Genomic DNA, 57671 nt, shown 5'->3' on the forward strand with positions numbered 1-57671 from the left:
TTCTTAGCCTCAATTTTATATCGAGAACGTGAGAGTTCTTTGAACTCTTCGGAATGTTGGAATGTCTCGTGCTCCGAATGTTCCTTTGATTTAATGGTCAGAGAGTAGCTCTTTGTCTTCGCCCCTTCTGTGTAACATCCTTCTCGAATCGGACACTCTTTACATTCCTCAATGTCCCAATAGAATTTTATTCGTGTGTTACGATTCTTGTCTCTTTTTTTTATGTGTCCACTGTTTTTAGACAAGTGTCCCGCGGGACACATATAGCGACCTGCATCTTTGTTATAAACGAAACTGTCATCTTTTCTTCTGCCATTTGTAATAAGGGGATGCAGCTTAGAAACGAGCTTAAGTTTTTCTTTATTGGCATAAATGAGATTTTCTTTTCGAGAGTAAGCTTTGTCACCAATGACTGCCTCTATTTCAACTCCATTTTTTTTCGTTTTATCAATTAAGTCAGGAAGATAGTTACCATCCGATTTTTCTCCGGAAGTAATAATAGCCGCTGTGATGATTCTTTCATCCGAAAGGGCAAGATGGGTCTTATATCCATGAAAAGAATGGTCTTCAGATTTGTGTCCGACTCTCGCATCAGGATCCGTTGAAAAATGGGTATTATACTTACTATCTTCAACGGCTTCCTTTAAAACGTTAAGCTTTTCCTTCACGGATGGGACTTTTGCAATTTGTGGAGATCGTTCAACCACAGACACTAACTGTTCGGTGTATGTAAGTTCTTCTTGGTAGCCCCCGTCAACTGGTTTACTAGGGAAACTTTCTTTCATTTTCTCATCATATTGGTAAATCGTCTTACGAAGCTTTTTGGACAATTCTTGTAAGTATTGTGTAGCTGATTTTGAGTTATATCGAGAACTAGTATGAGTGGCGTCTAGGATAATGGATTTTCCTAATAAAAGATTGTGCTCAAGGGCTATTTCTACCGTCTTTCCGATTAGTAAATCAAGTAATTTCATATCCTTAATACGCAGTCTTCGAAATTTAGTAAGAGAACTTGGGTCAATTACAGGCTCCTCAGGAGCGAGATCTAGAAAGTATTTAAATGACAAATCGTATCGAGAGCGTTCGACAACATCGACATCTGATAAGTCATAAAACACTTTCAGTAAGAGGTATTTAAACATTCGAATAGGTGGAATGGCGTTTCTACCATTATCAATACTATAATTTTTTTTAAGTTCATCCAGTATAAAGGAGAAGTCAACGAGTTCTTTCGTTTGTCGCAGTAGGTTATCTTTTGGAACTACGAGGTTGTACAACTCGTAATATGGACTTAAAACTAATTCTTCTTGTTTTGATAACATTGAGAACACCACCTATTCACTAATACTTTAATTATAAAATAAAACAGTCAGACAATCCTCATTTTCATGAAGATTGTCTGACTGAAATTAGACTTTTTCAGTGGCCTCAGCGAAAGCTGTGAGGAGGCTTGCCTTCCGCCCGAGGAAAGCGAAGTCTTGCACGGAAATCAATAGCGGTGTAACAAGTGATCCTAACTAATTTTTTGATTGTTCGTCATTAGAGGAAATGGATTTAATTATGTCCCAGCCTCGTTTAAACTTATTACGGTTTTAATATCAATTGATCACCTTTTGAACCTGCAAGTGAGGTTTTATGGTAATCTCCATTTACCCACGCGTCAATTTGATCTTGATACCATTCACTCTTGAAATGACCCGCCTGCCCCGGGCCGACAATATGATAGCCGTTCTCCATATCGGAAGTATCAATCACGAATCTCCATGAAGCACCGTGATTCACGATACCTTCCTCATTATAACTTGCAGCCTCCACTGTTACCCTGCTTCCTCCCACAGGTACAGGCCCTCTTTCGTTCAAGAACTTTTTTAAGATTGGCGAAGCACTTGATAATGGATGTTCAAAGTACACTTTATGATACATTCCCCACTCCCATTCATTCACAGAAGATCCATATGCTTCCTCAATCTCATTCAGAGCATTTGTAAGGGATGCGGCCAGAAATGATTTGTATCCGCCCCGATCTGCAAACCACTGGGATTCGTCTCCTGTATGGGCTTTTCGAATAAGTTCATCGACAACACTTTGACGTCCTTCAAAGAGCTTCATCATATCATCAGGTACGACCTTTTCAAAAAGCTCCGTTGATATTTCGTTCATCCACTGATGAAAAATCAGGGGTGCCGCTAAGTTTTTATCATCAAGATAGTTCCACGATTTTAGAATCTCAATGGCTTTTTTTTGCTCATCGGTCAATGACCCGGTCTCCAAATCCTCAGTAAGGATTGGTACAAACTCACGTGCGTGTAAATTCTTCTGATCCATTTGCAATGCTTTCATATCAGAAATCGTAAGTTCACTTTTTCCTTCTAAGTATTCTGAAATTCTCATATATCGATACGGTTGTGCCCAGTGATGACTGATATGGTAAGGATAATCATCATCCACTACTTTATTATTCGCAGTTGCCACAAAGCCTGATTCAGGATTGATCACCTTCGGAAGTTCGTCAAAGTGTATGAACCCCTGCCAATCATAATCAGGGTCCCATCCCGGGACAGGCAGTAGCCCATCCCCTCTCTTCCTGATAGGAATCTTTCCATTTGCCTTGTATGCAATCGTGCCATCTTTAGAGGCAAATACGAAATTCTGGGTAGGAACATGAAAGTCCTCCAGGGCTTCTTCGAATTCACCCCAATTCTTTGCCTTATTGATATTGATGATGGCAGAGAGCTCAAGACTCGGATCCAGTGCGGTCCATCTCATGGCCATCACTTCTCCTGCCTCACCTTGATGAGCAAACTCCGAAATCACCGGCCCATGTCTCGTAATTGTGACTTTATAAGGTATGGTCTCACCATCCTTGACTTTAATTGGTTCTTGTACGATGGTTGCCTTTTCCCATTTCCCATCATATAAAAACAGATCTGGATCTTCCTCGCTACGTTTTTCAATATACAAGTCCTGTACATCGGGACCCGTGTTGGTGACCCCCCATGCAATCTGTTCATTATGACCCAGGATAATCCCGGGAATTCCGGCAAAGATCACTCCACTTACATTGACTTCAGGTGATTCGAGCTGCATTTGGTACCATATGGAAGGTGTCCCCAGTGATAGATGAGGATCGTCTGCCAGTAACGGTTTTCCGCTTTTCGTCTTATCTCCGCTGACAACCCAGTTATTGCTTCCATTAAATTCCGTCGGTATGACTGCTGAAGCGAAGGATTGCTTTAAATCAACCTGTACCTCCCCAATATCTGAAAGAATGGTAGGCGCATCTTTCGGATAGGTCGGAAACAGGTCATAAGCCTTCTCCTTCGGCAGATTCTCCAACGCCCAATACCTGAAGGCCTGGCCCTGCCAATGCCCCCCCAAGTCGAAAGCCATGTATTTCCCGATGGTCAAAGAATCAATCGGTGTCCATTTCTCAGGTTTGTAACCTAATAGAGTGAATTCAATAGGAAGCCTTCCCCCGTCTTTCGCCTCTTCCATATACGCATTGACTCCCTCGGCATACCACTCGAGAAGCTGCTTTGCTTCATCCGGATAGGCAGTAAAGGATACCTCTGCTGCCCTCCTTAAACCAAATGTACGGAAGAACTTGTCCCTATTCACCGCCTTTTCTCCGACAACTTCACTCAATCTTCCCGATGCCTGGCGCCTGCTTAGATCCATTTGGAACAAACGATCCTGGGCTTGAACATATCCTTGTGCCATATAGAGATCTTTTTCATTTTGAGCGTGAATATGCGGCACGCCATCTTTATCTCTTATGACCTTCACATTCTTTGACAAACCATTCATCGTTATTGTGCCTGTCGTAACAGGAAGGGATCTGTCAATGTAATAATTCACAAAGATTAATAGCCCGAGCAGAATGAACAATATACTTCCTGCGGTCCACAGCGTTATTTTAAGACGCTTCTTCTTTTTCTGATGCTGAAGCTCAATGCCTCCGTTCATTCTAATTTCCCCCAGTGTTTATATAGAATTTTCTGAAAAATAACCATATCTTTATTATTAGCCTTTTAAGAGAGAAATCCTGCTATCCTAAAGGGGAATTTACATAAATGGTCGAAACACCATATTCCTTGAAGACCAATTAGTTACCATAATGTTATTATCGTGAATATATTTTAGGATCTTCCTTCGTTTATCCCTATGAGGATTATGGGTAAAAGGTAGTCAGGAGGTGAGGGACATGTCTTTTAATTATAATCTTGATTTTGATTCCATAGATTTTCGTAAACATCCTGAAAAATACCGTGTAGGCCGCGGGGAACAAGGTGTTTTACTTGTAGAACCCTATAAAAGCGAAATCCTTCCAGAATGGCGTTTTAAAACACCGGATATTGCAGAAGAATCCTCAAATACCATTTATCGCATGTTTCTTCAATATAAGGAGGAAAATGATTTTGTGGGAATGGATATGGCAAGGAAATTCCTTCAGATGGGCTATACGAGGGCCAGAAGGTACGCCAATTATCCGGGTGGTAAGAAGTATAAGAAGGATGGGGATATCAATAATCGAAAGATAGATGAACAGAAAGCTGAATCAGCCTCCATTTTTGAAGCGAAATGGAAATTGGTGAGGGAAGATGATGACTATCTGAAAAGGAAGAAGGAACATCAGAACAAATATGGATGAATGGGGATGAACCTTAAAAAGGCTCATCCCCATTCGTTCCATTACATAATCCGTTTAAACATTTTTTCCATTTCATAGGTGGAATAATGAATGATAATCGGTCGACCATGGGGACAGGTGAATGGATCGCTGGTTCTTCTTAATTCATCCAGCAGCGCCTGCATATCCTCATTTCTCAAATGATGATTTGCTTTGATGGATCCTTTACAACTCATCATGATGGCTGCTTCTTCCCTCAGCTTTTTAATATCGACCTTGTTCATCTTGATGATCTGCTCAATCATGTCTTCAATGGTTTGCTGTTCTTCCCCTTTAGGGAACCACTGTGGGTGGGCACGTACGATGAAACTGTTGTATCCGAAGTCCTCGAGGAAAACCCCTACTTCTTCAAGGAGAGAACGATGTTCATTGATCTTAATATACTCATCCGTTGAGAACTCAAGTGTAAGGGGGACGAGGAGTTCCTGAAGTTCTTTCGAAACCTCCCCTACTTTCTCTTTATAGTATTCATACTTGATCCGTTCCTGAGCTGCATGCTGATCAATGATATAAAGACCGCGTTCATTTTGGGCGAATATATACGTGCCATGCATTTGCCCGACAAGATAAAGAGAGGGAACCCGAGGTGTTTCCTTTTCATCATCAATGTCTTGAATAGGTTGTTTCCGGGGTTCTTCTTTCTCGATAGGGTATCCTTGAAGAGGTTCTTCATTAGAAACGATACTTGTTGGTTCACTCGTATCCATGACAGGTGGTTGCGGCTCATACAGCTTCACCATCTCTTCTTTAGGCAGCAACCGCTCCCGGATGGAGTCTCTGTTATCATATCTAACTTCTTGTCGCTTAGCCGCATGATCGAGATTCATGTAGGTCTGCTCAGATTTCGGTTGAGCCATTTTAGGCGAGGTAGATCCTGAGGGAATCAGTTCCTTTCCTTTAAACACCCTCTTGATTCCTTCCGTTACCAACGAATTGAGCTCTGCTTCCTTACTGATGCGGACCTCCATTTTCGACGGATGCACATTCACATCCACCAGGATCGGGTCCATCTCGATACTAAGGAGCACGATGGGATGTCGTCCGATGGGGAGAAGTGTGTGATATCCTTCACCGATCGCTTTCGCCAGTGCATAGTTCTTTATGAATCTCCCGTTGATCATCGTAGAAATATAATTCCTGGATGCCCGGGTGACCTCAGGAAGGGATATGAATCCTTTTACATTAAAATCAAGGGACTCTACTTCGATCGATACCATTTTCTTCGCTATCCCGACGCCATAAATCGCGGCAAGAACCTGCTGGACATCCCCATTGCCATTCGTGTGCAAAAGCGATTTGCCATTATGGAGAAGCTTGATCGAGACAAAAGGATGGGCAAGGGCGATCCGGTTCACTACATCCGTTATATTTCCAAGCTCAGTATGAATGGTCTTCATATATTTTAACCGTGCAGGTGTATTGAAAAATAGCTGTGAAACTGTGATATCTGTTCCTTTTCTGGACGACGTGCTTTCAATCGAATTTACTTCTCCACCTCGGAGCTCAATGCTCGTACCCGGCCCTTCTCCCGTACTCGTTTTTAACATGAAATGAGAAACAGAAGCTATACTCGGAAGGGCTTCTCCCCTGAATCCCAACGTCCGGATCCGGAATAGGTCATTTTCGTCTTTGATCTTACTCGTTGCATGCCGCTTAAAGGCTGTTTGGACATCTTCCTTCTCAATTCCGTCTCCATTATCGATGATTCGTATGGATTGTAACCCTGCTTCCTCGATATGGATTTCAATGACGGTCCCACCTGCATCGATGCTATTTTCAAGGAGTTCCTTCACCACAGAAGCCGGTCGTTCCACCACTTCCCCTGCTGCGATTTTATTAGAAAGGGAATCATCAAGCTGAAATATTTTCACCACAGTTCCACCTCCTTATTGCTTTAACTTTTTTTGGATCCCGTATAGCGTATTCATAGCATCCAATGGCGTCATTTCAAGAATGTCCAATTTTTTCAATTCCTCTATGCATTTCTTTTCTTTAGAATTCAGCTTTTCTTTCTTTTCCGATTTTTCAGCTCCAAAAAAAGATAGCTGAGCCAAATCTTCTTCGCTTGTTTCCCGCTTTTCAACAAGCGACTCCCTTGAAGCGGCTACTTCATTGGAAGTTGAAGTTTCTTCCTTCCGTTCAAGCTCAAGAAGAATTTCATTCGCTCTCTGAATGAGGGCCTGGGGAAGTTCAGCGAGTTCTGCAACATGTATTCCATAACTTTTGTCTGCCGCACCCTCTTTGATTTTATGAAGAAAAACAAGTTTGCCATTTTGCTCCATCGCACTAACATGAACGTTTTTCACTTTTGATAACTCTTCCTCAAGAACCGTTAATTCATGGTAGTGAGTGGAGAAAAGGGTTTTCGCCCCGATATGTTCATGGATGTATTCAATGATTGCTTGTGCCAGTGCCATCCCGTCATAAGTGGATGTGCCCCGTCCGATTTCATCGAACAGAATCAGGCTTTGTTGAGTCGCGTGAATGATCGCATTCTTCGCCTCAAGCATTTCTACCATGAATGTGCTTTGTCCGGAGATCAGGTCATCCGCTGCTCCAATGCGGGTGAATACTTGATCGAATACAGGAAGATTTGCCTCGCTTGCAGGCACATAACACCCTATTTGGGCGAGGATGCTTGTTAGCGCCACCTGTCTCATATAAGTACTTTTACCCGACATATTGGGACCGGTAATCAGAAAGACTTCTCGTTCCTCATCCATATAGCAATCATTCGGAACATACTCCTGGGCGCCCATCACCTTTTCGACAACGGGATGCCTTCCCTCTTTCAAGACGATTTTTCTCTCGTCATTGAACAATGGACGTGTGTAATGACGTTTCTCACTGACGGTGGCAAAGCACTGTAGCACGTCCAGTTCACTGACGAGTTTTGCCAGTTTTTGCAGGCGGGGGATGAATTCCTTTACCCTTTCACGTATTCCAAGGAACAATTCATATTCTAAATCCACGCTCTTTTCATCAGCCTGGAGGATTAGGGATTCTTTCTCTTTTAATTCCGGGGTGATGAACCGTTCAGCATTTGTTAAAGTCTGCTTCCGTTCATAGCGTCCTTCTTCCAGGTGCTGCAGATTCGCTCTCGTTATTTCGATGTAGTAACCAAATACCCGGTTAAATCCTACTTTAAGAGACCTGATGCCAGTCCTTTCCCTTTCTTCCCGTTCAAGCTTAGCTATCCACGATTTCCCATTTTTGCTTGCATCACGATATTGATCCAGTTCTTCATGATACCCATCCTGAATCAGGTTCCCTTCTTTTATGGACAATGGGGGATTTTCGATCAATGCCTTTTCTAGAAGGTCTGTCAACTCTTTACATGGGTCGAGCCTGGCGACAAGCTCATCGGTTGCATCATTCTCCAACGATTGGATCAATTGCTTTAATACGGGTACTTGTTGCAGGGATTTTTTCAGCTGTATCAAATCACGACCATTTACATTCCCGAAGGCGACACGGCCCGCCAATCTCTCGAGGTCATACACTTCCTTTAGACGATCTCTCAGATCCTGCCTTTCAAAGAAGCGTTCCAATAATACCTCTACCACTGTCTGGCGACTTTCGATTTCTTGTTTATGAATAAGTGGACGATCGATCCACTGTTTTAAGAGTCGGGCACCCATCGCTGTCATCGTTTCATCCAAAAGCCAAAGAAGTGACCCTTTTTTCCCTTTGGAACGGATGGTCTCTGTCAGCTCCAAGTTACGCTTCGAATAATAATCCATTTTCATAAATTGGTGAAGCTGATACGTCTCAACGATTTGCAGGTGATCCAAACTCCTTTTCTGTGTCCGGAATAAATAATGAAACAGGAGGGAAGAAGCTTTTATGAGTTTCTCCTGCTTCAGCGTTTCCACCAGATGAGTGAATTCATGCCCGGGGCTAGAGTCCTGCTCATAGGATAACGTAACATCTGTTCTTTCTTTGATCCTCCCCTGAACCTCGTCAGAAAGATCAGGATGAATGACCACTTCTTTCGCCCCAATCGTGGATAATTCATTCATTAACGCCTGCAGTCCATCTGAAACGACCGTCACTTTGGTTTCCCCGGTCGTTAGATCACTATAGGCGAGGCCAAACGTATCATCATCAAAAACGGCTACTGAAGCAATATAGTTATTTTCTTTGTCAGTAAGACCTTTCCCATCCATAACTGTACCGGGTGTAATGAGCTGTACGACTTCCCTCTTCACGACACCCTTGGCTTGCTTTGGATCTTCCGTCTGTTCGCATATCGCTACTTTAAAACCTTTATCGATGAGTTGCTCTATGTAATTAGGAGCAGAATGATAAGGTACACCGCACATGGGAATTCGTTCCTTTCCTCCCCCATCACGGCTTGTTAAGGTTATTTCAAGTTCCTGGGAAGCTCTCACGGCATCATCAAAAAACATTTCATAAAAATCGCCTAAACGAAAAAATAAAAAGGCATCCTGGTATTCTGCCTTTACTTGTAAGTATTGTTTAATCATAGGAGTATATTGTGTCATGGTTTCATTCAAACCTTTCCAAGTAAATCTGCTATTCTCGACTATTCATTATATCATACGGACCATGGTTGAAGCATGTAGTAGATTGAGGAAACGCATATGGTATTGGCCTATTTCAAAAAAAAATCCGCTTCCTATTTATAGGAGCGAACTTTCTGTTTATCTATTCAGCTTGCTTGGCGATACTCGTTTCATCCTGTATACAAGCGGACTTTGCTTTTGGTTTATACACGAACTTATATAGCAGGTAACCAATCAGGAGCACTGCCCCTCCAATGAGAAGATAGGTCTGAATATGACTCATCATGGATTGAACGGATTTCAAATTGCCATTTTTCCCGACAATTAACATCGTGAGGGTGATCGGGAATATTCCTATGAAGGTTAAACCTCCGAATTTCCACTTGTTCACTTTACTGATACCTGCAACATATGAGACATAATTACCGATGCCGAGGGGTCTCGTAATCGCTATACTCCACAAACCACATTTTCGGAACCACTTCTGCCCCTTTTCAATTTTCTTGGAGCTGGTTTTTTCCTTGATTTTATCCTTCAGCTTAAATCCAATCCCATATGGTATGAAACTGAAAATGGTATAAATTGCACTGCTGGTGAGGGCTAATATCAAAAGCTTTAGCCACGATGGATCCAGTACGTACCCATAAGTCAGCGTCACAAGGGCTCCTGGAAAAGGCAATGAGGACGCTTCAATGGCATTTCCAGCGAATAACCCCCACATTCCTAACTCCTTAATTAATTTCATGACAAACTCCAACATCGGCCTTTCCCTCCACGATTCATTTATATACCCTTTTCCCTCTTTCACCCATTAAAAACTCATATAAAGGATAAGATTTCATCCACTGGAGGGAATTAATGTTAGGTGATGGGTACATTAATGAATTTCATCAATGAATGTTGGACCATCTATTTTCCACTGATTTTCCAATGAATCCCTGTGTAAATAGAAAACAACATTCTTTTCCCCTTGTGAATGATCAGACCTGATCCATTTCACCTTGAATTCTATGTTCATCGCCACAAGAGCAGGCAAGTCCTCAACCGGGAGTATGGATCTTTGGGTAATCTGGAAATGTTTCACTGAAGCAAGGGCCTTACGATTGTTTCCGGTCATGATTTGTGAAAGAAGTCTTTCGTCTTGTTGGTTAATGGCAATCTCAAGTACGCTGATTATTTCATATGGATCCAAACGGTACAGGAAATTGTCCAGATCACCACCTGCTTTCAATATCATGACTTTATGGGCTAAGTCTGGAGTCGGGGTCTTATGCGTCGTACTTCCGTAGAAATGGACACAGAAATGCCCTGGAAAATTATTTTGGAGTGCTCCGGCACCATGAGGCATTCCATTCATTGAGGCAGCAATGAGCTGGTCATGAACCAATACCAAAATGGCACGACGATCCCAACTCCACTTTCCTTCGTAAATGGCTTTCATTATTTTCGTGTCTTTTTCTGTGACTGGCTGTACATCCGCATGTTTACTTCCTGCCCTTCTCTGCACTTTGAAAGACAAACCTGAATCAACATCAATAATAGTAAAATAAGAATGGTTAGGAATGATTCCCTTTACTTGTTCCCATGGAAGAATCTCAACTTGAAAACTCGGTATGGCATCGGCCGATTTTGCTCCAAAGACAAGGAGCATTGATAGGACGATTGTGAATCTCATCATAAAAAGCATGTACGAAACCTCGTTTTTTCCCCTTAGTTTTAGCACCCTTGTTGCCGGTTCATTCACTCAATTTTTGGAAGTGGCATTTGAACATGAAATAGCTCTCTTATACGGATACTACCAACGAAAGGGAGGATTCATATGCTTTTGATTAAACTGACTGCGATAGGTCTGTTAGTGTTTCCGGCAATGGGGAGTCAAGATCACCTACATATCCAATCACCAAATCACACACCCATTTCAGTTGACCGTCACTACCTGGGAGTACCATTGTTGGATGAACCGTTAATGAATGAGAAACACTATGAGGATTTTGTTTCTCAAGTCCAGACTATGGTCTACACCCCTCCACGTAATGCCTATATTAATGAACATGGCCGGATAGTCCCCGAAGAGGCTGGATATAAGCTCCATGAAAGGAAGTTTCGTGATCTGGTCGAGGGTTTCTTATTCTCAAAGGGATCGGGATTGATCGAACCTCCTTTGTTGACCTTATATCCAAAGGTGGATAGTGAAATTCTCGCTCACATACGAACACAAAAAATAGGGCAATATGTTACGTACTTTAATAAACATAATGAAGAGCGAACGCAGAATATTATCCTGGCAACTAAAAAAATCAACAACACGGTTGTGTTTCCAGGGGAAGTGTTCTCTTTTAATGAAGTGGTCGGAAAAAGAACGAAACAAAAGGGTTATAAAAAAGCTCCCGTGATTGTAAGAGGGGAACTTTCAGAGGATATCGGTGGTGGTATCTGCCAGGTTTCTTCGACCTTATATAATGCGGTTGATCAAGCGGGCGTAACCATATTGGAAAGGTATCATCACTCAAAACGTGTGCCATATGTCCCTGAGGGCAGGGATGCAACCGTGAGCTGGTACGGTCCCGATTTCACCTTTAAAAATGCTTATAATCAGCCGCTTCTCATTCGTGCAAAAATTGCAGGTGGGCAAGTGAGCATAACCGTCCATTCATCAGATCTAATCAATGTGAAAAAAAGAAAGGTCCCCAGTGCCTCGGAGGAATTACAGCAGGAAAAACAAGTCGATCATTCCATACAAAATTAAAGGCATCTGCACACAAGCAGATGCCTTTAACCTGATTATTTAAGATGTTGAATCCCTTCAATGACAGTCGATACCAGTCGTTCCAGATCTTCTTCTTCGATGTTTAACGGAGGCGATATTGTCAGGACATTATTGAATCCTGCCACAGTTGCACCATTTTTACCGATGATGACTCCATTCTGTTTACAATATCCTATGACTGCGTTAACTTTATCCAGTTCCAATGGCTCCTTGGTATCCTTATGATTCACCATCTCAATTCCGATCAATAATCCCTTTCCTCTGACATCCCCTACATAGGGGTGGTCCTGAAGGTGATTTTTCAAGGAGTTTAACGTTTTTTCACCCAGGTCTTTTGACCGTTCAAAGAGTCTCTCATTTTCCATGATTTCAATGTTCTTTAAAGCAAGCGCACAGGCTGCAGGATTCCCTCCGAATGTGTTGATATGACGGAAATAATCATAGTCTTCAGATCCCTTAAAAGCTTCATAGATCTCACGTTTCACAGCAGTGGCGGATAACGGGAGATAAGCACTGGTGATACCCTTGGCCATTGTGATGATATCAGGCTTCACGTCATAATTCATAAAGCCGAATGCTTTTCCGGTCCGCCCAAAACCACAAATCACTTCATCTACTATTAAGAGAGCACCATGCTTCACACACACTTCTTTGGCCGCCTTCATATAGTCATCCTGCGGCATGAGGATTCCTCCGCCAGTAATAATTGGTTCCATGATCAGGGCAGCGACTGTTTCACTTAGTTCCCATGTCATGGCCTGATCAATTGCCTTCACTCCCGGAAGGTCATGGGGATTCCCCCCTGTCACTTCATCTCGGTATGCGTCCGGAGGAGCAATATGGTGAAACCCGGCAGCCAATGGTTCATACTTAAATTTTCGCTGAGCCTGACCTGTAGCAGCCAATGCCCCCATAGTATTGCCGTGATACCCTCTATACCGGGAGAAAATTTTATATCTTCCGTGCTCATCGTTTTGTTGATGATACTGCCGGGCGATCTTAAAGGCCGTTTCATTGGCTTCAGATCCACTGTTAGAGAAGAAAATCACATAGTCATCACCAAGTAATTGATTTAACTTCTCTGCAAGTTCAATGGCTGGCTTATGACTTTGGGTAAGAGGAAAGTAAGCCATTTTCTTGAGCTGCTCGTAAGCTGCCTCTGCTAACTCCTGTCGTCCATACCCAACGTTTACACACCATAATCCTGCCATACCATCAAGATACTTCTGTCCATCCTGATCAGTTATCCACGATCCGTGAGATTCTGTCACAACCATCGTTCCCTGGGGATTATATGGTTTCATGGAGTGCCAAATGAGTTTCTCATCCTGCTTTAACCATACATCCTGAGAGTGACCTGCTTTTACCATGAAGATTCCTCCTAACCCTGATTAAAAATCAAATCGAGAAGTGATCATTTTCTTCCTAGTATAGAAATTTACTCCGTCTTTACCATTTACATGCATATCTCCATAGAAAGAATCCTTCCACCCTGAAAATGGGAAGAATGCCATTGTCGCAGGAACCCCCACATTAATTCCCAACATCCCTGCGTCTGCTTCCTCCCTGAACTGTCGTACGGCGCCGGCGTCTTTCGTATAGATCGTTGCACCATTACCGTATCTTGACTGGCGGATGTAATCCAGTCCCTGGTCCAGATCTTCTGCTCTTAAAAGACTGAGGATAGGTGCAAACATTTCTTCTTTCGCAATCGTCATTTCTGGTGTCACATGGTCAAAGATCGTCGCCCCCAAGAAGTTCCCTTCCTTGAAGTCTTCCATCTCTTTCCGGCCGTCCCTAATGAGTGACGCTCCTTCTTGTAAGCCTTTTTCAATATAACCGAGAGTCTTCTCCCGATTTTCCTTCCGAATGACCGGAGTTAGCAGTACTTCCTCATCCATTCCGTTCCCTATACATAGTTCGTCTGCTTTTTTACTTAAAGCCTTCACAAACTCTTCATTGTCCCCAACCACCACAACCGCACTGCATGCCATGCATCTCTGCCCTGCACTGCCAAATGCTGAACTGATGATATGTTCAGCCGCTTTATTGAAATCCGCATCAGGCATGACGACATGATGATTTTTTGCTCCCGATAGTGCCTGAACCCTCTTTCCTTGTGAAGCGGCCTGTTGATACACATATTTCGCAACCGGCTGGGAGCCGACAAATGAGATGGCCGCAATGTCCTTATTCTCCAGTAAGCCATTCACCACATCATGGGCGCCGTGCACCACGTTTAAGACCCCGTCAGGCATTCCCGCCTCTGTTAACAGTTCTGCAAGTCTATTGGCTAAGATCGGGGTTCTTTCAGATGGCTTCAATACGAAAGTATTTCCACATGCGATGGCAAGGGGGAACATCCATAACGGGACCATCATAGGGAAGTTAAATGGAGTAATCCCCCCCACAACACCGAGTGGATAGCGAAACATTTCAGAGTCGATATCTTCCGCAATCCCACTGAGGGTCTCTCCCATCATGAGTGTGGGTGCTCCGCAAGCAAATTCCACACATTCTAATCCACGCTGAACTTCCCCATACGCTTCTTTGAATGACTTTCCATTTTCCTGCACAACCAGTCTGGCCAGATCATCGTGATTGTCTGAAAGCAATGAATGATATTTATACAGGATTCGGGCACGTTTTGGCACCGGGGTCTTTTTCCAGGTTCCTGAGGCAATCTTCGCAGCTTTCACAGCCATCGCTACATCTTCTTTAGTAGATATCGGCACCCTTGCAATCTCTTCATTCGTGGCAGGATTCAAGACTTCCAATGTTTGTGAGCTGAGGGAGTCCACCCACTTACCACCAATATAATTTTTCAATACTGCCACATCTTTTTTTATTACAGTCATATTCAGTTCCTCCTTGTTACTTTTTTCGATAAGATATCCCCAAAGAAATTCAGAACTTTCTGTATACTGGATACTTTCATTATGAAAGAAAACGTCTGGTCATTCATTAGACATTGTGTAACATAACCAAGGGATCCCGCTGGACACTATAGCTGAAAGCTTTGATTTATTGTATCTTAGTCTTCTTCAATAAGCTTAGAGGTTGCAAATAATCATGAGCCGCCAATAGAAATTCGATTGCCACTCGTTTATCCGATCTCATGAAATCTTCACCAAGCAAATCTTCTATTTTCTTCAGTCGATGATAGAGTGTTTGTCTCACAATATATAACCTTTTAGAGGTTTCTTGCTTTGATCCCTGACATGACAGGAAAACTTTAAGTGTCTTCATTAAATTCCCATCATGCTCCCGGTCATAATCAATTAATGGGGAAAGAAACTCTTCTATCATTTCCGACATGTTCACATTCTCATTGACGATTGAAATCAATCTGAATAAATGAAGATCATCAAAGAAATAATAATGATCTCCTACATCGACTTTCGCACGAAATGTAAGGGTGTCTTTCGCAGTTTCATAGCTTCTATGAATTTCCATCATCTCGAGTTGATATTTACCGGTGGCAAATACTGCATGCGACGACTTTCCAAAAAATCCTGATTTTAATATCTTTTCATATGCTTTGATCAATCTGGCCTTCCAGTCACCGGTTCTCCTGGTATCTAGGAGAATGAAGATTAAATCATGATCTATCCTTTCTGGCACCACTTTGAAACCATATTGCTCAAATATACTTTTTGTTACAAGGTTAAAAAAGGTTAAATCAAGCATTTCTTTCTCAGCCAGTGTATTCGTCTTGCAAATACATACGACACCCCCATGGATCGATACGTTTAGATTCTCCATGAAAGTGGCAAGTCTGTCGTATGATTGATCTCCTTTTAACCACGACATAATCCACTTTGATTCTTCCAAGCGTTTTTGTTCATCAAAATATAGTTCCCTCATCAAATATTGAGCAAGGGCAGTGGACGTCCGGTCAAGTATTAAGAGCTCATATTCACTAAACGGATGATTGTACCGGCAGATGCACAGCTCTGCATACTCCTGATCAAAAAGGATTACTTTCGTCGAAGCAACATGATGATCCTTACTATCTTTGTGCTTATAGTAGTTTTGTAGGAAAAGCTCTTCTTCATACGAACACATTAAGGGATGAACTTTTACATCTTGTTCTTTCAACTGAAAAAGTACCGGTACATCCAATTCAGTATGTAACATTTGTAGAATATCCCTGCAGTGTTTGACTGACAGCAGCAATTTATTCAGGTTCTGAGCGTAGAAATCAAGTTTCTTGATCATCTCATATTGCTGATTGATTATTACGGCGTGTATATCCTGCGTGATACTGACAAATGGAACTTCTTTTTCAAAAACAATGATGGGGAAATCAGATTCATCCGCCCACTCCAGGACAGCTGCTGGTATGGTAGAGATGTTTGTATCAAGTTCGATACAAAGGGCCGCTGCTTCACAAGCTCCCAACTGATGAATGAGTGAGAGGAAACTGTCTTCCTCCTTCAGGGCAAGACCAGTCGATAGGATCAATTCGTTCCCGTTAAGAAGATTTTTTATGGAAGTGACTTCGACAATGTGGACCCATTTTACTTGTCTTGAGAGACCTCTGTGTCCAGCCATCACCTTAGCATGTTCAAAGTACTTTCTTTCCAGGATATCTTTCACTGAAAAATAAAAATGACTTTTCATCCTTCTCTCCTTCAATTTGGCGTGGAGAAAAAGGATTGGCAGAACCAATCCTTCACTCTTCTTCAGTATGGGGGATTGCAAACTGTATCTCCTCACCCCACCACTTCACTAATTGCTCTTCAGTCAAGTGATCCGATGACAAGACGGTTAATACCCAATGTATTAACTCATCTGTCGTTTGCATACTTTCAGGGCACAGCGTCAAAACTTTGTCTGCGGGAAGATCACCCATGCCGATTAGCCCCCCTTTCAATGATGTGTATGAAATAAAAGATTTGAAAAATACTTTCGTGCATTCGCCGTTTTCACATGCAAAGTGGCGCTTCTTTTATTTTCAGTATGTTTAAAAACTACAAAAGCCCCACTGAGATTTTCGGTGACCTTTTCTATTTTGAAGCCCTTTTGCAGGAGAAAATCAATCTTATCTCTTTCGCTTAAGAACTCTTGATAATCGGACATTTCGACACCCTTTCATTATCCTATTTGGAACCTCTGTAGCCTATTCAAGAAAAACTCGTGCCCGTCGGGGATTTTTCGATAACGTTTTCTTCTGCATCTTCAATGATCCAATCACGGCCTACCGACATTCCCAGATATTTCTCATCACTGGGATCGGAAAGCTCGGCCTGCTCATACTTTTTGAACCACCAATATTTAGCCAATACGTAATAGCAGAGGGCACCTATACCAAATCCAACCAAAAATGAAAAGTTAGGAACGAAATATGAAACGACTGCCCCGAGGATCCATGATATGAAGCCCGCAAGATTGATTCCTTTCATATACCTGAATTGTCCCCTGTCTTCATATAAGGCGGGCACATTGACCCGGCGTTTTCTTATAAAATAGTAATCTGATATCAATATTCCTACGATTGAGGATAAAATCCCCCCCACAAATAGCAGAACAGGAATGATGATATCGAAAAGGTTCCAGGGCTGAACAATCGTCCCCACGACTCCGGCTGTTAACACACCAGCCCAAAAAGGAAACTTGGGTCCCCCAACATTTGAAAAAATGGTGGCTGCAGGTACTATATTGGCTGCAATATTCGTAGACCACTGTGCCAGGACGATCATCAGGAGGAGGACTCCTAAAACAAATCCACTTGCTGCCTCCTGTAAGGCGACTACAGGATCATAATTCAGTACGGCTATATACGAAATACCGCCGATTAATACCATAAATGCTTGAGTAATCGGTAGGGCTACTAGATTGCCAATGAGTGCACTCCGATTTCTCTTGAACCAATTCCTTTCATTGCTTGGAGCCTTCATGAAGCGCGAAATGGAAGGAATATCTGCTGAAAGTGTTGCCCAAAATCCCATATTACTAAAAATAACAACAAGGAAAGCAGTAAATGTGGCTGCCCCCGTCACCGGACTTTCAACCCAGCTCCAAATATCTCTTCCCTGTGAGGCAGCGGAGTTTGATAATGACGAATACATCCAGACTGAGATGAGGATGATGACTGGGGCGGCAAGGTCCGCAAAACGTTCTACAGCTTTAATCCCAAGTGCCGTATTCACCAATTGAAGAATAGCAAAAATCAGGAAACACACAAACCAATTATCAAAACCTGATAATATATTTAGAATTCCGTTCATCGCCGTGGCACCGAAGTATGTGTTGATTCCGAACCACATGGAAGCAGCCAGGCCCCGAACCACGGATGGAATATGCGTCCCGATTGTTCCGAAGGGTGCTCTCATGTATACAGGGAAGGATAAACCATGTTCGATCCCGATATCGCCTGTTAAGGTAATAAATAATCCAATCGCAAGGGAACCTATGATTGTGGCTAAAACAACGAGTGGTAGTGGTAATGATACGACACCGGCTCCACCGATTGCGAATGTTGCAAGTACGACGACCATCCCCACCCACATAAAGGAATAACCAAGCTTTGTAACTTTCCTTTCACTTTCTTTGATCGGTAATAAATCAGGAGACTTTAAGTAACTTCTTTTCAACATGAACACCCCATTTTGTTTGCTTCGAATAGCTTTACCAATCTTCTCACAAGAGAGGCGAGTGGGCGCAGTCCCTGCACCCGGCTCGCGAGGAGTCGTTCTAAGATTAAGATGGATGTTTTACAATAAAGGTTATCAGCTCTTAGAAGATTGAAGTGCTGCACTCTCTTCATTTACCAGCAGGTTACCGTATTTCGCTCTCTTAATATACTTTCCGGTACCCTGTTTCCCTACAAAAGTTTTATCTTTGATGACATATTCACCCCTGGATAATACAGAAACCGGTTCGCCTTTAATCTTCATGCCTTCGAACGGGTTATAATCTGCTGCCATATGATGGGTCACAGCAGAGATGACTCTTTCTGCTTCCGGATCAAAGATGACGATATCTGCATCCGAACCAACGGCAACGGTTCCTTTCTGAGGATACAACCCAAACAATTTCGCACTTCTCGTCGACATGATATCCACGAACTGATTCAAGCTTATGCGTCCTTTTTCAACCCCTTCTGAGAATAATATGGATACACGGTCCTCAATGATCGGTCCGCCATTCGGAATTTTAGTGAAATCTTCTTTCCCAAGATCCTTCTGCCCCTGGAAATCAAAAGAACATTGATCAGATCCCAATGTTTGAAGCTGCCCGCTTTTCAAAGCATTCCATAAGACGTCCTGATGCCACTTTTCCCTGAGTGGAGGCGACCATACGTACTTCGCCCCTTCAAAGTTGGGGCGTTCTAAATAAGTTTGATCAAGCACCAGATACTGTGGACATGTTTCACCCCATACATTCAACCCTTTACTCCTCGCCGCTGAAATCTGTTCCACGGCCTCAGAGCATGAAACATGTACAACATATAGTTGTGAATCCGCTAATCCCGTTAGTTTAGCCGCTCTGCCAGTAGCTTCCCCTTCAAGTTCAGGAGGCCTCGTCAAAGCGTGATAAATCGGTTCCGTTTTCCCTTCTTCTAATGCCTTCTCGGTTAAGTATTCAATGACATCCCCATTCTCTGCGTGAACCATGACGAGGGCTCCGAGTTCCCTTGCAGCAACCAGTGTCCTGAATAGGGTTTCATCATCTGCCTGAAATACATTTTTATACGCCATAAACACTTTGAAAGATGTGATGCCTTCCTGCTGTATGACTTCAGGCAGCTGAGAGAGGACCTCGTGATTGATCTCGCCAATCATCAGATGGAAGCTATAATCGATAACGGCTTTGTCCTTTGACTTCGCGTGCCATGTATCGATGGCACTTTGAAGAGGTTCTCCCTTTTTCGTTAAACAGAAATCTATGAGGGTCGTTGTCCCACCAAAGGCAGCGGCAATGGTTCCGGTTTCAAAGTCATCCTTTGAAACCGTGCCGCCAAATGGCATTTCCAGATGTGTATGCGGATCGACTCCTCCTGGAAAAATGAATTTCCCCCTTGCATCGATCACTTCAGCCTCTCCTGGATCAAACCCTTTTCCAATCGCTGCAATCTTTCCGTCTTGTATCAGGATATCTGCTTTATACGTATCGGTTGCTGTGACAATCGTTCCATTTTGTATGATTTTTTCCATTACGGTACCTCCTGGGTTATTTTACTGCATTTACTTTAGAGCCCGACAGGTTACTCATGACTGTTTGACGCTCGTTCCAGGTCATCGGCATTTGACCACTCGGAACTTCAATCATGTCTATGGCACCATCAACAGGACAGACAATCGAGCATAGATTACATCCGACACAATCTTCTTCCCGCACCTTTAGATAGCTGTTTCCATCAGGATCCTTCAGCATATCAATGCACTGATGAGATGTATCTTCACATGCAATATGGCACTTATTGCAATTGATACACACGTCATTATTAATCTGGGCCACTACGCTATAATTCAGATCCAGATTACCCCAATCGGAAAATCTAGGCACTGACTTACCAACGATCTCCTGAATGCTTGAAATTCCTTTTTCATCTAAATAATTATTCAATCCATCCAGCATATCTTCGACAATCCTGAAACCGTGGTGCATGGCAGCCGTGCATACTTGAACTCCGGAAGCACCCATGAGCATGAACTCAACGGCGTCCTGCCAGTTTGACACTCCCCCCATGCCTGAAATCGGAACATTGATCCTCGGGTTCCTTGCACATTCTGCCACCATGTTCAAGGAAATAGGTTTCACTGCGGGTCCACAATATCCACCATGAGCTCCCTTACCGGCAACATGTGGAATGGTGTTCCATGAATCCAAATCCACTCCTGCAAGACTATTGATCGTGTTGATCATGCTGACAGCATCCGCTCCGCCTCGAACGGCTGCTTCGGCTGTCACGGTAATATCTGTTATATTAGGTGTGAGCTTTACAATGACCGGTGTCCTGGCCACTTCCTTTGCCCAGTAAGTTTGTTTCTCGACCAGCTCAGGTACTTGACCGGAGGCCGATCCCATCCCCCTTTCAGCCATCCCATGGGGACATCCGAAATTCAGTTCCAATCCATCAACGCCTACATCCTCAACTTTTTTGACGATTTCATGCCACTTTTCCTGCTTCGGCTCCACCATTAATGAGGCAATGATGGCGTGATTCGGGAATCTCTTCTTGGTTTCATATATTTCTTTTAAATTCACTTCCAATGGACGATCCGTAATCAGTTCGATATTGTTGAAACCTGCTACCCTCTGACCGTTAAAGCTTACTGCTGCGAACCGGGATGAAACATTTATAATAGGTTCACCCAACGTCTTCCAAACCGCACCTCCCCAACCAGCCTCGAAAGCCCTTTGAACCTGATACCCTGAGTTCGTTGGTGGCGCAGATGCTAACCAAAATGGATTGGGTGATTTGATCCCCGCTAAATCTATGCTTAAATTCGCCATGGAATTCCCCCCTCTTAAACAGTTTTAACTCGTTTTCACTCTCGAACATATCTCATGCAAATGGTATGCTGCCTGCTTCCCTTGCTCTGCTGCCGTAACGACCATTGCTTCCCCGATGCCTTTACCGAATACGATGTCCCCACAGGCAAAAATTGAAGGATTCGACGTTTGAAAAGTCCCGGGGTCAACCTTCACAACCCCTTCAGAGTGCTCCAACCCGAATTGTTCAATTAGTGAAAGATGACGGGTCTGCCCTATGGCTTTAATGACGACGTCAACCGGCAAAATGAATTCGGAGCCGTTTACCGGAATGGGTCGTCTTCTTCCATCAAGCCCTTGTTCGCCAAGTTCCATCTTGATACATTCAATCCCTGTAACCTCTCCTTTTTCATTCCCGATGATTCTTTGAGGAGCTGTCAACCAACGGAATTCGACACCATCCTGCTTTGCAAATTCGTATTCAAAATCATAAGCTGTCATTTCTTCTTTTGTACGTCGGTATAAGATTTTCACATTCTCTGCTCCTAGACGAATAGAGCAAGTGGCTCCATCTATAGCTGTGTTTCCTGCACCGATCACCACTACTTTTTTACCAATGTATTCGTGATTCAACACGCCACTTTTGGTTTTTTTCACAAACTCAATGGCATCATGGACACCTGTCAGCTCTTCTCCATCAATTCTTAAGTCCGGGACACTAGACATTCCTGCAGCCAGGATGACAAAATCATGTTTCATTGCGATTTCTTCGGCTGATAAATCCTGACCCACTTTTACATTTGTCCGGATCTTTACATTCAATTTCTTCACCTGTTCCACTTCCCAATAAGAAATGCTTTGAGGAAGGCGGAACGAAACAATGCCATAAGTATTTAAGCCCCCCGCTTCTTTTTCAGCCTCATAAATCGTTACATCATATCCAAATCGCGCGAGTTCTCTTGCTGCAGAAAGCCCTGCCGCTCCCCCTCCGACGATTCCGACTTTCTTTCCGTTCGGCTCTCCCGCTTTAAAGAGCACAGTGTCATTATGTCTTGCCCAATCTGTTGCATACCGTTGAAGATCCCCGATCATAATGGGTTTGGTTGAAGAATTTAGTACACATGCTCCTTCACATAGCTCCTCTGTCGGACAGACCCTTGAGCAGCTCGCCCCAACGGGATTTGCAGACATGATTGTCTTAGCAGAACCTTTTAAATTCCCTGATGCAATCTTTTTGATAAATGATGGTATATCGATACTGGTTGGACATGCTTGAATGCATGGTGCATCATAGCAATACAAACATCGATTTGCTTCCTCCAATGCCTCCCTGCCTGTTAACCCTTTATGGGTTTCCTGAAAATTTATCTCCAGATTGAGTAATGAAAGTGTGTTGGACAAACTGACTTCCCCCTCTTCATTTCCGATTAATGAATCAAAATGATGGAGCACTCCTTATGACAATAAACACCGGTTCCTGCTTGGTTAAGGAAGTAACGCCGTCATATCGTTATAGGTTTCGGGTCTCCGGTCACGATAAAACTGCCATGTGTCCCTTACTTCTCTTAACAACTTTTTATTCATTTCCCCAATGATCACCTCATCCTGATCCCTGCTCCCAACTGATACAAAGCTTCCCCTCGGATCGACCAGATAGGACTGGCCGTAGAATTCCCCCATATTCCAGGGACCTTCATACCCCACACGATTGATGGCTCCCAAATAGTACCCATTTGCCACTGCATGAGCAGGCTGTTCAAGCTTCCATAAGTATTCGGAAAGCCCTGCTACGGTCGCTGACGGATTAAAGACAATTTCGGCCCCCTTCAATCCTAATAAACGCGCTCCTTCAGGAAAATGCCTGTCATAACAAATATAGACTCCTACCTTGGCATAAGCCGTATCAAATACCGGGTACCCAAGATTTCCCGGTTTGAAATAATATTTCTCCCAGAACCCGTATCCTTCCTCCCCGACCCCCACGTGGGGAATATGCTGTTTTCGATATTTACCCAGGTATGATCCATCTGCGTCGATGACAGCTGCCGTATTATAGTACGTTGCTATTCCTTCCCGCTCGTAGATTGGTAGAACGATGACCACACTCAGTTCTTTGGCCAGATCCTGGAATTGTTTTGTAGTAGGTCCATTCGGGATTTCTTCTGCAGAGTCATACCATTTAGGATTTTGCTCTGAGCAAAAGTACGGCCCATAGAATATCTCCTGTAAGCATATGATCTGGGCACCTTTTTTCGCTGCATCTCTCACTAATTCCACATGCTTTTTTATTGCTTTCTCCTTATGGACGTCCACTGTTTCATTCCCGTCCACATCATGAGATGCCTGAATGAGTCCGATTGTGACTAAGTCTGACATTCCAATTCCCCCCATACGTTAAGATTTTTATAAAATAGTAAGCGCTTTCATTGTTTTTTGCTTCCTATGTAAACACTTACTAGATTTCACTTACGTCTAAATAAATTCTGAATTTTAAGTATTTTCACTTTATTTTAACCCGTACTAAAATAGATTGCATTATACATTCTGTAACATGAACTACCTTCACCATTTGTCGTTATGTATTATAATCTATTTAATTAGCCATCTTGTCCGTTTCTCATACGGTATCATACGTACCTCGCGAAATTTGTAGAATAATTTGTCTAAATCTTATAAAAATTCAGTTTTTAATCGACAAAGTTCACAATCCTTCATTTATTCCTATCTTTTATGAAAAGAATGCACACGCACAAAAAAACAGCCTCTTCAAATGAAAAGGCTGTTCCCTCGATTAACACTATGAATTGACTGATTTCATTTCCAGTGACTGCTGTCTTTCCGGTCTGTACTTTAATACTTGTACAATAAACCACATCAATACGGCTAACCAAATGATTGCTCCAAGAACCATCGAAACTGAATAGGATAGACCGAACCCTTCTGGTGCATAGAAAATATACGAACTTACCACTCCTGTCATAAACAGTGCGGGAAGGCTGCAAATCCAGTGAAATTTTGCTTTCTGCAATAAATAGATGGAAGCGGTCCATAGCATGACAGTCGCAACTACTTGATTCGACCATCCCACATACCTCCAAAGAAAGGTATAATCGATTTGAGTCAGCAGGAAAGTAGGCACTGCAACCGGGATGACGAGTAATCCGGGAAGCCATTTCCCTTCCATTTCTTTCTTCCGAAAATCGCTCAGTAAATCTGCGAGCATCATACGTGAAGATCTGAGGGCTGTATCCCCTGTCGTCACTGGGAGAATGATGACACCAAGGACTGCCAGTATCCCGCCGAGAGTCCCAAGTGTCGTTTTACTTATCTCATTAACTACTCCAGCAGGTCCTCCTGAAGCCAACGCTTCTTGCAGGCCGGCTGTTCCATTAAAGAATGCCATACCTGCAGCCGCCCAGATCAACGCGATAATCCCTTCAGCTACCATCGCCCCATAAAATACTTTCCGACCTTCACTTTCCCGTTTTAGGGTCCTTGCCAAGATGGGACTTTGAGTGGAATGGAAGCCGGAAATGGCTCCGCATGACACCGTGACCATTAAGAGCGGCCATAAAGGCAGTTCGCCTGGATGCATGTTTTCAAATGTTAAATTTGGGACCGGATGTTCAAAGAAGAATAATCCGATTCCAATTGCTACCGCCATAAATATAAGTATCGCTCCGAAAATCGGATAAATTCTACCGATGATTTTATTGATTGGTAAAACAGTTGCAATCAGAAAATATGTAAAGATAATAACCAGAGAGGTCATAAAATTAAGCGGCGTCACCTCTGCCATAAGTTGCGCCGGCCCCGATGTAAAGGCAGCCGCTACCAGGATCATTAACACGATGGATAAAATGTTCATGACAGACTGAACGGGTTTCCCTAAATATTTCCCTACAATTGTCGGGAACTGTGCCCCATTATGTCTGAGAGAGAGCATTCCGGAAAAATAATCATGTACGGCTCCAGCGAACAATGTCCCTATCACAATCCACAGAAATGCCACAGGACCATATAAAGCACCCAGTATCGCACCGAAGATCGGACCCAATCCCGCAATGTTCAAGAGTTGTACCAGACTTGCCTTCCACCAGCTCATGGGCATATAATCCAAGCCGTCTTTTTTAGCATATGCAGGTGTGATAGTTGAATCATCGATCCCGAAAATCTTTTCTACCACCTTTGAATATAAGAAATAACCAACTACCAGAATACAGATGGATGCAAGAAATGTGAGCATCACGATGTCCTCCCTTCACTAATTGAAATTAACGTTTATTCTAATACGAAGAACGACAAAAAACAACAGAATTTTCTAAAAACATTATTTTTTCAGAATAAATCAACATCAATGGTTTCAAATAAAGCCTATCTAAACAACAATGAAACCGCGTACAATTCTTAAAAAATTTTTTTAATATAATGAAAGACGCATCCCCATTTGGGAATGCGCCTCATCGGAGATTATATTTTAGATTTAGTAAATTTCTCGTGAGCTTTCAAGAAATCTTTATTATTTCTTTCAGTAGCGATCTCCAAAGGGGATTGGGTATCTTTGGTATCTTCTGGTTGGATGGCTCGCCCGTCTCCATAAGCCAGCAGCAAAGAAACGATCTCTGCGCTTCCATCAAAAGCAGCAATATGTAAAGGTGTATGGCCGGATGAATCGCTCTGATTTACATTCGCTCCCTGATTCAGCAGGAACTCCACTAACTCCTTTGACGCTTTCCCGGCAATTCCTGCATGTAATGCTGTGTTGGATGGAATGTAGGATACCTTTGAATTGGAAACGGAATTGATATCCGCACCAAAATTCAGAAGAAGCTCCACAATTTCCTTTTGATCAAAATGCGATGCCACCCCGAGTGCGGTTAAGCCTTGTTCATTTTCTGCATTACAAAGATTCGTATCATTTCTTAACGTTTGTTCCACTACCGCTTTATCTCCCGTTTCGATTGCCTCAAAAAACTCTTCAATTGTAAAGGATGTCATTGACTTCACCTCATTTTTTCATAATTACAAATATTCTACCAATTTATTTTGATAAAAGATAGGGATGATTGCCAAAATAGGCACTCATCCCCAGGAACGGCTACTGATCCAATTTTAATTTAGCCAAGGCATCAGCTAATGCTGTATTGACAGGCTCTTCCTTCTGTTGTGTATTTAGATATTTATTGACATCCCTTTTTGTCGCTTTACTATTCTTTTCTTTTTTTCTTCTATCATTGAATGTCGATAATTTTTCTCTATGTCCACATACACAGGTGAATGTCTGCCCTTCCCCTTCTCCTCTTAAGTCCAGGCGTTTATGGCAATTCGGACACCGGGCATTCGTTTTCTTGCTGATATTTTTCCGGTGACCACATTCCCTGTCTTGGCATACCAGTTTCTTTCCATGCTTATTTTTAATCTCTAACATTAAATTCCCACAGTCCGGGCATTTTGTTCCTGTCAGGTTATCATGTGTGAATTTCTGGGTTGAATTTTTGATTTCACTGACGGACTTCTTCGTATAATCCTTGATTTCTTTCAGAAATTCCTGCTTCTTCAGGGATCCATTGGCGATTTTTTCAAGCTTTTGCTCCCACACCGCCGTCAAAGTAGGTGACCTGAGCTCCAGAGGTGCAAGTTCCAATAGTTGCTTCCCTTTGGAAGTCATATGAATATCTTTTCCTTTTGACTCTATTACCCCTGAATTGAAGAGCTTCTCAATAATATCTGCTCTTGTTGCGACAGTCCCAAGCCCGCCTGCCTCAGAGATCATCGTGAGCAGGTCTTTATTGCTTTCTTTCATGAACTTCTTAGGGTTCTCCATGGCGGATAACAATGTTCCCTCATTAAATCTTCCAGGAGGATTAGTTTGTCCCTCCGTTTCTTTCATTGTGAGGACCGGATAGGCAGTCCCTTTTTCCATTCTGGAAAGAAGTTGGTCTGCTTCCGTGTTGTGATCATAGAGTTCTTTCCATCCTGACTCTACAATCCGCTTCCCTTTTGTTTGAAACGTTTCTGACCCGATTGTGGCTTCTACAGTCGTTTGTTCGTACTGAAAGGGAGGAAGGAATACGGCTAAGAAACGCTTGACAATCAAATCATATATTTTTCTTTCCCTGTCCTGCAGCTTCTGAAGAAAAGGCGTTTCCTCCGTCGGGATAATCGCATGATGATCTGTCACCTTTTGATCATCTACATATGCTTTTGACAATTGCATTGAGCCCTGTAACGCCCCGTGGGCCAACTTTCGGTAAGGTTGAACGTTCACCGCTTTCAATCTGTCCTTAAGGGTTGAAACCATATCACTTGATAAATGTTTACTATCTGTTCTCGGGTACGTCACTAATTTATGCTGCTCATACAATTTCTGCATGATAGAAAGCGTTTCTTTAGCAGAAAATCCAAAGATTTTATGGGCATCTCTTTGTAATTCAGTCAAATCATAAAGGGGAGGTGCGACATTTTTCTTCAATGTTTTCTTCACTGACTGAATGACGATTTCCTTCCTGTCTTTTAATGACTCCATGATTGAAGTGATTTCTTCTTTGTTAAACGTTCTCGTATCATTGGTTTTCCTGTTGGACCACACAAAGGTCCCTTTATCCGTGACAGCTTGTATACCGTAAAAGGATTGTGGGGTGAAATTCTTTATTTCTTCTTCACGCTGGGCAATGATACTTATCGTCGGTGTTTGTACACGTCCGCAAGACAATTGGGCATTGTGCTTGGTGGTCAGCGCTCTTGTTGCATTCATTCCAACATACCAATCAGCAGCGGACCGTGCCTCGGCAGCAGCATATAAATTTTCGTAGCTTTTCGCGTCTTTGAGTCTATTGAATCCATCCTTGATGGCTTTGTCGGTGACAGATGAAATCCATAACCGCTTTAATGGCTTATTCACCCGGGCTTTTTCGATGATCCAACGGGCGACAAGCTCTCCTTCACGACCAGCATCGGTGGCAATGACGATCTCTTTTACATCAGGGCGGTTCATTTGCGTTTTGACCGTGCTGAATTGTTTTCCCGTTTTCTTGATCACAACAAGATTAAGGGAGGATGGGAGCATTGGGAGATCTTCAAGCTTCCATGATTTATACCGATCATCATAGCTTTCAGGCTCGGCCAGTGTCACCAGATGTCCAAGTGCCCATGTGACGACATAATCGTTTCCCTCCAAATATCCATTTCCATCTTTCGTACACTGAAGTACTCGGGCAATATCTCTACCGACAGAAGGTTTTTCTGCCAGGACCAAAATTTTTTTCATGTAAAAAATCCTTTCATTACCGAATGTATGTTTTATTTCCCTTCTATTTTAACATACAATAAAAGGGGTGGAGTATGTTGATTCACGCTAAGGAAAAAACCAATCACCGGGTCTTAGTGATTGGTTCAACACATAAAAAAAGAGCATCTGGACAGATGCCCGCTGTTTCTATCTCCATGCCCCTCGCCTGTCAATCGTAAGAAAAAACTAGGAAGAGGCCGTCTTCCTAGTAAATATTATTCTTCGTCGCCTTCTAAGAAGTCTGGATCTAACTCTTCAAATTCTTCATCATCCAAGTCGCAATCCCAGTCCTCATCGTCACAACCTTCAGGATTCACTAGGACACATACTTTCGTTTCTCCGATAACTTCCACCAGGAATTCACGTTCGACGTGAACGATGATCTTGTTACCGTTCGGTGAAATGACCGCTTCGCAGCAATTTGGCTGTTGCAGTACTCTGGCACATACTTCAATGTCATCTAAGCAGTCGGGATCACGGTATTTTAATTTAATGCAATCTGTATATTCTACTCTCTCGGTTACAACGGATGTCTTCGTGTTGTCACTGTGGGAGTACCATACGTTGATTTCGTAAAAACCGTGAACTTCGACCTTCTTGCCGACTTTGTGTGCTTCATACTGATGGTTAATGATCCAGCAGCCTAAAATGCTCGATGGATTATGCGGTGGGCAAATCGTATGATGAGACTGTGTGAATTTACGTCCCTTCGCTACGACCGCTTTAGTGATAATCTCTCTATATTCTGCCATTCGAGCGAACCTCCTCATTCATTTTCAATTCATCTTATGCGACTATCTAGGTGTTTGTGCGAGTAAATTTTTATTACATAATGGGATTGTTGCTTAGATAATGTATTGTATGCGAATCCCAATTGAATGTTCCGGAATGCATTGCATGGTAACGGTGAAAAAACAAACAAAAAAACGATCTATACAGGAAAGGGATATCCCTTTCTGTATAGATCGTTATGAACTGAATTATTCGTGAAGCCTATGACATATTCCCAGCCTCAGGAACAGCTGCCTGGCGCTGAGTTTTTCACGTGTGACCCTGTTTCCCCGCGGAGTAAGTCTCCCCCGGTCGTCTCGATGATATGATCTGTCACATTATTTGAAATTACCGAAGCAACGATTTGCAATAAATCATTCACATCCGTTTGAGATTCCTTAAATTGTTGAACAACCGGAATCTCATCGATTTCCTTTTCAAGGTTTTCAATTTTCGCCTCTACCATTTTCAGGGCTTCAATCTTCCCATAGTGTTGGAAGTTAACGGCTTGTTTTTGTAAACTCTTGATACTTGCGATCATTTCACGGACTTTTTGATTTTCGTGGATCTGTGCTTCCGCCCGCTTAAAGAAATCCACTTCTTCCGTTTCAGCAATCATTGTTGCAAGTTCCTCTGCACGCTTCATAATATCGTCTTTTGTATACTTTGCCATATTATTTCACCTCTACCGCTTCCTGGAATTCTGTTCCGATTTGGCCTTCTCCTACCATTTCCCCATCCAATGACCAGGACTTGGCATCTGTGATCTTTACTTTCACTATTTTCCCAATGGCTGTTTTAGGAGCCTTGAAGTTTACGAGCTTACTGCGTCTTGTGTAACCTGCCAGAATGTCCGGATTCTTCTTACTCTCCCCATCCACAAGCACCTCAACGATTTGACCCGTATATTTCTTCATCGCTTCTGCAGAATTTTCTTTCACAACTGCATTCAACCGTTGAAGACGTTCTTTCTTCACTTCCATCGGCACGTTGTCATTCATCTTCGCTGCAGGCGTACCTTCCCGTGGAGAGTAGATGTAAGTGTATGCCGATTCAAAGCCAACTTCCTTATATAAAGAAAGGGTTTCTTCAAATTGTTCATTGGTTTCATTTGGGTAACCAACGATAATATCTGTCGTAAGCGCCACGTCCGGCATGGCTTTTTTAATTTTACCCACTAATTCCAGGAATTGTTCCCTGGTATACTTACGTGCCATGATTTTCAGAACATCTGTCGAACCTGATTGAACAGGTAAATGAATGTGCTCGACCAGATTTCCTTTCTTGGCAAGCACTTCTATTAAATGATCATCAAAATCCCTTGGATGACTGGTTGTGAACCGGATACGTGGAATATCCACCTTACGAAGATCATCCATTAAGTCTCCCAACCCATACTGAAGGTCTTCAATATCCTTACCGTATGCGTTGACGTTTTGACCAAGGAGAGTGATTTCCTGATATCCCTGTGCGGCCAGATGGCGGACTTCCTGAATGATTTCTTCAGGACGGCGGCTTCTTTCTTTCCCCCGCGTATACGGCACGATACAGTATGTACAGAACTTGTCACATCCGTACATGATATTGACCCATGCCTTGATATTGCCACGGCGGACCTTCGGAAGGTTCTCAATGACGTCCCCTTCTTTCGACCACACCTCAACGACCATCGCCTTGGACATATAAGCATCAGATAATATTTGAGGAAGACGATGAATATTATGCGTACCAAAGATCATGTCCACCTGTTGATAGGTTTTCAGGATTTTGTTGACAACCGATTCTTCCTGGGACATACATCCGCATACTCCAATTAATAGATCAGGCTTTTCCCTTTTTAAATGTTTTAGATGCCCTAATTCGCCGAACACCTTATTCTCAGCATTTTCACGAATGGCACATGTATTCAATAGGATGACATCTGCATCATCTGTCGAATTCGTCGCTTCATAGCCTAGTGCCATGAAGATCCCTGCCATCACTTCTGTATCATGCTCATTCATTTGACAACCATAGGTACGGATATAGAATTTCTTTCCTTCCCCGAGTCCTCTAAATTGATCATCGATTGTAAAGTCATTATGGTATTGAATTTCTTCTTTCCCACGCTTCTTGGCATCTTTTAACGACGGCGGGATATAGACACTTTCAAAGTACTTGCTGAAATCCTTTTCGGATTTTTGGTCCGCTGGAGATCCAGACTTCGATTGTTGTCCATGTTTTCGCTGTTCTTCGTTCATGAATAATCCCCTTTCTACCTCTATAACCAAACCGTTTTCTTCTATATATATAGCCGGTCTTAATTAACAGGATATACATTGTTGCACATTACTATAGTATAAAGGTTTTCAACCCTACATACAATAGAGTCGCTTAAGTGTTGAAAAATGTTTCCTTTCTATTTTAGCTAGTGATTCTGCTGTACTAAGATAGCTTCATTACAAATCCATTCACCTTTTTATCACTCAGGTAACCCCCTTCATCTTTCGACACCTTCAGTGCAGGCTTAGCATCTACCAATTATGTACCCGAAATCTATTTTTTATCATTTTAGGCTAGAAGCTCAATCGAATATTACCTTATGAACGTATGATAATTAGTAGTAAATTGTAAAGGAGTGTTAAATAATGAGTTATAGTCAAAAATCAAATTCTCAGGACACCTATTTCCATGAAGATTATCAAAAGCAGAAATGCCACGACTCTCGTTCCAGGCATTATGATCATTGTGTGGAAGACGTTTTAGAAGCAATCCTTGAAGCTCAGAAAAAAGCAAAAAAAGACCATGGCTGTGATACTTCGTGTAAAAAGTCCATAGAGGATTTACTTTGTGAAAAAAAGAAACACAAAAAGAATACCATCCCTTTTATTTTATATTGTGGCTGCGAGCCATTTAAGGGCACTGGTGTCACTACCTATCATTGTCACTCAAAAAAGAAAAAAACCTTCAAGTGCATAGAGACCTACGTCTTTAAGTTAATTGATCTTGATCATAGATGTGCGACCCTTGAATTATTAACCTTTAAATCCGAGCACCATAAGGGCGATTCCCATCATCATGAAAGTAAATGCGCGCTCTCTTCACCTTGTAAACAGATCGATCACAAAAGTGTGGAAGAATTGATGGGAACCGGAATTTGTATAACTGTTGACTTGTCTTGTTTCTGTGCTATTACCTGCCTGCCTGCCGTTCATTTATAAATACATCCCGAATGAAAAAAGGTGAACGAGAATCGTTCACCTTTTTCATCCTCCAAAAGCTTCAAGTAAATCGTCAATTTCTTTCATTCCAACAGAAGCTTGATTTTGCTCTCGTGGACTCTTGATGGTGTATTCGTTCAAGCTCTTGGAGGAATCATTTCCATGTTGAAGCAGCAATCTCTTTAATTCCACTAGTTCTTCTAAAATGACATGTTCGGATTGTCTATTCACTTGAACAGGTTTAGGGTGATGCAGGTAATCATGCAGTGCTGAAAAAACAAGATGATTCAATGTATTATTTTTCGCATGATAGGCGACTTGCTCTACAATCTTAGAAGTGATGGCTTTCGTTTCCCCGGTTTTAACATTCACGAAGCTATCGGGGATCGTTAGAATCGTATCCTGAAAGTAATCTGCATATTTTTTAGGCATACTCATCACCCTTTAGCTTTTTGTATATTCCATATGCACAGGATTTTTTTTTAATTGATTCAATCTTGCAAGGATCATTAATCCTGATACATTTAATTTTTCCATATTTTGCGGAAAAAATAATTCAATGGGGCGTCCTCTTTCTGCCCATTTCACGGCCGCTTCCCTGATATGGGATTCGGCTATTTTTGCGGCACCGCCAACTGCAATGTATTTGACCGCACCCTTAATTTCATTTGAGCTGTTCCTTACCCGGTCGAAATGTTCCAGGTATTTAATGGCCAATGATTTCAACTGCGGAATGATATATTTACTTATATCCTTTTTCACCCCGGCGAATGGTTCTACATACCACTCGGATTGACCTGCCACCAGCTTCTCCTCTAGTTCAGATCTTGAATCGAACTTGTATAGCTCATACTTACTGACTTTCTGAATGATATGATCTAAAAACTGATTGATCCCGAAAGGCTCGCCCTCGATGGAAGCCACTGGCTTATTGTTTTTGATTCCTACAAAATCCACTGAATCTCCACCCAGGTCACCGATTAGGATCCCTTTGGCAGAGTCCTGTAAAAGAGCTTCATCTTTGACTCCCAATGTCTCTTCATCCCGTGTCAATGACAGGTAGGCACAGGCTCCTTCAGCCCCAATAATGACATCTTTAATATGAAGTCTTACAATGATTTCTTTAGGGGAAGCCATTCCAGGAACCTTGTGCAGATAAACTATATGGGTCCCGATGAGACGGCTTTTCAACGTATCTTTCCGCTCTTTATACTGAGTGGTCGGCAGAGAGACCGCCAATTGATCGATCTCAAAAGATAAATCTGTCTCAGATCGGCTGTTCTTTACGGCATGATTGGCCAACATGCCAAATAAAAGGGTGTAAGTACGGTCTTCATCTACCTTCTGATTATTAAAGGACGTTAAACTCACATTTCGCTGTCTGGCTGCTGCTTTACCGATATAATATGGATCCCTTTTTTCATGAAGCGCTGAACTGTTCACTTCCACAATCAAATTGTCTTGTAGTAAAACATCCTCGTCGTCGTAAGGTTTCTCATAAAATTCTTCATCAAATAACGCAATTGCATTCGGCATGGAATACTCTCTCACTTCACCTTGAGTTGATACAATGGCTTTATAAAAGCTGTTTCCCAAGTCCACAGCTGCATAATTATGCCTATCCATTCCATCCTCCTCCTTCCCTAAAGCTTATGCCGGGAGAGAAAACATCTGTGCACGTACCCAGTCATAAATTTTTCAGGGCAGTAACGGAAAATGGAAAAGGGTTGTTTCTACTAAAATGATTTTCCCTAGTAAATTTCCACTCTTATACTGATTCATATATCCACTCTTAATAGATTCTATCCGCATATTATAAAGTGTAGTTTAAATATTGTTTATTAAATAGGAGGAAAAAATATGAGTGATTATAATAAGAGTAAAAATTGTGTGAACGTAGATAAGTCTGCTTCACTCGATCACTGCGACAACACAACAGTAGGTGCCATTCTAACCCCGGCAGGTGAAAGAATTGTCCATGTTCCAGTAGATTTAGGAGTATATCGTGTATCAAGTAACCTTGAAGCACACATTAAATTTCCAGAGCCTGTAATGGAAATCAAAGATGTAAAAAAGAAAGTCGAAATTGTACAATGCCGTTTAATGACGATTCCAACAAGCGATGGCGACTTCAGTGAAGATGGTGCACAATTTCCTCTACTATTATCAGGGTATGTGCGCAAAAACATTCAATATGCAACACCTAGTGGAGGATCTGGATTCGACGGATCCTGTATATCTTCTGACATTAAATCTTTAACGGTCCGTGTCCCTTTCAAATGCATGACTACGATTACCCTGGAATCTCCGGTCCAACTCCCAAGAACGAATAACCGTCAGGAATTTGACTTCTTTAGAGCTCAAGACTTAGGGACAGGCTATCCAGAGAAGGATCAATATTTATCAAATGATATTTCTCAATTCCATCAATACAGCAATCAATACTACAATCAACTTCCTTATTGTGAATTGCTTTCAAGCAGCATTATAGAGTGGGATGAATCAACAGATCGTGTATCCGAAGGTCCTGTAGGTGAAGGATATTTCTACAATATGCTAGAAAAAATGTCCCTCAACTTTACTATTAAAGTATTACAAAAACAGCAAATCCGTCTTACTGCAGAATAAGCAGTAAACTAGTATCTTCAGCACTCCCCCTACTGTTATCTATAACAGTAGGGGGAGTGCATTTTCTTTCTGTACAACATTCTCATCAGTATTTGTGGCAGGCTTTCCATAATTAGGCTCTATACATATAGGCTAAAGGCCCAAACAACTATCAATCTTAATCATAAGATGGCATTATCTTGCTTTAGGAGGCCCCTTATGTTTGAAAATCATCATAAAATGTCCGAATGCCATGGAACGTCAAATATGCATGATTGTAAAAGCCATTGTCACCACCCAAAAGTCAGTATCGGAAAAATTGTGACCAAGGTACCTGTCGTATTGGCAGAACTGACACTACAGGTAAATGTAGATGCGACGATCACCTTTCCAGAAGCCGTTTTGGAAATTAAAGATATTAAAAAAACGATAAAATTAACACAGTGCAGACTTCTTCTTCCTTCTAATAAACTTTTTGTAAAAGGTTTTGTACGAAAAAACATCCAGTATGCAAGCCCTTGTAAAGAAATTGAAGAAACGTCCCTTTCTTCGATTGCGTCAGATCTTCACTCATACACAGTGGATATACCTTTTCAATGTGTGACAGACATTAAGCATTTCTTATCCATGCCGGTCATGCCGGAAGTGAATAACCGTCAGGAATTTGATTTCTTCATTTCAAAACCGCTGCCTTCCGGGTATCCGGAAAAAGATGAATTACAAACCCATGATTTATCTCAATTCCATCAGGAAAGCCACCAATTTTACAATGAAATCCCTTACTGTGAGTTAGTTTCAAGTAAAATCATCGAGTGGGATGAAGCCATCGACCGGTGTCCCCTCCCTCACTCCGGTCCCATTGGAGAAGGTTACTTCCGAACAATCGAAGAAAAAATGGTCATAGATATATGTGTAAAAGTCCTTCAGAACCAACAAATACGGGTTACCTCCACAACGAATGATGAGTGCGACTGATCATGACTATTCATTCATTTAGAGAGAGGAGGTAAATGATTCGGTGTGATGTTGAAGCGCACCGATCACCATGATTATGAGAGAAGAACAAAATAACGATTTAGAGAACCATTTTCTGGAGAAAATGAAAGAAAATGAAAAAAATAGCCGGAAATCGTCTTCATTTTCTCTGTTTAACCTTACTCAGAAGCAAGATCTTTCCTTACAAGGTCATGTGTTGAACATAAATAATCCCATACAAGATACAGTCCTGCCTAAAGAATCTCAGGAAAAAATCCATTCCCACCCGACGTTTTTCCCTCCACCTAAGGTGATGGATATGGCGGTAAACCAAGAAAATAAACTGAGCAAAACCGATGAGTCGCTAGATGGGGATGATGAACAGGAATACGGGGACTTGAAGTCCGATTACACTGAAGAGGATTTATCTGATACCCGGAACAACTCCGGCCATTCGACTTCAGATGAAGATAGAGAAATCGAGCCCTCCCTTGAAGAAGAAGTTCTTATAAAGGGTTCTGAAGAGGGAAATGATCCTGTGTCGATCCGGGAAGAGATATTTATGATGTTGGAGGAAGAGCTGGAGGAACAAAGAAATCTCCACCAAGGACCAGAAAACCATCACGACTCAAATGGCATTTCCGACGATATTTCCCCTATTGCACTTGAAGAAGAAATAAACTATTCGAACCATGAATTTGATCATAATGAAAATCATCTGCCTTCATTTAGTGATTACTTAGAAACAATATACTGTGAAAAAGAATCGAGTCCGATGAAAAGTAAACAGCCTGAGTTCGTTCATTGCATTGATGTCTTAACCTCAGTTCTCAAAAAGATTTCCACAGAGCGGGAAACCATCATTGAACATCAAGAGGATATTGGGAACGATAAATATGAACATCAAGAGGATATCGAGGAGATCGAACCCCAACACCCAAATCTGACCGCATTAAAAGAGCGTTTCGAAAATGAACTATTTTCGGAAGAACATCACCTGGAAAGTGGGACTGAAACCACTGTACCCGACTCTCGCTCTTTAACTGTAAAGATTCCCTTTGTACTGTCTACTTTGCAGGTTGAAGTCGATATCTTTGAAGACGTTGAATTACCGTTTCCAATTGAACATATACTTTCCATACACTGGTCCATCCAATCTCTTAAGACTAATATTCCTATTCCTGCTGCAGTTGTGTTTGTAAAAGGGACGCTTGTTGCTTCGATTCAATATGTAAATCCAGGGGAAACAGCTTCTATCCGTTCTATCAAAATCCCAATTCAATGGGATCGCATCATTCCCATTCGTTGGATACTTCCGCCTAATATCCCTGTGAGTGAGAAGAGAGAATACACATTCCTGGCAGAAAACACCCAAGAACCAAGCACTCATCATGAATGCCATTATTCCTTCTGTGATTCAATTGAACATTTTCTACAAGATTTCACGTTTATCAGTCAGCATGAATCCTTAAAGAAAAATGGCAAGACAACTTTACAAATTCAAGGTTGTTTACAGGTATGCCTTCATTTAACACAAGAACAATTTGTGCACATCCAATCGGATGATCTGATTCAATAATATGTATAAAGAGGAAGGGGTCCACCCTCAAGGTGAACCCCTTTTCAACTCGTCACTCTACCCTCTCACAGTTATCTTCGTAATCTCTTACAACGCCTTTCAAGAAAGCATGCTCCATCACTTGTAAAAAATTTGCATTTAGTCATTATTGTTGGATGATATTTCTGAAACGATTAAAGACTACTTCTGGACCTTGCTCTTCTCCTCCACCTGTATCCCCGTCTCCAGCCATTTGTTGTCTCTTCTGAGTTAATTTAATTAGAAGATTAATGTCCATTTTTTCTGTAATTTTATTAAATCGTCCCCAATTGTCAAAGTTTTCGGTAATATCCCACTGATTAACAGCAGAAGCCAGAAGTTTGCAATTGATCGGTTCATTATTGATTTCAAACGTCAATGATCCAAATTCGCAGCGGTTAGCTCCCATACCGTCCTTGGCAAGTTCTCTTCTTTGCAACACATTCTTCTTAATGCTGAAGTCTATTCCGAACGGATTGTTGACAGGGGTAGCAAGTCTCACTCGATCATACGCTTTAAAAGGAATGTCAACACTATAATCCTTTACTACTCCATAGGAACCTTCTACATATTGAATGTTCTTATGGACAATCCCTTCTACAAATAATTTCACGTAATCCGGAAACCCCGGTACAGGAATTGCTTTACATTGTGTAAGCGAGACGTTTTTCTCGATGTTTTTAATGGCACTAGCATAGGTTGGCAGATGAATTTCCGCTTCTGTTAAAGATTGAAGAAATACATCCCCAAGAACGACCGTTACTTCTTCCAAGTCAAGATCTGGTACGTATGTTTCTGTAAATAAGCTCCTTGATTTTGCTTTATCGCTTGATGGTTGTGGAGGGCATTCGTGATGACCAAATCCGCAGCCTGTATTCTTTTTCATATCCATTCACTCCTGATAGTCATAAATTAATCAATGGAAAAGGGCATAGTTGAAGCGAACAGTGAGGATTCCTTTTCTATTGACTTACTATAATCTATGAATTTTTTGAAGAAATGAGTGGACGACTGTCGTTAGGCTTCAACATATTTCTAGCACTACTTCTAGTAAACTATGAAACGTGATAAAAACTCATACACAATAAGCTTTATTGAATCTAAATAGCTTGGGTGTTTGTAACGTTTAGCCAATTGGATCCATACAATAGAGTAAAAGTCTTTAGGAGGAGATTATCATAAGGGAGGATGCGAAATTACCACCGATGTACACGATTTCCGATCAAGAGGTCCTTTATTTAAAATCTGAGATCGAGAACTTGAATAAAACGATTCGAACTTTGAAGAGCAGTTATTTGTATGCTGAAAACGAGTACCATAAAGAACAACTTCAGAAAGTGCAGGAGGAATTAACGCTTGCTTACCGCCGGATAGATGAGAACGAAACAGTAGAGAGGGAACTCATTAAAGACCGAAACCTGTTTAAAGAAGGCAAAGAGAAGCTTGAAAGTCAGGTAAGGGCACTTCATGACGCCTTACATGGCAAGGATGAGCTGTTGCAGCAGTCGCAAGTGATCAAAAATGACCTTCAACAGGAACTCCTTTCCATCAAGCTCGAAAAAAAACAATTATCTCAAAAAATAACGGAAATCGAGAAGGACCAGCAAGATCTTTTCAGTAAAAATCAATCCCTTTTAGAGGAAAACATCCTGCACCTAAGAAAAATAGACAGCTTAAACAGTGAACTGCAAGGAAAGAAACTTCATATTTCAGATTTAAACTCAGCTTTGACTCATTCAGAAGATACGAAGAAAGAAATATTCTTTAACCTGATAGCTAAAACCGAAGAGTTGGAAAAGGCCTTGTCAGAAAGGAAACATACCCTTGATTCAATGCAATTTGCAAAAGAGCAATTAATCCAAGCAGAAAAGCAAAAGATGGAGTATATTAAAACATTCATCAGTCAATATCAAAAACACTTTGAAGAAAATGAATGGTGGCTTTCCTCCCAATTTGCTGATATCGATCATCGTACCAAACTGCAGGATGAACGAATCGAAGCTGTTGAACAAGAGCAGGACATTCACTTTACTCTACAGAATGAGGTACTGGAGGGGAAATTTGAGCAAGTGGAACAAAAGTTTGTTGATTTTCTTGAAGAGGTCGACTCCATACGGGAATATAATGTCACCTTGACCCACAGTCTATTGGAGCTTAAAAGACTGGTAGAGAGCCAGAAACGCAGTCAGGCTCATATCATTACCGCACGTCAAAAACCTTCTGCAGAAAAGCTTCCTGCTCCGATGGATTATTATTTCATAGAGAATGAAAAGGAATGAAAAAACGATGCCACAGTAGATTCCGTGGCATCGTCTTTTTGTTTAAAATGTAATCTTTATCTTGTTATTTGAGCTTAGCTGAAGGTCTTGCTCTTCAAATAATACAAATCCCAAAATGGTTGAAACTTCCTGTTCTTCTAGAGGTTCAACCGTAAATTGCAGCCCCTCCACTGCTATCATTTCACCAGGGGGGATGAATGATTCCTGTATCGATTCTATCCAATACTCTCCTGTGGAATAGGCCGTTTCCAACCAATCCTTCCCCATATACTTCCATCCTTGTGCCCCGTTTTGACCTTGCAGGGAAAAGATTTCGCTCATTTCAGGTGGGAGAATCTGTCCTCCTATTTCAATCTTATCTGGCGGATCCATTCGAAAGCAGATTTTCGGATTCATCAGGTCTACATTTCCTGAGTTCTTTATGAAGAAATCGGCTTTAATGGAATAACGTTCTGATTTTCGATTGGGTATGACATTGTAATCAAAATATATTTCCGCATATGGCTTTTTTTCCTGAGCTTTTTGAACTTTACGATTTGCCTTTCGCATTTTGATTTCTTCGTACGTTTTATCATCCATTTGGATATCTTTGCTTGGCTTCTTCTGAACTGTATGACGGCTTGATTCCCCTGACTGGTTACTTATCGATTGGAATAAATGGAGAACATTCAGATCCAGTAAACTTGGCTTCTGATTTCCGAGTAATGTTTTAAACACACAATGCATTAGTAAGACAGGGGCTTCTTTTAGTAGGAACTCCTCATCTTTACACTTAATGGAGCATCTAAGATGGGGAATCGCGTGGTGTTCGGGTATTAAATAGTATCCCTTGAATGGCAGTTCTTGCTTATACATTGAGAGATTTTTCTTCACATTAATGGAATTCAGCCTTTCATTATAACCGACCGAAACAGACTTGCCCTCACCCTTTGAATGACTGGACACTAATTCAACAAACAAATCCCCTTCCCTAATCCTGCCTGTATCACGTTTTGAAGAAACGTCAATTCCATATTCGGTTAATACACCGGTTATTTTTTCATTTATTTCATTGTTTATATTTGCATTCTGTGTAGTCACTGATAGCCATACTTTCTTTCCATGAAGGGAACTTTTCACTTCCACCCTCTGTTCTTCTTCGTCCAGATGAAATTGATGATTATTCTCCGCACAATAAAATTGGATGGCAGCTATGGAATGTGATGGAATCGTTCCCCAATCATGGTTGTTGATTGATAATTTCATGTACAGGCTCACCACCCTTTTGTTGTAGTCTATGTATCTTATGAATACGGGGAAAAAAATATGAATTTCTTAAGCATCTTCCGTTTAAGTTTCTAGGCAGATGCTTGTTTTATTATACAGCCCTCTCCTACTGGTAGATCATTACATAAACTAGTAAAAGCAAGATTGTTACAGCAAAAAATGAAGCCGTAGATCAGATGGATTCTGGTCATAAACTGCTTTGTTACATTTATTCCAATCGAAAGGAGAAATCATTATGATATCCCCACACGGAGGTATGCTTGTTGATCAAGTTGTTATCGGGAATGAGCGCGATGAGTTACTAAAAAAGTCATCCACTCTCTCCTCAATTACGCTCGATTCCTGGGGGCTCTCCGACTTAGTGCTGCTCTCAACGGGAGCCTTCAGCCCCTTAACGGGATTCATGAATCAAAAAGACTATTTACACGTATTGAAAGACATGAGGTTATCGAATGGGATGGTTTGGAGTCTGCCCATTACTCTCCCAGTGTCCAAGAGATTGAGTAAGACATTATCCATCGGGGAAACCGTTTCACTCATAGGAGAAGATGGAGTGACCTACGGAACATTAGAAATTGAAGAAATTTATGAATATAGTAAAGAAGCGGAAGCCCTTTTTGTATTTAAGACATTGGACAACCTTCATCCGGGGGTTCAAAAAACGTATCAGAAAGATGACGTGTATGTCTCTGGTCCGATCAAACTTCTTCGATTCCCGGCCATTTTCAAGAAAGATTTCCAAACGCCGAAACAGCTTAGAGAGCGATTTAGTGAATTGGGATGGAACACAGTCGTTGCATTTCAAACGCGGAATCCCATTCACAGGGCTCATGAATATCTGCAAAAAACAGCACTTGAGCTTGTCGATGGTCTATTGATTCACCCTTTGGTAGGAGACACAAAGAAAGATGATATTCCCGCGGACATTCGCTTGAAAAGCTATAGGGCATTACTCGACGAATACTATCCCAGAGAGAGAGTCCTTTTATCCACATTCCCCGCAGCCATGAGGTATGCGGGACCCAGGGAAGCCTTATTCCATAGCATTGTAAGGAAAAACTTTGGATGCACACATTTTATTGTCGGCAGGGATCACGCAGGGGTCGGGAATTACTATGGCACATACGATGCCCAGAAAATCTTTAATCAATTTTCAAGAGATGAGATAGGGATCGAAATCTTGAAATTTGAACATGCCTTCCATTGTATTAAATGTGGAGCTATGGCTACTTCAAAAACGTGCCCTCATGATGAACAATTTCATATCCATCTTAGCGGTACAAAGGTACGAAAAATGTTAAAAGACGGAATGATGCCTCCTAAAGAATTTTCAAGGCCAGAAGTGATAGAGGTACTTCTTAATGAAATGGGGGAAGGTTCTCAAAGGGAGAGCTGAAGGAGATTACATCATGATTGAATTTTATATTGTCATAATCGGAATGATCGTTATGCTATCATTGCTGGTCCTTGAGGTGGAGCGACCTGAAATCATTCTTCCGTCCACTCTCCTCCTTTTTGTCATGACCGGTGTCATTACGCCACAGGAAGCCATAAGGGGGTTCTCAAATGAAGGGATGTTGACCATCGGTTTATTGTTCATCATTGCCGGAAGTATTCAAAACAGTGGAATTGTGGATCATGGCTTCAAGAAGTTATTAAACCGTTCAGGTTCAAGGAAACACATGCTTGCCAAGCTCCTCTTCCCCATCTCTTTTCTTTCTGCGTTCCTGAACAATACTCCCATCGTCATCGCTTTTACGCCACTTGTGAAGAAATGGTGTGAAGATCATCATCTACCCCCTTCAAAATTTTTGATCCCAATTTCATATGCTACGATCCTTGGTGGTACCATAACCATTATTGGTACTTCCACAAATCTCGTTGTCCATGGTTTGCTTCTTGACTCGAACCTGCCTGGATTCACCTTTTTCGAACTGGGTAAAATAGGGGTACCGATTACTCTCATTGGCCTATGCTATCTCATATTTTTCAGTTTTTCCTTACTACCTGATAGAGGAAGCAACCCTGTCAATATTGAATCCTTAAGAGAGTTCACTGGTGAAGTCTTAATACTCGATGACTTCCCTTACATTCAGAAAACGGTTGAACAAGCCAGGTTAAGAAGCTTAAAAGGACTATTTCTTGTTAGTATCATCAGGGAAGATGAGACCATTACTCCTGTTTCCAATACAACAATATTAAAGGCGCATGACCGCTTGATATTCACCGGGGATCTTACCACCATCACAGAACTTCAATCACATAAAGGCCTACTTTTACAAAGTAATAGCGGCTCTTCTTTTCCAAAACACCATCAGTTGACGGAGGCAGTGGTTTCCCATCATTCCTCCTTATTATATAAGAAGATTAAGGATACCAATTTCAGGAGCAGATTCAATGCAGCTGTAATAGCTGTTCATAGACAAAATCAACGGCTGAAATATAAAATTGGCGATATTATTTTAAAACCGGGAGATATCTTACTACTTGCCACGGGAACTGATTTTTACAAGAAAGCCAACACGAATGACTTCTATATTGCCGCTACACTGGACAAGACCATGATGACCCGTAAGCAGACATTGAATGGGTGGTTTTCCGTCGCACTACTGGGAACGATGATCCTTCTGGTGACATTAGGATATATTTCAATGCTAACAGGAATGGCGTTTGTAACAGTGTTATTACTTTCATTCAGAATTGTCAGTCCCCTGCAGGCAAAGAATGCCATTCAATGGAATGTACTGATGGTGGTTTCCTGCTCATTCGGTATCGGCTATGCGATGATCGAATCGGGTGTTGCCGCTTTTCTTGCTGATCTACTGATGCACGCTTCAAGGCCGTTTGGCTTTTTTGCCATAATTATAGCAATCTATCTCCTTACTAATGTATTTACCGAAATGATGACGAACAGTGCTGCTGCCGTCCTGATGTTCCCTATTATCCTGGAAGTTTCAAATACTCTGGATCTAAATCCAACAGCGTTGGCCGTAACGATCACCATTGCCGCTTCCGCAAGCTTTGCGACACCTATCGGATATCAGACCAACCTGATCGTATATAGACCGGGAGGCTATCGATTCAAAGACTTCTTGAAGGTGGGGATCCCCTTGAATATCCTAACAATGATCACCACAGTATTACTGGTCTATTACTTTTGGTTATAACTATCGAAAACATGGAGGTGATAAGATGAATCAGAAAAATATTACTTGGCATGAGGGCAAGGTCCAGAAAGCAGACCGGCAACATCTAAATGGACATAAAAGCGCATTGCTTTGGTTTACAGGGTTGTCCGGTTCTGGAAAGTCCACAATCTCAGTGGAAGTAGAAAAGAAATTACATGAGCTTGGACATCACACTTACCGTCTTGACGGGGATAATATTCGTCACGGTTTGAATTGTGATTTAGCATTCTCAGAAGAAGATCGTACGGAAAACATCCGAAGAATTGGTGAGGTATCGAAGCTTTTTGTCGATGCCGGCATCTTAACCTTGGCTGCCTTTATTTCTCCCTATAAAGAAGATCGGGCATTTGTCAGATCCCTATTCCCCGATGGGGAGTTCATAGAAATCTATGTACAGGCGAGCATTGAGACATGCGCCAGTCGAGATCCGAAAGGTCTTTACGAGAAAGTGAAAAAAGGAGAGTTAAAAAACTTTAGTGGCATCGATTCTCCTTATGAAATCCCTGAATCCCCTGAAATCGTAATTGATACAGAGAATCAACGAATAGATGAATCCGTCCTGCAAATTGTAAACTATTTAAGAAATAAGCGATTCATATAATTGTAATTAAAATTATTTCATACGAGGAGTTGATGAAACTTGCTGAATGACGTGATTGAAATTGCGATTGGGGCAGGAAAAAAAGTATTGGAAGTATACGACGATACCTATACGATCCATGCTAAAGCGGATCGATCCCCCCTCACCATTGCAGATCAGTTGTCACACTCATATATACAGGCCGAATTAAGCAATCTTTCACCCACCATTCCCATACTCAGTGAAGAAGGGGCCAGTATCCCTTTCATGGAAAGAAAGGACTGGTCATCTTTTTGGCTTGTGGACCCTCTGGACGGGACGAAAGAATTCATTAAGAAAAATGGCGAATTCACAGTCAACATTGCCCTTATCCAGGGAAACAGGCCAATACTCGGCATCGTTTATGCACCCGTACCTGATACACTTTATTATGCAGAAGAGAACCAAGGAGCCTATAAACTCATTTCTGCCAGTTCTTCAGAAAAGAGAAAACAGGTAAAGATCACTACTGTTTCATCAGGTGTAAAGAAAGTTGTCATTTCAAGATCCCATCTGTCGGAGGACACTCGGGAGTATATCGACGACCTTCAACGGCAAGAAGGACGATTTGAATTCACTTCGATTGGAAGCTCATTAAAGTTTTGTTTGATTGCAGAAGGAAGCGCACACTATTATCCCCGACTCGCCCCTACAATGGAATGGGATACAGCTGCGGGTCAGATGATTGTAGAGGAAGCATATGGACAGGTGATTGAATATGAGACCGGTAACCCCCTTATATATAACAAAAAAGTCCTAACGAACCCTTCTTTCATTTGTTCCATAAAAAAATAAGGCTCTTTTCGTATACGTTGTTGCTATGTAAGGTAGCGAGTAGTGGTTGATTTCCGCTTCAGGTGCTCGCTTTCCGCGGGGCTGGCGGTGAGCCTCCTCGGGCTTTTGCCCTGTGTGGTCTCACCTGTCCAGCTACGGCGGCAAGCCCCTCGAGGTCATAAGCTAAATGGTCCAAGAAGGCAAAAAACGCCTTCTCGGCCCATTCATCTTATGCTTGTCGGGGCTGGGCGAGCCGCCTCCGCTTTTCGTACTGTCCAGCGTTTCCCGCAGGAGTCGAGCACCTTCCGCTACAATCAACTTTATTGTTATGGAGGATTAATCTGCTTCTGTACACCTCTAGAAAACATTATTTACTATGTATGGAGTGGTCAATTTCAGCTTGAATAGTAAAATGCTGTTTCATTCGTTTTTTCACTGGCAAGCTCTGTCACTCCATCTATCCATACACACATAGACAGAGCTCAAAGTTCCTATGTTAGAAAACAACAATCTTTGCGAAAAGAGCTAAAAATAAAGAAGGCTGCTGCACTCGTCGCAGCCTTCTTCATTATTCACGGAAAATCCCCATATACATACACTAACGTAGAATATTTCAGTTTAAGGGAGCGAGATTATGGGAAACAAGCCTCCAAAGGTATCCATCATTTTCCCGGTGCGTAATGAAGGAAAGAATGTGAAAATGACTCTGGACTCTTTGTTCAAGGTGAACACAAATATCGAGATGGAAGCCGTTATCGTGGATGATGCTTCAACTGATCAATGCTGTAATTTTTTAACCCACTATCCATATCGGGACAAAGTAACGTATATTAGAACAAACGGGGTGGGACCGGCTAATGCCAGAAACATGGGAGCAGCAAGAGCCCGAAATCCATATTTAGCATTCTGTGATGCTCATATGACCTTTGAAAATTTCTGGATTGATCGTTTGGTCTTCCACATCGTCAAGGGGACAAGCGACGCCGTATGCCCTGCCATCGGATCTATCCAAGACCCCTCCGTAAAAGGATACGGCCAGTCCCTCACTCCCTCACTCAAGATCAAATGGCATCAGAAACGAAAATCTCTATTTGAAACGGCTGTACTGCCAGGTGCCTGCATTATTACCTCTAAACAAGTGTTTGACGATGTAGGTGGATTTGAAACTGGCTTTTCCACATGGGGCCATGAAGATGTTGAATTATCCCTCAAGCTTTGGCTGTTTGGGTATCGGTGTCATTGTGATCCGAACATTACCGTGCTCCACTTGTTTAGAACAACTCATCCGTATACTGTAAACTATGAGGGAATATATTATAATTTACTCAGGATGGCCTATCTTCATTTTGATGATAAAAGAATCAAGAAAGCAAAATCGCTGGTTGTCCATGGATCGGCAGCGACCATAGAGAAAAAAGTAATCAAAGATGGTGTATTACAAAAAAGGGCTCACTATGTAAAAAGAAGAAAAATGGATGTTGATGACTTATTTAAGAAGTTCAACATCTACTTCTAGAAAAAACAATATATCCCATGAAAGCTGGTTCAGCTTTCATGGGCTGGCGGTTAACCTTGTTTAAAATACTCGATGATATCTTTCAAACTCTGTTCTAAGGGTATGGTCTGATACCAATCGAGATTTTCAAGTTTGCCTATTACATAATGAACAGGTGGCTTGTGTTTGAACTGCTGCGTTGTTAATGGAAGATCACTTTGAGATAGCCTCTTCAATTCTTTCGCCACTTCTAATAATGTATGCGTCTCCCCTGATGCCACGACATAGGTTTCATTCTTTCTTCCTTTTTGGAGGATGCAATCATAGGCCCTTACCGCATCCCTTACGTCCAGGAAATCCCGACGATCCAGTACATTGTGAAAGTGAAATCCTTCTCTGTCCCCTTTCCGATACTGTAAGCATTTCTGTGCAACTAGGGAGCAGATCCCATTGGAATGGCCGGGACCGATTAAATTGGACGTTTTGGCGATCCGTATATCCAGGTCATAAAACGAGGACCAACTTCTTGATAAGAGAGTCTGAATGTACTTTGATAGTCCATATGGGTGATTCGGCTCTGTTGAGTGGCAGGGATTGAATTCTATTACAGAGCCTGTAATGAGGATCCGTGCGTGGGGAACGACATTTTTTGCTGCTTCCAGGAGGTTCATCGTCCCGATTACATTTGTATTAATGGTCGTAACGGGATCCTTCCAGGATTGACCGCTATGATTCTGTGCGGCTAGGTGAAGAATCAGATCTGGCCGGATTTTTTCAAGTAACACCATCAAAGCTTCTGCATCCATCAGATCACAAAGCACATTCCGAACATCTTTAGGTGAAGGAGAATGATTGCGTACAGCCGCGTAAACCTCATTACCCAACCCATTATAATACCCGCATGCATGGTGACCAGTGAACCCGGTAGCCCCAGTGATGAATATTTTATTCATCTCCCCTTCATCCAATCACGAAGTTCAACCAGCATTTCCCTATAACTTGGAACAGGGTACTTATAATCATTTCTTGTGTGTAGGAGGGTTTTATCATGTACCGGATCCGCGACTGGTGTAATATCTACCACATCGTGCCTGAAGATCTCCTTAAAGAGGGTCAGCAGGTCATATTTAGAGATCCTTTGATCCACACTTAAATGATATAGTCCTGAAATATCATCTTTAATAAATGCTTGAATGGCTTTAGCCAGCTCCAATGTGGTCACCCCATTCCAGAAGACATTCTGATAGCCATAGATCGTCCCTTTCTGTTGCAAGAACCAATGAAGAAGACCGATTCCCTCCTTTTTCAATTCAGGCCCTATGATGGAAGTGCGTACTGTCAAGTGAGGGGGTGCTTCAATTTCTCCCAGGGACTTTGACTTAGAATAGATGTTGGTACCATCTTTCGTGTCGTTTTCTGAATATCGCCCTTTTTCCCCTGAAAACACGCAATCTGTGCTAATATGGATCAATTTTCCTCCGAATTCATTTACCATCTCCTTCAGTGCGTGGGGTAATAAACTATTTACCTGAACCGCTTCCATCACATGGGTTTCAGCATACTCATTCAAGAGACCCGTCGCATTAATGACAATGTCTGCCTTATGCCCTTTCAAGACCTTCCTCACACTTTCAAGATTTCTGACATCCAATCGTATACCCAGAGAATCTTCTTTTCTTACTGTATAAAAGACCTGATGGCCACATCGTTTCAAATGATCCACGATGACATGACCAGCCATTCCGTGTCCTCCCAGAACGAGGATCTTCATTCTAGAAACCCTCCATCCTTCAGCATCTTCTTGATCTGATCATAAGAAATGATGTTATCACTGGAAGAATACGTATCCAGATCCACTTGGGGGAAATCTTCGTAATTCTCCATGAGCCCTTTGATTGGAATGGTCGGCAGGATGACAAAATATTCATTGTCATAAACGATTGTGTTATGACTTTCGAATTCAGTTAAAAGGAGTTCATGTAATTTCTCACCGGGACGGATCCCCAGTTCTTCAATGAGAACTTCATCGTTTGGTGAGTATTGATCGATCAATACCTGGGCAAGATCGATGATTTTGCACGTAGGCATCTTCATGACGAAGATTTCTCCTCCGTGGCTTTCATACGTAGCCTTGAAAAGCAGTTTGATCGCATCCTTTATCGTCAGGAAGAAACGGGTCATTTTTCTATCCGTAATACCGATTTTGGATTTTGTTTTGATTCCGTGTTTGAATACGTGAATGACGCTGCCATTCGTACCCAGTACGTTTCCTCCCCGTACACAGACAAACTTTGTTTTATCCGTTAACACGTTGGCGTTAATGATCAACTTCTCACCCATCGCTTTTGTAAATCCATAGAAGTTGGAGGGATTTGCCGCTTTATCCGTAGAAATATTGATGACTTTTTCTACATTGTTTTCGATTGCTGCGTCAATAATATTCTGTGTTCCCATTACATTCGTTTTAAGGGCTTCCAAAGGCTGGAATTCACACACAGGGACATGTTTAAGTGCAGCAAGGTGAAAGATATAATCGACTTTTTGCGAAGCTTCTCTCACAGCTTCCTTGTCCCTCACATCCCCAATGACGAACGTTAACTTGGGATGATTTTCAAACTTTTGCTTCATTAACACTTGACTCGTTTCATTTCGTGAGAATATGCGGATTTCTTTCGGATCTTTCTCAAGCAGTTGACTTACCAGTTCATTTCCCCATGAGCCGGTACCACCAGTCACTAGAATGGTCTTATTAGTAAACAATGTCGGAACCCCCTAATAGAATATTAATCACTTTATCTGAGACATTTGTATCCAGATACTCAGCCGGACATGTCCAGTTGGATAGTTTCGAAGTCATCACCTTGACCCCGGTTATGATGTTTTCTTCCTTTAAACCGGATATAAAATTGCTCCCGCAATCCACGGTTTCAGGTCTCTCCGTTGTCTTCCTGATGGTTACGGTCGGAATGTGAAAAATACAACATTCCTCTTGGACAGTACCGCTATCCGTTAAAGCGCAAAATGCATTTTTTTCAAGTTTTATGAAGTCAAAAAAGCCGAATGGTTCGTGAAGTTCGATAAGTGGATGTAACTGTAGATGAGGGGCTGCATGCAGTTTTGAACGGGTTCTTGGATGAGTACTTAGAATGATTCTCTTTGTGTGTGTGTCGGCAAGTTCATTCAGGGCGTTGACAATGGAACTGAGATGACCTGGGTTGTCGACGTTTTCTGCACGGTGAATGGTTGCAAGGAAGTAATCTTGTTTCTCTAGTGATAATTGTTGAAGAATGGAACTATCCTCTATCTGCCGATCATAGTGGGTAAGGACTTCAAAAATTGGATTACCCGTTATGATGATTTTGCTTGATGTCATTCCTTCCTTAAGAAGGTTGGTCTTGCTGTAAGGAGTGTATACAAGATTGTAAGAAGACACCGCATCAATGATTTTACGGTTTTTTTCTTCTGGTACATTCAAGTCAAAACAACGGTTACCGGCTTCCATATGGACAACCGGAATCATCATTCTTTCTGCAAGAATGGCACTCAGTCCACTGTTTGTATCTCCAAGTACCAATACTTTGTCGGGCCTTTCTTTCACCAGAATCTTTTCAAGTTCGGTAAATAAAGATGAAAGTTGTTCACCCAGGGATTGCTGCTTATCTGCTAATACATAATCAGGCTCCCTCAAACCCAGTTCCTTAAAGAACACACCATTTAAGGAATGTGTAAAATTTTGACCTGTATGGACAATGATATGTTCATCCGAAAGTAGATCCATTTTTTTCATAATCAAACTCAATCGGATAATCTCAGGTCGTGTTCCTAAAACAGTCACAATCTTCATGATCACCTCTCCTTTTTGTTTCTCTTATTATATTTATGTTCAAAAGATGGACATGTCCTGGACTCTTCTCTCTATTATGAAAAAAGGCGATTGACTCATATACTGGTCAATTCTTCTATCACCAAACAAATAAAAATAAGAATGATATAAAAAGCCCCCATAAAAGAGGACTTCTACTTTATTTTTTTTCATAGTTATAGACTTTAAAATCATCGTGAAATACATGATTACATAACTGAATCGTTTCATTATCATAGAGGGAATTATACTCCGGTAAAGGGCCGTGGATAAGTTGGGGTAAGGTTAAGATCGTGTCTGAGTTTAGCCCGGATTCGTTCATCTTCGGGGCAAATGAATTCGGAGAGGTTAATACATTTTCAGGAGATAAAAGAAGTTTGTACTTTTTTTCAACACCCTTAATTTCTTTTTTAAAGTTCTCCAATTTAATTAATTGGGGAGAAAAATATTCCTCTTCCTGACAATATTGTTTAGCGATATGACCATCCACGATCGTATAATCCGCTCCAACTTTTGATAAATAATATAAGAATTGTTTAAATGAAATTCCTTTATAAGATGAATTAGGGTAAAACATCGCGAGAATCCTTTCTTTGTCCTTATTCATCCCTATATTTGGAAGACCTCTATAACAGTAATAGGCAATGGTAAAATAACTGCTTACTGCCCGCTTATAAGGATCCCTCACTAATTTGCAGGGTGTTTTATTTCTTAATATATTCTCCCTTGCATTAAGATCTAGATAATTCTTCTGCTTGAAATACACCCCCCCTTTGTACACATGTATGGAAGGATTATAATCAAGAGCTTCTTCCAATAGACCAATCTGATAAAAAAACCAGCGGGCAAATGTCGTACAACCTGCTTTCGGAGCCCATAAAAGCATCAGAGGAAAATCCTGGTGGTATAACGGTGTTCTAAGATATTTTTTCATAGTTTCAATAGCTAATTTCCTATTCACTGTTTCACCTCCTTTCCATATTCATTTCTGTTTCAATTGAATACCTTTCTTATAAAGCTGAAGAATATTGCGGTTCAAGGTGTGGACATCCCACATAACCTGTCCCTTTTTGATTGCATATTGACTCATCTGATCCCGCCTTGACGGATTATTCAAAAGATATTCGATTGAGGACGATAACTGAATGCTATTTCCTTTTTCAACAATCATTCCATTTCTATTGTTCTCGATCATTTCCGGTAAACCACCTGCATTACTGACAATTGTCGGAAGACCTAAGAGTTGAGCCTCAATGACGGCAAATGGCTGATTTTCCTGTAAGCTCGGCATCACCATCATATCTGCTTGCCTCATCAGCTCCTTCACCCTGGAGGAGTGTCCCCAGAAAGTAACCCTATCTTCAACGTTGAATTTTTTACAGGCTGCTTTCAATTTTCGTTCTTCTTCTCCTTCTCCAAGGATCCAACACTCCCACTTTTCCTTTGATTCCACATACGATAAAGCTTCTATCAAATCATGCAAACCTTTTAAATACACTAATCGGCTGACAGCTAAAATAATTTTCTTTTTGTTTCCTTTTAACGGTAATGGTATCTGTCGATATTCAGACAATTCCACTCCATATCGAAAGGTCTCCAATTTAGACGTCGCTATCTTGAACTTATTCTCAATGATGCCTTTCATCCAGAGGCTGGCTGTGTGAATAACATCACTTGCTTCATACCCGATTTGTTCCAGCCTTGAGTAATATTGAAGAACGAAGGTTTTCCAAATATCATGATTGTCCATGGAGATATTCATGGATTTAAATTGATGAAAGATCGCTCCGGTCAAAAAGCCATGGACGCTTGTTATTAGAGGCACACTGTCCGGTTTAACACGGCTTAATGCTGTGGCTGAAATGACGTCCTGTGCATGAATGACGTCATATTGAGTTAAATCCAGTGAGGATATTCCCTGTTCAAATAAATATCTGTTCATTTCTGCATGAAACACCCATTGATTGTTGACAAGATGTGGGACGGAACTCAGCAGGTTTCTATTCACTGAAGAGCGGAAAGGTTCAAGATTTATGCAAGTATTACTATTTAAGATGACTACTTTTGAGTTTTGATTGGAGGTGCATAAAATGTCAACGCGATGACCATTCCGGACGAGGATATTTCTGAGATTGGAAACAAAAGACCATATCCCTCCACCAGGCAGAGGAAATACAGTGGCAAGTAAAATATTCATTCTCATCAACCTCCTGGAAACTGATTCAGGATCGATTGGATTCTTGGGTCTGGTATTGAAAGTGGTGTCTGATTAGTTCGATTGCTGTGTTTACTTTTGATTCTATTTTTATTCAGCTGATTTTGCTTTTGAACACGAAGAAAATAATTTTTTCTAGGTAGCATGTCATTTCTCACTCCGATATTGAACAATTTTGTAAGACCAATCAGCCTCTCCTACCGGCCCCCACCATCAGTGAATGGAATATATGACATTTAATCCACAATCCTCAAGATTCTTCTCCCATATCAATGTGTTGGTGTTGATATTAAAACAAGATAATCTGGTAGGCATGACCCCATAGTCACCTATATACCTGATAGTGCCATCCTCCATTTTTTTACTTTGTGGCCTAATCCTTGAGAATCCCACTAATACAATATCCTCAGATAGAGGTTTGATTCCCCTGCACCACCCGATTTTGCCATTGAGGCTTCCAATCGTCTCAAGGTCTACCACTCTTTCAACTTTCAAGTTCTTTGAATCAACTATGACAATCCTTCCATCCACCTGTGTAAAGTAAAGTTTTCTATGAAAAAGAACTCCATCATGAATCAATTGTCGTCCTATATTTATTCTTTTCGACCTATCAGTCAAACAAATGGCATCTTTTTGTAAACACCTGGTCACCCAAATTTCATCCTTCAATTCAAATACATAGTTAGGATGTGACTGGTGTGGCTTGGTTGTGGGAACTTTTCTATAATCGATTTTTGGATCAAATCGTTTCCACGGTCCTTCCCCCATGACGTTCCAAAGATTTATTACCTTCCCCTTTGGATCAAGTTCAACGACCATATCCAATCCGGTATTCGCAACAAGCAGGTTCCCATTCTTCCTCGCTTTGACATGATGAACATCATTGAATATCGGTAAGCTATAATAGTTCTCCATCTTATGAGTGGTTGTATTGTATACAAGGATTTCTGTTTGAGTCCCAACAAACAGCCTGTCTCCCATCATGGTTGCAGCCGTGAAAGAATAGGAAGGTTCGTAATCCGGAGACACTTCCTGTGGAGAAATGTATTCGATGACCTTTTTCGTCTGTTTGGTCGATCCATTCATTTTCAATACAACGGCTTTTTTAAACTGTTCCCAATCCTTCAGCACCTTGGACTTTTGTTCCGCCCCGACAAGATATAAATCTTTCAATTATTCTCACCCCTTTTTTCACATAAAGTAGTCTCTTTGCTTACGGAAACTGCAAAATCCCAACACTGCTATGGGAGATGGCCAGTATATCCGATCGACTTCTCTACTTATTCTATGTACTGCTTGTATCTTTTGACAGTCCCATTGAATAAAATGGGACTCCCCCCTAAATAATATCCGATTAGCCCGTACAATCAGGGAATGATCACATATAAAAATAGTAGTATTGTTTTTTGGAAACGTTAAATTGATCGGGGGATTATAGATGAAAATACTATTCGTTTTTTACGTACCGAGCGGAGGGGTGGAAACCCTGAACAGACAAAGGGCCATTGCGTTGAAAAAAGTCGGTATACGATGCGATTTCTTGTATTACAGCAAGAGAAGAGAATTGATGAATCATGAAGAGTCAAAGGTCTTCATTACTAATAATGATCAAGACATAAAAAACATCCTGCATAGGGGAAAATATGATGCGATGGTGATCACCTCGGATTATGCTGCGATGGAAAGGTTCAGGAACTTAGGATTCAAAGGCAAAATGATTCTCGAGATACAAGGTTTCGGTCCACAAAGTGTGGCTCGTGCACAATTACAGCTTGCCATCCCATTTGTACAAAAACATTGTGATGCCCTCCTATATCCCAAGACTCCTCATATCGGGGTGATCTTTAGGGAATTCTTTTCCACGACACCCATTTTTGAATTCAATAATTGCTTTGATCATAGAACCTTCACTTACCAAAAGCTCCCCAAAATAGATAAACCAATCATGGCATGGATCGGAAGGCTTGAGGATAATAAAAACTGGCGTGAATTCCTTCACATCGGCCATCAACTTGCTAAGAAAAGAGACATCCAATTATACATGTTTGAAGATCCAAGCTTGTCCACCCCCACGGAAAGGAAGGAGTTCATTCAATTAAAGAGCAGATTGAATCTGGATAAACATGTACACATCCTTCAAAATATACCGAACAATCAAATGCCTGGTTATTTTTCACGAATTGGGGACTCCGGCGGATTTCTTTGCTCAACCTCCAAGGTGGAAGGTGCCCCATACTCACCGCTGGAAGCCATGAGTTGCAGGTGCCCGGTCCTTACAACCGATTCAGATGGGGTCAGAAGTACAATCCTTCATAACCAATCAGGTAAATTCTATCAAATAGGCAATATTCAACATGCTGTCAAACAAGCCGAAGAACTTATGGACAATACCTCTCTGCGCCAATATATTATTGAGAATGCCCTGCTACACCTAAAATCACAGTTCAGCCACGATCAATATAGTCACCACTTCTTAAAAATGCTAAAATCTATAGGCTTATAGATTCTGTTGCATTCTGGACTCCTGTTCAATCAAAAGCCCTCCCCTGAACATATGCTATTAAAAATAATGCAAAGGTGAGATGTCAATTGAAAGCACTTGTTACAGGAGGAGCAGGGTTTATCGGATCCCATTTAGTAGATTCTTTAGTTGCAAGGGGATACTCTGTACACGTTATCGATAATTTAAGCAGCGGGAAGAAGGATTATCTCAATCCAGCTGCCTCTTTTCACGAATTGGATATTTCTTCACCAGATGCACATCAAGTCATCCTTTCTGAGAAGCCTGATTATATCTTCCACCTCGCTGCCCAGGCTGATGTATCCCGGTCCACTTCCAGCCCCCTTTCTGATATGCAATCAAATTTAGCTGGAACCATTAACTTATTGGATGCGTGCAGGCATACGCCTGTCAAAAACTTTGTCTTTTCTTCTACATCAGCAGTGTACGGGAATGCACTCAGTGGATTAATTAATGAATCACATCCTACATCGCCGATTTCATTCTACGGATTGTCAAAGCTTGCTGCTGAACACTATATAAAACTTTATCACGACACTTTTAATCTCCCCTACACCATCCTACGATACGGGAACGTCTATGGACCACGTCAAACATCTAAAGGGGAAGGAGGAGTGATTGCTGTCTTCCTTGAAAAATTAAAGAAGCAGGAACCTTTGAAAATCAATGGAGATGGTCTGCAGACCCGTGACTACATTTATGTACAGGATGTAGTGGAAGCAAATATTGCCGCTGCCTTAAAGGAAAAACACGTGACCATGCAAATCAGCACTGGGGAAAGGACATCCATTCTGCAGATCATTGATTTACTGAAGAAGTGTCATAAGAATGAAATCCCGTCCTTCCATGCTGGGGATAGACCAGGGGATATTAGGCATAGCTGTTTGGATAATACACTATCGAAACGTGTTTTAGGGTGGGAACCTGGTTATTCATTTGAGAAGGGAATGAAGGAAACCTATATATCCCACTCCCTATAACCCGGTCCATCAATAAAGCATCATTCATTTCCTGATTGAAAATGAATGATGCTTTTTTTAATGTCTATTTTTTTTGTTTTCCATTTGGAAAAATTTCTGATACTTTCTTTGGATATACTGTGATTCTTTCACCATCCCCGCACCATGCTTCGCTGAACCCATACGGGGATGGACACGGTATAATACAAGGACTTCATCCAAGTAGTGCATTTTCGTATACAGGCTGAGCCGGCACCACATTTCGTAATCCTGTGTGTATTTTAGATTTTCATCAAACCAGCCTGCCTTCTTGATTAAATCGATTTCTGCCATCACGGTGCAGCCATTCACAGGACAAGCCTTCAGAAGCAGATTTTGAAACGATTTTCTATTCATTTTCCTGGAGTGGATTTCGTTCAATACTTTATTTTGATGATCAATGGTGGTAAATGCTGTGTAAGATAGGTTGGAACCTATTGAATTCATATAGGCTAGCTGTCTTGCTATCTTGCTTTCAACAAACATATCATCAGAGCTCAGCCAGGCAAAATACTTCCCTCTCGCTGCCCTTATGCCTGCATTTAAAGCAGAAGCCGTCCCACCATTTGACTTCTTTATATACTTG

General features: G+C 41.7%; 48 protein-coding genes (2 of these 48 cut by a window edge). 14 read left to right on the forward strand and 34 right to left on the reverse strand.

Annotated features, from left to right (window positions below):
* Both ACSQ2E_RS13025 and ACSQ2E_RS13030 read right to left on the reverse strand, forming a co-directional pair.
* Positions 1–1322, reverse strand: the 5' portion of a protein-coding gene (locus ACSQ2E_RS13025) for an IS1182 family transposase (RefSeq protein ID WP_435989382.1). 136 nt of this gene lie to the left of the window's left edge; 1322 of the gene's 1458 nt are visible here — the first part of the coding sequence; the start codon lies at positions 1320–1322; its stop codon lies off the left edge, out of view.
* Between the two features lie 262 nt (positions 1323–1584).
* Positions 1585–3954: a penicillin acylase family protein gene (locus ACSQ2E_RS13030; RefSeq protein ID WP_435994530.1), complete on the reverse strand. Its 2370-nt coding sequence runs from the start codon at positions 3952–3954 to the stop codon at positions 1585–1587.
* Between the two features lie 250 nt (positions 3955–4204).
* On the opposite strand from ACSQ2E_RS13030, the gene ACSQ2E_RS13035 reads away from it, so the two are divergent.
* Entirely contained in the window at positions 4205–4651 is a 447-nt protein-coding gene (locus tag ACSQ2E_RS13035; protein ID WP_435991122.1) for a DUF4385 domain-containing protein, read from the forward strand.
* Positions 4652–4692: 41 nt separating this feature from the next.
* Here the strand turns inward: ACSQ2E_RS13035 and mutL are convergent, their stop codons facing one another.
* The 4 genes from mutL to ACSQ2E_RS13055 all read right to left on the reverse strand — a co-directional run bounded on the left by mutL (position 4693) and on the right by ACSQ2E_RS13055 (position 10906).
* A complete protein-coding gene (gene mutL, locus ACSQ2E_RS13040) occupies positions 4693–6564 on the reverse strand; it encodes a DNA mismatch repair endonuclease MutL (protein ID WP_435991124.1) in 1872 nt (623 codons plus the stop codon).
* 12 nt (positions 6565–6576) lie between these two features.
* Positions 6577–9198 (reverse strand): DNA mismatch repair protein MutS, encoded by a 2622-nt coding sequence (mutS, locus tag ACSQ2E_RS13045; protein WP_435991126.1) that lies wholly within the window; start codon positions 9196–9198, stop codon positions 6577–6579.
* 163 nt (positions 9199–9361) lie between these two features.
* Positions 9362–9964 (reverse strand): DedA family protein, encoded by a 603-nt coding sequence (locus ACSQ2E_RS13050; RefSeq protein ID WP_435991128.1) that lies wholly within the window; start codon positions 9962–9964, stop codon positions 9362–9364.
* Positions 9965–10096: 132 nt separating this feature from the next.
* Positions 10097–10906, reverse strand: coding sequence for a hypothetical protein (locus tag ACSQ2E_RS13055; RefSeq protein WP_435991130.1), 810 nt, complete (start codon positions 10904–10906; stop codon positions 10097–10099).
* A gap of 132 nt (positions 10907–11038) precedes the next feature.
* Here ACSQ2E_RS13055 and ACSQ2E_RS13060 point away from each other — a divergent pair, with 132 nt between their 5' ends.
* On the forward strand, positions 11039–11965 hold the full coding sequence (locus ACSQ2E_RS13060; RefSeq protein ID WP_435991132.1) for a VanW family protein: 927 nt from the start codon (positions 11039–11041) through the stop codon (positions 11963–11965).
* Positions 11966–12000: 35 nt separating this feature from the next.
* Here ACSQ2E_RS13060 and ACSQ2E_RS13065 read toward each other — a convergent pair whose 3' ends face one another.
* The 16 genes from ACSQ2E_RS13065 to miaB all read right to left on the reverse strand — a co-directional run bounded on the left by ACSQ2E_RS13065 (position 12001) and on the right by miaB (position 31729).
* Positions 12001–13356, reverse strand: a complete 1356-nt coding sequence (locus ACSQ2E_RS13065; protein ID WP_435991134.1) for an aspartate aminotransferase family protein — start codon at positions 13354–13356, stop codon at positions 12001–12003.
* A 21-nt stretch (positions 13357–13377) separates the two neighbouring features.
* The gene (locus ACSQ2E_RS13070) at positions 13378–14844 is read right to left on the reverse strand and encodes a CoA-acylating methylmalonate-semialdehyde dehydrogenase (RefSeq protein WP_435991136.1); all 1467 of its coding nucleotides are present in this window, start codon (positions 14842–14844) and stop codon (positions 13378–13380) included.
* Positions 14845–15010: 166 nt separating this feature from the next.
* Entirely contained in the window at positions 15011–16612 is a 1602-nt protein-coding gene (locus ACSQ2E_RS13075) for a PucR family transcriptional regulator (protein ID WP_435991138.1), read from the reverse strand.
* 52 nt (positions 16613–16664) lie between these two features.
* Positions 16665–16844 (reverse strand): hypothetical protein, encoded by a 180-nt coding sequence (locus tag ACSQ2E_RS13080; RefSeq protein ID WP_435991140.1) that lies wholly within the window; start codon positions 16842–16844, stop codon positions 16665–16667.
* 17 nt (positions 16845–16861) lie between these two features.
* A complete protein-coding gene (locus ACSQ2E_RS13085; protein ID WP_435991142.1) occupies positions 16862–17071 on the reverse strand; it encodes a hypothetical protein in 210 nt (69 codons plus the stop codon).
* Between the two features lie 44 nt (positions 17072–17115).
* Positions 17116–18588, reverse strand: coding sequence for an NCS1 family transporter (locus tag ACSQ2E_RS13090; RefSeq protein ID WP_435991144.1), 1473 nt, complete (start codon positions 18586–18588; stop codon positions 17116–17118).
* 132 nt (positions 18589–18720) lie between these two features.
* A complete protein-coding gene (hydA, locus tag ACSQ2E_RS13095) occupies positions 18721–20148 on the reverse strand; it encodes a dihydropyrimidinase (protein WP_435991146.1) in 1428 nt (475 codons plus the stop codon).
* 16 nt (positions 20149–20164) lie between these two features.
* On the reverse strand, positions 20165–21451 hold the full coding sequence (preA, locus tag ACSQ2E_RS13100) for an NAD-dependent dihydropyrimidine dehydrogenase subunit PreA (RefSeq protein ID WP_435991148.1): 1287 nt from the start codon (positions 21449–21451) through the stop codon (positions 20165–20167).
* A 24-nt stretch (positions 21452–21475) separates the two neighbouring features.
* Positions 21476–22831, reverse strand: coding sequence for an NAD(P)-dependent oxidoreductase (locus tag ACSQ2E_RS13105; protein WP_435991150.1), 1356 nt, complete (start codon positions 22829–22831; stop codon positions 21476–21478).
* Positions 22832–22915: 84 nt separating this feature from the next.
* On the reverse strand, positions 22916–23806 hold the full coding sequence (locus ACSQ2E_RS13110) for a nitrilase-related carbon-nitrogen hydrolase (RefSeq protein ID WP_435991152.1): 891 nt from the start codon (positions 23804–23806) through the stop codon (positions 22916–22918).
* A gap of 421 nt (positions 23807–24227) precedes the next feature.
* A complete protein-coding gene (locus ACSQ2E_RS13115) occupies positions 24228–25676 on the reverse strand; it encodes a carbon starvation CstA family protein (RefSeq protein ID WP_435991154.1) in 1449 nt (482 codons plus the stop codon).
* Between the two features lie 224 nt (positions 25677–25900).
* Positions 25901–26428: an ankyrin repeat domain-containing protein gene (locus ACSQ2E_RS13120; RefSeq protein ID WP_435991156.1), complete on the reverse strand. Its 528-nt coding sequence runs from the start codon at positions 26426–26428 to the stop codon at positions 25901–25903.
* Between the two features lie 100 nt (positions 26429–26528).
* Positions 26529–28697 (reverse strand): DNA topoisomerase III, encoded by a 2169-nt coding sequence (locus ACSQ2E_RS13125; protein WP_435991158.1) that lies wholly within the window; start codon positions 28695–28697, stop codon positions 26529–26531.
* 236 nt (positions 28698–28933) lie between these two features.
* Positions 28934–29470, reverse strand: a complete 537-nt coding sequence (locus ACSQ2E_RS13130; protein ID WP_034759992.1) for an outer spore coat protein CotE — start codon at positions 29468–29470, stop codon at positions 28934–28936.
* 260 nt (positions 29471–29730) lie between these two features.
* Entirely contained in the window at positions 29731–30162 is a 432-nt protein-coding gene (locus tag ACSQ2E_RS13135; RefSeq protein ID WP_034759994.1) for a RicAFT regulatory complex protein RicA family protein, read from the reverse strand.
* A 1-nt stretch (position 30163) separates the two neighbouring features.
* Entirely contained in the window at positions 30164–31729 is a 1566-nt protein-coding gene (gene miaB, locus ACSQ2E_RS13140) for a tRNA (N6-isopentenyl adenosine(37)-C2)-methylthiotransferase MiaB (RefSeq protein ID WP_435991161.1), read from the reverse strand.
* Between the two features lie 387 nt (positions 31730–32116).
* Here miaB and ACSQ2E_RS13145 point away from each other — a divergent pair, with 387 nt between their 5' ends.
* Positions 32117–32689, forward strand: coding sequence for a CotY/CotZ family spore coat protein (locus ACSQ2E_RS13145; RefSeq protein ID WP_435991163.1), 573 nt, complete (start codon positions 32117–32119; stop codon positions 32687–32689).
* A gap of 45 nt (positions 32690–32734) precedes the next feature.
* Here ACSQ2E_RS13145 and ACSQ2E_RS13150 read toward each other — a convergent pair whose 3' ends face one another.
* Positions 32735–33121, reverse strand: a complete 387-nt coding sequence (locus ACSQ2E_RS13150; protein WP_435991165.1) for a hypothetical protein — start codon at positions 33119–33121, stop codon at positions 32735–32737.
* A 12-nt stretch (positions 33122–33133) separates the two neighbouring features.
* Positions 33134–34315: an Alp7A family actin-like protein gene (locus tag ACSQ2E_RS13155; RefSeq protein WP_435991167.1), complete on the reverse strand. Its 1182-nt coding sequence runs from the start codon at positions 34313–34315 to the stop codon at positions 33134–33136.
* 234 nt (positions 34316–34549) lie between these two features.
* Between ACSQ2E_RS13155 and ACSQ2E_RS13160 the strand changes: the two genes are divergently transcribed.
* The 3 genes from ACSQ2E_RS13160 to ACSQ2E_RS13170 all read left to right on the forward strand — a co-directional run bounded on the left by ACSQ2E_RS13160 (position 34550) and on the right by ACSQ2E_RS13170 (position 37850).
* Complete coding sequence (locus tag ACSQ2E_RS13160) at positions 34550–35317, forward strand: CsxC family protein (protein ID WP_435991169.1); 768 nt, start codon at positions 34550–34552, stop codon at positions 35315–35317.
* A gap of 198 nt (positions 35318–35515) precedes the next feature.
* Positions 35516–36271, forward strand: a complete 756-nt coding sequence (locus tag ACSQ2E_RS13165) for a CsxC family protein (RefSeq protein WP_435991171.1) — start codon at positions 35516–35518, stop codon at positions 36269–36271.
* Between the two features lie 124 nt (positions 36272–36395).
* Positions 36396–37850 carry a hypothetical protein gene (locus ACSQ2E_RS13170; protein WP_435991173.1) on the forward strand — a complete coding sequence of 485 codons (1455 nt, stop codon included), beginning with the start codon at positions 36396–36398 and terminating at the stop codon, positions 37848–37850.
* Positions 37851–37995: 145 nt separating this feature from the next.
* Here ACSQ2E_RS13170 and ACSQ2E_RS13175 read toward each other — a convergent pair whose 3' ends face one another.
* Positions 37996–38754, reverse strand: coding sequence for a CsxC family protein (locus ACSQ2E_RS13175; RefSeq protein WP_435991175.1), 759 nt, complete (start codon positions 38752–38754; stop codon positions 37996–37998).
* A 319-nt stretch (positions 38755–39073) separates the two neighbouring features.
* Between ACSQ2E_RS13175 and ACSQ2E_RS13180 the strand changes: the two genes are divergently transcribed.
* Positions 39074–40147, forward strand: a complete 1074-nt coding sequence (locus ACSQ2E_RS13180; protein ID WP_435991177.1) for a hypothetical protein — start codon at positions 39074–39076, stop codon at positions 40145–40147.
* A gap of 42 nt (positions 40148–40189) precedes the next feature.
* Here the strand turns inward: ACSQ2E_RS13180 and ACSQ2E_RS13185 are convergent, their stop codons facing one another.
* Positions 40190–41392, reverse strand: coding sequence for a hypothetical protein (locus tag ACSQ2E_RS13185; RefSeq protein ID WP_435991179.1), 1203 nt, complete (start codon positions 41390–41392; stop codon positions 40190–40192).
* Between the two features lie 256 nt (positions 41393–41648).
* Here ACSQ2E_RS13185 and sat point away from each other — a divergent pair, with 256 nt between their 5' ends.
* The 5 genes from sat to ACSQ2E_RS13210 all read left to right on the forward strand — a co-directional run bounded on the left by sat (position 41649) and on the right by ACSQ2E_RS13210 (position 47510).
* Positions 41649–42809, forward strand: a complete 1161-nt coding sequence (gene sat / locus ACSQ2E_RS13190) for a sulfate adenylyltransferase (RefSeq protein ID WP_435991181.1) — start codon at positions 41649–41651, stop codon at positions 42807–42809.
* A gap of 13 nt (positions 42810–42822) precedes the next feature.
* Positions 42823–44580 (forward strand): SLC13 family permease, encoded by a 1758-nt coding sequence (locus tag ACSQ2E_RS13195; RefSeq protein ID WP_435991183.1) that lies wholly within the window; start codon positions 42823–42825, stop codon positions 44578–44580.
* A gap of 25 nt (positions 44581–44605) precedes the next feature.
* The gene (gene cysC / locus ACSQ2E_RS13200; RefSeq protein WP_435991185.1) at positions 44606–45202 is read left to right on the forward strand and encodes an adenylyl-sulfate kinase; all 597 of its coding nucleotides are present in this window, start codon (positions 44606–44608) and stop codon (positions 45200–45202) included.
* Positions 45203–45241: 39 nt separating this feature from the next.
* Complete coding sequence (gene cysQ / locus ACSQ2E_RS13205; protein ID WP_435991187.1) at positions 45242–46015, forward strand: 3'(2'),5'-bisphosphate nucleotidase CysQ; 774 nt, start codon at positions 45242–45244, stop codon at positions 46013–46015.
* A gap of 613 nt (positions 46016–46628) precedes the next feature.
* Positions 46629–47510, forward strand: coding sequence for a glycosyltransferase family 2 protein (locus ACSQ2E_RS13210; RefSeq protein ID WP_435991189.1), 882 nt, complete (start codon positions 46629–46631; stop codon positions 47508–47510).
* 50 nt (positions 47511–47560) lie between these two features.
* On the opposite strand, the gene ACSQ2E_RS13215 is transcribed toward ACSQ2E_RS13210, so the two are convergent.
* From ACSQ2E_RS13215 to ACSQ2E_RS13245, 7 genes are all read right to left on the reverse strand, one after another.
* Entirely contained in the window at positions 47561–48442 is an 882-nt protein-coding gene (locus tag ACSQ2E_RS13215; RefSeq protein ID WP_435991191.1) for an NAD-dependent epimerase/dehydratase family protein, read from the reverse strand.
* Positions 48439–49260, reverse strand: a complete 822-nt coding sequence (locus ACSQ2E_RS13220; protein ID WP_435991193.1) for a dTDP-4-dehydrorhamnose reductase family protein — start codon at positions 49258–49260, stop codon at positions 48439–48441. Before ACSQ2E_RS13220 ends, ACSQ2E_RS13215 begins: the two co-directional genes overlap by 4 nt.
* Positions 49257–50249: an SDR family NAD(P)-dependent oxidoreductase gene (locus ACSQ2E_RS13225; protein WP_435991195.1), complete on the reverse strand. Its 993-nt coding sequence runs from the start codon at positions 50247–50249 to the stop codon at positions 49257–49259. Before ACSQ2E_RS13225 ends, ACSQ2E_RS13220 begins: the two co-directional genes overlap by 4 nt.
* On the reverse strand, positions 50239–51333 hold the full coding sequence (wecB, locus tag ACSQ2E_RS13230; RefSeq protein WP_435991197.1) for a non-hydrolyzing UDP-N-acetylglucosamine 2-epimerase: 1095 nt from the start codon (positions 51331–51333) through the stop codon (positions 50239–50241). The genes ACSQ2E_RS13225 and wecB overlap by 11 nt, the downstream gene beginning before the upstream one ends.
* A 178-nt stretch (positions 51334–51511) precedes the next feature.
* Positions 51512–52312: a sulfotransferase family 2 domain-containing protein gene (locus tag ACSQ2E_RS13235; protein WP_435991199.1), complete on the reverse strand. Its 801-nt coding sequence runs from the start codon at positions 52310–52312 to the stop codon at positions 51512–51514.
* A 21-nt stretch (positions 52313–52333) separates the two neighbouring features.
* Entirely contained in the window at positions 52334–53548 is a 1215-nt protein-coding gene (locus ACSQ2E_RS13240; RefSeq protein WP_435991201.1) for a glycosyltransferase family 4 protein, read from the reverse strand.
* 231 nt (positions 53549–53779) lie between these two features.
* The gene (locus ACSQ2E_RS13245) at positions 53780–54739 is read right to left on the reverse strand and encodes a hypothetical protein (protein WP_435991203.1); all 960 of its coding nucleotides are present in this window, start codon (positions 54737–54739) and stop codon (positions 53780–53782) included.
* 265 nt (positions 54740–55004) lie between these two features.
* Here ACSQ2E_RS13245 and ACSQ2E_RS13250 point away from each other — a divergent pair, with 265 nt between their 5' ends.
* Positions 55005–56069 carry a glycosyltransferase family 4 protein gene (locus tag ACSQ2E_RS13250; RefSeq protein WP_435991205.1) on the forward strand — a complete coding sequence of 355 codons (1065 nt, stop codon included), beginning with the start codon at positions 55005–55007 and terminating at the stop codon, positions 56067–56069.
* An 86-nt stretch (positions 56070–56155) separates the two neighbouring features.
* Positions 56156–57067 (forward strand): NAD-dependent epimerase/dehydratase family protein, encoded by a 912-nt coding sequence (locus ACSQ2E_RS13255; RefSeq protein ID WP_435991207.1) that lies wholly within the window; start codon positions 56156–56158, stop codon positions 57065–57067.
* Between the two features lie 57 nt (positions 57068–57124).
* Here the strand turns inward: ACSQ2E_RS13255 and ACSQ2E_RS13260 are convergent, their stop codons facing one another.
* A protein-coding gene (locus ACSQ2E_RS13260; RefSeq protein ID WP_435991209.1) for a glycosyltransferase family 2 protein crosses the window boundary here: on the reverse strand, positions 57125–57671 show its 3' portion. It continues 158 nt past the right edge of the window; the window shows 547 of its 705 coding nt (coding positions 159–705); its start codon lies beyond the right edge, outside the window; it ends in the stop codon at positions 57125–57127.

This window comes from Rossellomorea sp. LjRoot5, from assembly GCF_964253455.1.
In the GTDB taxonomy this organism is placed as follows: Bacteria; Bacillota; Bacilli; order Bacillales; family Bacillaceae_B; genus Rossellomorea.

What these genes read in the sequence shown, in the direction of transcription:
- ACSQ2E_RS13035 (WP_435991122.1), top strand. Translation starts at nt 4,205, where the DNA reads ATGTCTTTTAATTATAATCTTGATTTTGATTCCATAGATTTTCGTAAA.
- mutS (WP_435991126.1), bottom strand. Translation starts at nt 9,198, where the DNA reads ATGACACAATATACTCCTATGATTAAACAATACTTACAAGTAAAGGCA.
- ACSQ2E_RS13050 (WP_435991128.1), bottom strand. Translation starts at nt 9,964, where the DNA reads ATGAAATTAATTAAGGAGTTAGGAATGTGGGGGTTATTCGCTGGAAAT.
- ACSQ2E_RS13055 (WP_435991130.1), bottom strand. Translation starts at nt 10,906, where the DNA reads ATGCTTTTTATGATGAGATTCACAATCGTCCTATCAATGCTCCTTGTC.
- ACSQ2E_RS13060 (WP_435991132.1), top strand. Translation starts at nt 11,039, where the DNA reads ATGCTTTTGATTAAACTGACTGCGATAGGTCTGTTAGTGTTTCCGGCA.
- ACSQ2E_RS13065 (WP_435991134.1), bottom strand. Translation starts at nt 13,356, where the DNA reads ATGGTAAAAGCAGGTCACTCTCAGGATGTATGGTTAAAGCAGGATGAG.
- ACSQ2E_RS13070 (WP_435991136.1), bottom strand. Translation starts at nt 14,844, where the DNA reads ATGACTGTAATAAAAAAAGATGTGGCAGTATTGAAAAATTATATTGGT.
- ACSQ2E_RS13075 (WP_435991138.1), bottom strand. Translation starts at nt 16,612, where the DNA reads ATGAAAAGTCATTTTTATTTTTCAGTGAAAGATATCCTGGAAAGAAAG.
- ACSQ2E_RS13080 (WP_435991140.1), bottom strand. Translation starts at nt 16,844, where the DNA reads ATGGGTGATCTTCCCGCAGACAAAGTTTTGACGCTGTGCCCTGAAAGT.
- ACSQ2E_RS13085 (WP_435991142.1), bottom strand. Translation starts at nt 17,071, where the DNA reads ATGTCCGATTATCAAGAGTTCTTAAGCGAAAGAGATAAGATTGATTTT.
- ACSQ2E_RS13090 (WP_435991144.1), bottom strand. Translation starts at nt 18,588, where the DNA reads ATGTTGAAAAGAAGTTACTTAAAGTCTCCTGATTTATTACCGATCAAA.
- hydA (WP_435991146.1), bottom strand. Translation starts at nt 20,148, where the DNA reads ATGGAAAAAATCATACAAAATGGAACGATTGTCACAGCAACCGATACG.
- preA (WP_435991148.1), bottom strand. Translation starts at nt 21,451, where the DNA reads ATGGCGAATTTAAGCATAGATTTAGCGGGGATCAAATCACCCAATCCA.
- ACSQ2E_RS13110 (WP_435991152.1), bottom strand. Translation starts at nt 23,806, where the DNA reads ATGTCAGACTTAGTCACAATCGGACTCATTCAGGCATCTCATGATGTG.
- ACSQ2E_RS13115 (WP_435991154.1), bottom strand. Translation starts at nt 25,676, where the DNA reads ATGCTCACATTTCTTGCATCCATCTGTATTCTGGTAGTTGGTTATTTC.
- ACSQ2E_RS13120 (WP_435991156.1), bottom strand. Translation starts at nt 26,428, where the DNA reads ATGACATCCTTTACAATTGAAGAGTTTTTTGAGGCAATCGAAACGGGA.
- ACSQ2E_RS13125 (WP_435991158.1), bottom strand. Translation starts at nt 28,697, where the DNA reads ATGAAAAAAATTTTGGTCCTGGCAGAAAAACCTTCTGTCGGTAGAGAT.
- ACSQ2E_RS13130 (WP_034759992.1), bottom strand. Translation starts at nt 29,470, where the DNA reads ATGGCAGAATATAGAGAGATTATCACTAAAGCGGTCGTAGCGAAGGGA.
- ACSQ2E_RS13135 (WP_034759994.1), bottom strand. Translation starts at nt 30,162, where the DNA reads ATGGCAAAGTATACAAAAGACGATATTATGAAGCGTGCAGAGGAACTT.
- miaB (WP_435991161.1), bottom strand. Translation starts at nt 31,729, where the DNA reads ATGAACGAAGAACAGCGAAAACATGGACAACAATCGAAGTCTGGATCT.
- ACSQ2E_RS13145 (WP_435991163.1), top strand. Translation starts at nt 32,117, where the DNA reads ATGAGTTATAGTCAAAAATCAAATTCTCAGGACACCTATTTCCATGAA.
- ACSQ2E_RS13150 (WP_435991165.1), bottom strand. Translation starts at nt 33,121, where the DNA reads ATGCCTAAAAAATATGCAGATTACTTTCAGGATACGATTCTAACGATC.
- ACSQ2E_RS13155 (WP_435991167.1), bottom strand. Translation starts at nt 34,315, where the DNA reads ATGGATAGGCATAATTATGCAGCTGTGGACTTGGGAAACAGCTTTTAT.
- ACSQ2E_RS13160 (WP_435991169.1), top strand. Translation starts at nt 34,550, where the DNA reads ATGAGTGATTATAATAAGAGTAAAAATTGTGTGAACGTAGATAAGTCT.
- ACSQ2E_RS13165 (WP_435991171.1), top strand. Translation starts at nt 35,516, where the DNA reads ATGTTTGAAAATCATCATAAAATGTCCGAATGCCATGGAACGTCAAAT.
- ACSQ2E_RS13170 (WP_435991173.1), top strand. Translation starts at nt 36,396, where the DNA reads ATGAAAGAAAATGAAAAAAATAGCCGGAAATCGTCTTCATTTTCTCTG.
- ACSQ2E_RS13175 (WP_435991175.1), bottom strand. Translation starts at nt 38,754, where the DNA reads ATGAAAAAGAATACAGGCTGCGGATTTGGTCATCACGAATGCCCTCCA.
- ACSQ2E_RS13180 (WP_435991177.1), top strand. Translation starts at nt 39,074, where the DNA reads ATGTACACGATTTCCGATCAAGAGGTCCTTTATTTAAAATCTGAGATC.
- ACSQ2E_RS13185 (WP_435991179.1), bottom strand. Translation starts at nt 41,392, where the DNA reads ATGAAATTATCAATCAACAACCATGATTGGGGAACGATTCCATCACAT.
- sat (WP_435991181.1), top strand. Translation starts at nt 41,649, where the DNA reads ATGATATCCCCACACGGAGGTATGCTTGTTGATCAAGTTGTTATCGGG.
- ACSQ2E_RS13195 (WP_435991183.1), top strand. Translation starts at nt 42,823, where the DNA reads ATGATTGAATTTTATATTGTCATAATCGGAATGATCGTTATGCTATCA.
- cysC (WP_435991185.1), top strand. Translation starts at nt 44,606, where the DNA reads ATGAATCAGAAAAATATTACTTGGCATGAGGGCAAGGTCCAGAAAGCA.
- ACSQ2E_RS13210 (WP_435991189.1), top strand. Translation starts at nt 46,629, where the DNA reads ATGGGAAACAAGCCTCCAAAGGTATCCATCATTTTCCCGGTGCGTAAT.
- ACSQ2E_RS13215 (WP_435991191.1), bottom strand. Translation starts at nt 48,442, where the DNA reads ATGAATAAAATATTCATCACTGGGGCTACCGGGTTCACTGGTCACCAT.
- ACSQ2E_RS13220 (WP_435991193.1), bottom strand. Translation starts at nt 49,260, where the DNA reads ATGAAGATCCTCGTTCTGGGAGGACACGGAATGGCTGGTCATGTCATC.
- wecB (WP_435991197.1), bottom strand. Translation starts at nt 51,333, where the DNA reads ATGAAGATTGTGACTGTTTTAGGAACACGACCTGAGATTATCCGATTG.
- ACSQ2E_RS13240 (WP_435991201.1), bottom strand. Translation starts at nt 53,548, where the DNA reads ATGAATATTTTACTTGCCACTGTATTTCCTCTGCCTGGTGGAGGGATA.
- ACSQ2E_RS13250 (WP_435991205.1), top strand. Translation starts at nt 55,005, where the DNA reads ATGAAAATACTATTCGTTTTTTACGTACCGAGCGGAGGGGTGGAAACC.